The 57,251-nt window shown below is 68.9% G+C and carries 49 protein-coding genes (1 of these 49 running past the window's edge); 16 read left to right on the forward strand and 33 right to left on the reverse strand.

The annotated features are described in order from the left end of the window. Positions 1-45: 45 nt before the first annotated feature. Positions 46-1,731 carry a methyl-accepting chemotaxis protein gene (locus tag ACSHSS_RS13525; protein ID WP_445545082.1) on the reverse strand — a complete coding sequence of 562 codons (1,686 nt, stop codon included), beginning with the start codon at positions 1,729-1,731 and terminating at the stop codon, positions 46-48. Between the two features lie 409 nt (positions 1,732-2,140). On the opposite strand from ACSHSS_RS13525, the gene ACSHSS_RS13530 reads away from it, so the two are divergent. Then, positions 2,141-3,382, forward strand: a complete 1,242-nt coding sequence (locus tag ACSHSS_RS13530; protein ID WP_006402111.1) for an MFS transporter — start codon at positions 2,141-2,143, stop codon at positions 3,380-3,382. 68 nt (positions 3,383-3,450) lie between these two features. Here ACSHSS_RS13530 and ACSHSS_RS13535 read toward each other — a convergent pair whose 3' ends face one another. Then, the gene (locus ACSHSS_RS13535; RefSeq protein WP_445545083.1) at positions 3,451-4,248 is read right to left on the reverse strand and encodes a 5'-methylthioadenosine/adenosylhomocysteine nucleosidase; all 798 of its coding nucleotides are present in this window, start codon (positions 4,246-4,248) and stop codon (positions 3,451-3,453) included. Next, positions 4,245-6,605 (reverse strand): UvrD-helicase domain-containing protein, encoded by a 2,361-nt coding sequence (locus tag ACSHSS_RS13540; protein ID WP_217060696.1) that lies wholly within the window; start codon positions 6,603-6,605, stop codon positions 4,245-4,247. The genes ACSHSS_RS13535 and ACSHSS_RS13540 overlap by 4 nt, the downstream gene beginning before the upstream one ends. Positions 6,606-6,807: 202 nt before the next feature. On the opposite strand from ACSHSS_RS13540, the gene ACSHSS_RS13545 reads away from it, so the two are divergent. Next, positions 6,808-9,675 carry a valine--tRNA ligase gene (locus ACSHSS_RS13545; RefSeq protein ID WP_445545084.1) on the forward strand — a complete coding sequence of 956 codons (2,868 nt, stop codon included), beginning with the start codon at positions 6,808-6,810 and terminating at the stop codon, positions 9,673-9,675. 86 nt (positions 9,676-9,761) lie between these two features. After that, a complete protein-coding gene (gene galU / locus ACSHSS_RS13550; RefSeq protein ID WP_006402116.1) occupies positions 9,762-10,646 on the forward strand; it encodes a UTP--glucose-1-phosphate uridylyltransferase GalU in 885 nt (294 codons plus the stop codon). Between the two features lie 53 nt (positions 10,647-10,699). On the opposite strand, the gene ACSHSS_RS13555 is transcribed toward galU, so the two are convergent. The 7 genes from ACSHSS_RS13555 to ACSHSS_RS13585 all read right to left on the reverse strand — a co-directional run bounded on the left by ACSHSS_RS13555 (position 10,700) and on the right by ACSHSS_RS13585 (position 18,105). Next, positions 10,700-11,314 (reverse strand): DUF4136 domain-containing protein, encoded by a 615-nt coding sequence (locus tag ACSHSS_RS13555; protein ID WP_445545085.1) that lies wholly within the window; start codon positions 11,312-11,314, stop codon positions 10,700-10,702. Positions 11,315-11,350: 36 nt separating this feature from the next. Continuing rightward, positions 11,351-13,735 (reverse strand): CHASE2 domain-containing protein, encoded by a 2,385-nt coding sequence (locus ACSHSS_RS13560; protein WP_445545086.1) that lies wholly within the window; start codon positions 13,733-13,735, stop codon positions 11,351-11,353. Between the two features lie 10 nt (positions 13,736-13,745). Continuing rightward, positions 13,746-15,116 carry a FecR domain-containing protein gene (locus tag ACSHSS_RS13565; protein ID WP_445545087.1) on the reverse strand — a complete coding sequence of 457 codons (1,371 nt, stop codon included), beginning with the start codon at positions 15,114-15,116 and terminating at the stop codon, positions 13,746-13,748. After that, positions 15,113-15,817 carry a response regulator transcription factor gene (locus ACSHSS_RS13570; protein WP_006402120.1) on the reverse strand — a complete coding sequence of 235 codons (705 nt, stop codon included), beginning with the start codon at positions 15,815-15,817 and terminating at the stop codon, positions 15,113-15,115. The genes ACSHSS_RS13565 and ACSHSS_RS13570 overlap by 4 nt, the downstream gene beginning before the upstream one ends. A gap of 296 nt (positions 15,818-16,113) precedes the next feature. Beyond that, positions 16,114-16,491: a hypothetical protein gene (locus ACSHSS_RS13575; RefSeq protein ID WP_039224728.1), complete on the reverse strand. Its 378-nt coding sequence runs from the start codon at positions 16,489-16,491 to the stop codon at positions 16,114-16,116. Between the two features lie 293 nt (positions 16,492-16,784). Beyond that, positions 16,785-17,012 (reverse strand): sulfurtransferase TusA family protein, encoded by a 228-nt coding sequence (locus ACSHSS_RS13580; RefSeq protein ID WP_006402122.1) that lies wholly within the window; start codon positions 17,010-17,012, stop codon positions 16,785-16,787. 157 nt (positions 17,013-17,169) lie between these two features. Next, complete coding sequence (locus ACSHSS_RS13585; protein ID WP_445545088.1) at positions 17,170-18,105, reverse strand: LysR substrate-binding domain-containing protein; 936 nt, start codon at positions 18,103-18,105, stop codon at positions 17,170-17,172. Positions 18,106-18,216: 111 nt separating this feature from the next. Between ACSHSS_RS13585 and ACSHSS_RS13590 the strand changes: the two genes are divergently transcribed. After that, a complete protein-coding gene (locus tag ACSHSS_RS13590; protein WP_012213571.1) occupies positions 18,217-19,737 on the forward strand; it encodes a CoA-acylating methylmalonate-semialdehyde dehydrogenase in 1,521 nt (506 codons plus the stop codon). Between the two features lie 52 nt (positions 19,738-19,789). Here the strand turns inward: ACSHSS_RS13590 and ACSHSS_RS13595 are convergent, their stop codons facing one another. The 8 genes from ACSHSS_RS13595 to ACSHSS_RS13630 form a co-directional block, all read right to left on the reverse strand. After that, complete coding sequence (locus ACSHSS_RS13595) at positions 19,790-20,674, reverse strand: MurR/RpiR family transcriptional regulator (RefSeq protein WP_006402125.1); 885 nt, start codon at positions 20,672-20,674, stop codon at positions 19,790-19,792. Between the two features lie 246 nt (positions 20,675-20,920). Then, on the reverse strand, positions 20,921-22,093 hold the full coding sequence (locus ACSHSS_RS13600; RefSeq protein ID WP_176035548.1) for a Gfo/Idh/MocA family protein: 1,173 nt from the start codon (positions 22,091-22,093) through the stop codon (positions 20,921-20,923). Between the two features lie 85 nt (positions 22,094-22,178). Next, complete coding sequence (locus tag ACSHSS_RS13605; protein WP_445545089.1) at positions 22,179-23,105, reverse strand: TIM barrel protein; 927 nt, start codon at positions 23,103-23,105, stop codon at positions 22,179-22,181. 28 nt (positions 23,106-23,133) lie between these two features. After that, positions 23,134-24,147, reverse strand: a complete 1,014-nt coding sequence (locus ACSHSS_RS13610; RefSeq protein WP_445545090.1) for a Gfo/Idh/MocA family protein — start codon at positions 24,145-24,147, stop codon at positions 23,134-23,136. A 63-nt stretch (positions 24,148-24,210) separates the two neighbouring features. Next, positions 24,211-25,122, reverse strand: a complete 912-nt coding sequence (locus tag ACSHSS_RS13615; protein WP_155824182.1) for a sugar phosphate isomerase/epimerase family protein — start codon at positions 25,120-25,122, stop codon at positions 24,211-24,213. Between the two features lie 37 nt (positions 25,123-25,159). Further along, positions 25,160-26,185: an ABC transporter permease gene (locus ACSHSS_RS13620; protein WP_006402131.1), complete on the reverse strand. Its 1,026-nt coding sequence runs from the start codon at positions 26,183-26,185 to the stop codon at positions 25,160-25,162. 27 nt (positions 26,186-26,212) lie between these two features. After that, positions 26,213-27,787, reverse strand: coding sequence for a sugar ABC transporter ATP-binding protein (locus ACSHSS_RS13625; RefSeq protein ID WP_006402132.1), 1,575 nt, complete (start codon positions 27,785-27,787; stop codon positions 26,213-26,215). A 68-nt stretch (positions 27,788-27,855) separates the two neighbouring features. After that, positions 27,856-28,782: a sugar ABC transporter substrate-binding protein gene (locus ACSHSS_RS13630; RefSeq protein ID WP_035947894.1), complete on the reverse strand. Its 927-nt coding sequence runs from the start codon at positions 28,780-28,782 to the stop codon at positions 27,856-27,858. Positions 28,783-29,088: 306 nt separating this feature from the next. Between ACSHSS_RS13630 and ACSHSS_RS13635 the strand changes: the two genes are divergently transcribed. The 5 genes from ACSHSS_RS13635 to ACSHSS_RS13655 are packed head-to-tail and all read left to right on the forward strand — an operon-like array spanning position 29,089 to position 35,357. After that, a complete protein-coding gene (locus tag ACSHSS_RS13635) occupies positions 29,089-31,044 on the forward strand; it encodes a bifunctional 5-dehydro-2-deoxygluconokinase/5-dehydro-2-deoxyphosphogluconate aldolase (protein WP_060111115.1) in 1,956 nt (651 codons plus the stop codon). 47 nt (positions 31,045-31,091) lie between these two features. Further along, positions 31,092-32,975 (forward strand): 3D-(3,5/4)-trihydroxycyclohexane-1,2-dione acylhydrolase (decyclizing), encoded by a 1,884-nt coding sequence (gene iolD / locus ACSHSS_RS13640; RefSeq protein ID WP_035947888.1) that lies wholly within the window; start codon positions 31,092-31,094, stop codon positions 32,973-32,975. Between the two features lie 56 nt (positions 32,976-33,031). Continuing rightward, on the forward strand, positions 33,032-33,961 hold the full coding sequence (gene iolE / locus ACSHSS_RS13645; RefSeq protein WP_054317257.1) for a myo-inosose-2 dehydratase: 930 nt from the start codon (positions 33,032-33,034) through the stop codon (positions 33,959-33,961). 29 nt (positions 33,962-33,990) lie between these two features. Continuing rightward, positions 33,991-34,809 (forward strand): 5-deoxy-glucuronate isomerase, encoded by an 819-nt coding sequence (iolB, locus tag ACSHSS_RS13650; RefSeq protein ID WP_217109683.1) that lies wholly within the window; start codon positions 33,991-33,993, stop codon positions 34,807-34,809. 53 nt (positions 34,810-34,862) lie between these two features. After that, positions 34,863-35,357, forward strand: coding sequence for a heme-degrading domain-containing protein (locus ACSHSS_RS13655; RefSeq protein WP_155824179.1), 495 nt, complete (start codon positions 34,863-34,865; stop codon positions 35,355-35,357). A gap of 37 nt (positions 35,358-35,394) precedes the next feature. Here the strand turns inward: ACSHSS_RS13655 and ACSHSS_RS13660 are convergent, their stop codons facing one another. The 8 genes from ACSHSS_RS13660 to ACSHSS_RS13695 form a co-directional block, all read right to left on the reverse strand. Beyond that, positions 35,395-36,141, reverse strand: coding sequence for a glucose 1-dehydrogenase (locus tag ACSHSS_RS13660; protein ID WP_006402139.1), 747 nt, complete (start codon positions 36,139-36,141; stop codon positions 35,395-35,397). 156 nt (positions 36,142-36,297) lie between these two features. Then, positions 36,298-37,002: an ABC transporter ATP-binding protein gene (locus ACSHSS_RS13665; protein ID WP_039224754.1), complete on the reverse strand. Its 705-nt coding sequence runs from the start codon at positions 37,000-37,002 to the stop codon at positions 36,298-36,300. Next, the gene (locus ACSHSS_RS13670) at positions 36,999-37,751 is read right to left on the reverse strand and encodes an ABC transporter ATP-binding protein (protein WP_261505006.1); all 753 of its coding nucleotides are present in this window, start codon (positions 37,749-37,751) and stop codon (positions 36,999-37,001) included. Before ACSHSS_RS13670 ends, ACSHSS_RS13665 begins: the two co-directional genes overlap by 4 nt. After that, on the reverse strand, positions 37,748-38,965 hold the full coding sequence (locus tag ACSHSS_RS13675; protein ID WP_445545091.1) for a branched-chain amino acid ABC transporter permease: 1,218 nt from the start codon (positions 38,963-38,965) through the stop codon (positions 37,748-37,750). Before ACSHSS_RS13675 ends, ACSHSS_RS13670 begins: the two co-directional genes overlap by 4 nt. Further along, positions 38,958-39,893 (reverse strand): branched-chain amino acid ABC transporter permease, encoded by a 936-nt coding sequence (locus tag ACSHSS_RS13680; RefSeq protein ID WP_105790234.1) that lies wholly within the window; start codon positions 39,891-39,893, stop codon positions 38,958-38,960. Before ACSHSS_RS13680 ends, ACSHSS_RS13675 begins: the two co-directional genes overlap by 8 nt. Before the next feature lie 11 nt (positions 39,894-39,904). Beyond that, a complete protein-coding gene (locus ACSHSS_RS13685) occupies positions 39,905-40,342 on the reverse strand; it encodes an acyl-CoA thioesterase (protein WP_006405000.1) in 438 nt (145 codons plus the stop codon). 50 nt (positions 40,343-40,392) lie between these two features. Beyond that, positions 40,393-40,929 carry an NUDIX domain-containing protein gene (locus ACSHSS_RS13690; protein WP_059874298.1) on the reverse strand — a complete coding sequence of 179 codons (537 nt, stop codon included), beginning with the start codon at positions 40,927-40,929 and terminating at the stop codon, positions 40,393-40,395. A 98-nt stretch (positions 40,930-41,027) separates the two neighbouring features. Then, a complete protein-coding gene (locus ACSHSS_RS13695) occupies positions 41,028-42,272 on the reverse strand; it encodes a YbfB/YjiJ family MFS transporter (RefSeq protein WP_196480638.1) in 1,245 nt (414 codons plus the stop codon). A gap of 120 nt (positions 42,273-42,392) precedes the next feature. On the opposite strand from ACSHSS_RS13695, the gene ACSHSS_RS13700 reads away from it, so the two are divergent. After that, positions 42,393-43,307 (forward strand): LysR family transcriptional regulator, encoded by a 915-nt coding sequence (locus tag ACSHSS_RS13700; protein WP_060111120.1) that lies wholly within the window; start codon positions 42,393-42,395, stop codon positions 43,305-43,307. 171 nt (positions 43,308-43,478) lie between these two features. Here the strand turns inward: ACSHSS_RS13700 and alaS are convergent, their stop codons facing one another. Beyond that, on the reverse strand, positions 43,479-46,103 hold the full coding sequence (alaS, locus tag ACSHSS_RS13705) for an alanine--tRNA ligase (protein WP_006417031.1): 2,625 nt from the start codon (positions 46,101-46,103) through the stop codon (positions 43,479-43,481). 236 nt (positions 46,104-46,339) lie between these two features. Here alaS and ACSHSS_RS13710 point away from each other — a divergent pair, with 236 nt between their 5' ends. Then, positions 46,340-47,560: a CaiB/BaiF CoA transferase family protein gene (locus tag ACSHSS_RS13710; protein WP_006417033.1), complete on the forward strand. Its 1,221-nt coding sequence runs from the start codon at positions 46,340-46,342 to the stop codon at positions 47,558-47,560. Positions 47,561-47,662: 102 nt separating this feature from the next. On the opposite strand, the gene ACSHSS_RS13715 is transcribed toward ACSHSS_RS13710, so the two are convergent. Together ACSHSS_RS13715 and ACSHSS_RS13720 are read right to left on the reverse strand one after the other, a co-directional pair. Next, on the reverse strand, positions 47,663-48,217 hold the full coding sequence (locus tag ACSHSS_RS13715; protein WP_217262614.1) for an RBBP9/YdeN family alpha/beta hydrolase: 555 nt from the start codon (positions 48,215-48,217) through the stop codon (positions 47,663-47,665). Between the two features lie 155 nt (positions 48,218-48,372). After that, complete coding sequence (locus ACSHSS_RS13720) at positions 48,373-48,582, reverse strand: glycine zipper 2TM domain-containing protein (RefSeq protein ID WP_012213594.1); 210 nt, start codon at positions 48,580-48,582, stop codon at positions 48,373-48,375. Between the two features lie 253 nt (positions 48,583-48,835). On the opposite strand from ACSHSS_RS13720, the gene ACSHSS_RS13725 reads away from it, so the two are divergent. Continuing rightward, positions 48,836-50,545 carry a glutamine--tRNA ligase/YqeY domain fusion protein gene (locus ACSHSS_RS13725; RefSeq protein WP_445545092.1) on the forward strand — a complete coding sequence of 570 codons (1,710 nt, stop codon included), beginning with the start codon at positions 48,836-48,838 and terminating at the stop codon, positions 50,543-50,545. Positions 50,546-50,631: 86 nt separating this feature from the next. Here ACSHSS_RS13725 and ACSHSS_RS13730 read toward each other — a convergent pair whose 3' ends face one another. The 3 genes from ACSHSS_RS13730 to ACSHSS_RS13740 all read right to left on the reverse strand — a co-directional run bounded on the left by ACSHSS_RS13730 (position 50,632) and on the right by ACSHSS_RS13740 (position 53,020). Continuing rightward, complete coding sequence (locus ACSHSS_RS13730; RefSeq protein ID WP_445545107.1) at positions 50,632-51,102, reverse strand: NUDIX hydrolase; 471 nt, start codon at positions 51,100-51,102, stop codon at positions 50,632-50,634. 11 nt (positions 51,103-51,113) lie between these two features. Beyond that, on the reverse strand, positions 51,114-51,497 hold the full coding sequence (locus ACSHSS_RS13735) for a hypothetical protein (RefSeq protein ID WP_445545093.1): 384 nt from the start codon (positions 51,495-51,497) through the stop codon (positions 51,114-51,116). Between the two features lie 137 nt (positions 51,498-51,634). Next, positions 51,635-53,020 (reverse strand): cytochrome-c peroxidase, encoded by a 1,386-nt coding sequence (locus ACSHSS_RS13740; protein ID WP_105778656.1) that lies wholly within the window; start codon positions 53,018-53,020, stop codon positions 51,635-51,637. 218 nt (positions 53,021-53,238) lie between these two features. Between ACSHSS_RS13740 and ACSHSS_RS13745 the strand changes: the two genes are divergently transcribed. From ACSHSS_RS13745 to ACSHSS_RS13755, 3 genes are all read left to right on the forward strand, one after another. Next, entirely contained in the window at positions 53,239-54,825 is a 1,587-nt protein-coding gene (locus ACSHSS_RS13745; RefSeq protein WP_006409099.1) for an acid phosphatase, read from the forward strand. Between the two features lie 515 nt (positions 54,826-55,340). Then, positions 55,341-55,979 carry an IS1595 family transposase gene (locus tag ACSHSS_RS13750; protein WP_445544534.1) on the forward strand — a complete coding sequence of 213 codons (639 nt, stop codon included), beginning with the start codon at positions 55,341-55,343 and terminating at the stop codon, positions 55,977-55,979. Positions 55,980-56,151: 172 nt separating this feature from the next. Beyond that, positions 56,152-56,388 (forward strand): hypothetical protein, encoded by a 237-nt coding sequence (locus ACSHSS_RS13755; RefSeq protein ID WP_445545094.1) that lies wholly within the window; start codon positions 56,152-56,154, stop codon positions 56,386-56,388. Positions 56,389-56,522: 134 nt separating this feature from the next. Here ACSHSS_RS13755 and ACSHSS_RS13760 read toward each other — a convergent pair whose 3' ends face one another. Continuing rightward, positions 56,523-56,831 carry a hypothetical protein gene (locus ACSHSS_RS13760; RefSeq protein WP_006400171.1) on the reverse strand — a complete coding sequence of 103 codons (309 nt, stop codon included), beginning with the start codon at positions 56,829-56,831 and terminating at the stop codon, positions 56,523-56,525. Positions 56,832-56,971: 140 nt separating this feature from the next. Here ACSHSS_RS13760 and ACSHSS_RS13765 point away from each other — a divergent pair, with 140 nt between their 5' ends. Next, on the forward strand, positions 56,972-57,251 hold the 5' end (the start) of the coding sequence (locus ACSHSS_RS13765; RefSeq protein ID WP_445545095.1) for a DUF695 domain-containing protein. The gene runs 428 nt beyond the window's last position; only the first 280 of its 708 coding nucleotides appear in the window; it begins with the start codon at positions 56,972-56,974; its stop codon lies beyond the right edge, outside the window.

The following is a 57,251-nucleotide window of genomic DNA, read 5'->3' on the forward strand; positions in this document are numbered from 1 at the left end:
CTTGGGACGATTCGCTCCATAAGGCTTGACTTGGTAGACGGTTACTCAGTCCGCCGCGAGCCGGAAACGTCCGACGAGCGCCTTCAGCGACTGCGCCTGCTCGTCCAGCGCGCGCGCCGCGGCCGCCGCCTGCTCGACGAGCGCCGCGTTCTGCTGCGTGCCGGCATCCATCTGCGTGACCGCGCGGCCGATCTCGTCGATGCCCGCGCTCTGCTCGTCCGAAGCCGCCGCGATCTCGCCGATGATGTCGGTCACGCGCTTGACCGCGCGCACGACGTCGTCCATCGTGCGGCCCGCGTCGTGTGCGAGCGCCGCACCGTTCGCGACGCGCTCGACCGACGCGCCGATCAGCGCGCGAATCTCCTTCGCCGCGGTCGCCGCGCGCTGCGCGAGCGAACGCACCTCGCCGGCCACCACGGCGAAACCGCGCCCCTGCTCGCCCGCGCGCGCGGCCTCGACGGCCGCGTTCAGCGCGAGGATGTTGGTCTGGAACGCGATGCCCTCGATCGTGCCGATGATGTCGCGGATGCTCTTCGCGCTGTCGTCGATGTCGCTCATCGTCGCGACGACGCGCCCGACCACCTCGCCGCCCGCTTCCGCGACGGCCGACGCATTCGCGGCCAGCATGCTTGCCTGCCGCGCGTTCTCCGCGTTCTGCCGCACCGTCGAGGTCAGCTGCTCCATGCTCGCCGCCGTGCGCTCGAGCGCGGCCGCCTGCTGTGCGGTGCGCTGCGACAGATCGAGGTTGCCCGTCGAGATCTCGCCGGATGCCGACGCGATCGCGTCCGCGCTGACCGCGATTTCGCCGACGGTCGCGGCCAGCCCGCGCTGCATGTCGGCGAGCGCGCGCACCATGCTGTCGCGATCGTGTCGGCCGAGCGCGATCGGCCGCGTGAGATCGCCGCGCGCGATGTCGGCCGCGATCGCCTTCGCATACGCGGGCTCGCCGCCGAGCTGTGCGGCAAGGCGGCGCACGACGCGCTCGGCGATCGCGATCGCGACGACGAACAGCGCAGCCGTCATCGCGGCGATCATCGCGAACGACGACGAGAAGATCGTCGCCGACGCATCGAGCGTCGCCTTCGACTTCGCGCCGCGCGTCTTCACGAGATCGCCGGCCTGTTTCTCGAGCTTGCCGGTCTCGACGAGCAGCGACACGTCCTGCGTGCCGACCTGCCAGTTCATCTGCGACAGGTCGAGCGGCTGCGCGCGCACCAGCGCGACGAAGTCGCGCAGATGGCCGCTCCAGGTGCCGACGGCGGACGAGAACGCGCGCAGCCGTGCGCTGTCGTCGGCGTCGGCGGGATCCGCCTCGCGCTGCAGCGTGCCGAGCGCGCGGCCGATCGACGCGAGACCCGCATCGACTTCGGCGCCGAGCTCGTCGCGCTCCTTCGCGGTGGTCGCGGTCAGCAGCATCTTCTGCGCGCGGCTCGCACGCAGCACCTCCGCGCGCACCTCCTCGGCCGCGCGGCTCGCGACGTGCCCCTGCTCGTAGACCGACGCGATCGACGCGTTCAGCCGGCTGATCTGCCAGAGCGAAAACACGCCGATCGCGACCGTGCCGATCAGCAGAACCGCGAACGCGGCGCGCAGCGTCGCCTTCACGGTCCACGGCCGGCGCTCGGTGCGCGCGGCGCGGCCGCGACGGGCGGGCCGGCGCGACGCGGCGGTCTCGGATCCGGATGCGGCGGCGGCCGCGCCCCGCTGCGGATGCAATGATGCTGCTTTCATCAATCTATCCCCGTATTGATCGTGCTGCCGGAAAGGTCGGTTCCGGCTTTACCGCGATGGTCGGTCGGCCCCGGGCCGCGTCTCGCACCGGACCGGCTCGTGGCCAGGCCGGCGCGGCGCGCCTCTGTTGTCGTTGTGTCGTTCTACGGTCGCGAGCGCCGTTCCTTGAGTCCGGACAAACGCGCATCCGGCCCGCGCGCGGCGTCGCCGCCAAGCGGCACCGCGTCGCGAGCGTTATACCCGGTCAAAAAACCGCGCAGCGGCCGATCGTCATACCAATGTCCGATTTGCGACAAAAGTTGGCCTGACATTCTCGATGCGCCACATTACACTCCTTTGACGCAACAACGATTCGAACGCGCGGATCCCCATCCAAGCGCGCCCTGCTACCTCAATTCGCTCAGCTCACATGGAAACCAGCCTCGACACGGGCACGGCCGGCGCAGCCGCCGCGGCCCAGACGTCTGCTCCGCCTGCGCCGCGCACCGTCTATCCGGTGCTCGGCGCGATCAGCTTCTCGCACATGCTCAACGACATGATCCAGTCGTTGATCCTCGCGATCTATCCGATGCTCAAGAGCCAGTTCGCGCTGTCGTTCGCGCAGATCGGGCTGATCACGCTCACCTACCAGATCACCGCGTCGCTGCTGCAGCCGCTCGTCGGCCTCTACACGGACAAGCGGCCGAAGCCGTACTCGCTGCCGGTCGGGATGGGCTTCACGCTGTCGGGCCTGCTGCTGATGTCGGTCGCGCCGAACTTCCCGATGCTGCTCGTCGCGGCCGCGCTCGTCGGCTGCGGCTCGTCGGTGTTCCATCCGGAATCGTCGCGGGTCGCGCGCATGGCGTCGGGCGGCCGGCACGGCCTCGCGCAGTCGCTGTTCCAGGTCGGCGGCAATGCGGGCTCGGCGCTCGGGCCGCTGCTCGCCGCGCTCGTGATCATTCCGCACGGCCAGCACAGCATCGCGTGGTTCTCGGCCGCCGCGCTCGTCGCGATGGTCGTGCTCACGCAGATCGGCCACTGGTACAAGAAGCATCCGTCGATGAAGAAGAAGGCGGCGGCCGCCGGCCATCCGACGCTGTCGCGCGGCCGCGTGCTCGGCGCGATCGGCGTGCTCGTGCTGCTCGTGTTCTCGAAGTATTTCTATCTGGCGAGCATCAACAGCTACTTCACGTTCTATCTGATCGACAAGTTCCATCTGTCGGTGCAGGCCGCGCAGATCCACCTGTTCGTGTTCCTCGCGGCCGTCGCGGCCGGCACGCTGATCGGCGGGCCGGTCGGCGACCGGATCGGCCGCAAGTACGTGATCTGGGTCTCGATTCTCGGCGTCGCGCCGTTCACGCTGCTGCTGCCGTACGCGAACCTGTTCTGGACCGGCGTGCTGAGCGTGATCATCGGCGTCGTGCTCGCGTCGGCGTTCGCGGCGATTCTCGTCTATGCGACCGAGCTGATGCCCGGCAAGGTCGGGATGGTCGCGGGGCTGTTCTTCGGCTTCGCGTTCGGGCTCGGCGGCGTGGGCGCGGCCGTGCTCGGCCAGCTCGCCGATGCGACCAGCATCCCGTTCGTCTACAAGGTGTGCTCGTTCCTGCCGCTGATCGGCGTGCTGACGGTGTTCCTGCCGAATCTCGAAGGCAGCCGCCGCAAGAAGGCCTGACGATGCGGCCGCCGCCCGCGCGCGGCGGCCGGGCCGATGAAAAAAACCGGAAAGAAACGACGGCGGCTTCAGGCCGACGTCGTCGCGTGCAGCGTCAGGAAACGCTTGAGGATGCCCGACGAATAGCTGCTCGCGATCGCCGACAGGAAGTGCGAGAACGACTGCGTCGCATGATCGTCGGCCGTATCGGAGATCGTGCGCACGAGCGCGAACGGCACGTCGTGCTCGGCGCACACCTGCGCGATCGCCGCGCCTTCCATCTCGACCGCGAGCGCGTCCGGCAGCGCGTCGCGCAGCGCCACGACCTCGCGCTCGCTCGACACGAAGCGGTCGCCGCTGATGATCAGGCCGCCGTGCAGCGTCGCGCCCGCGAGCCCGAAGCGCTCCGCGAACTGCGCGCCCTCTTCGGCGACGAACAACGTGCAGGCGGCCTTCAGGCGCGCGGTCAGCTCCGCGTCGGTCGCGAAGCGCGTGATGCCGAGCAGCGGCACCTCGTAGCGCGGGAACAGCGGCGACGCGTCGAGATCGTGCTGCAGCAGCGTATCGGCGACGACGACGTCGCCGACGCGCACCGCGCGCGACACGCCGCCCGCCACGCCGGTGAACACGACGCCCGACACGCCGAACACATGGATCAGCGCACTGACCGTCGCGGCGGCCGCGACCTTGCCGACGCGCGCGAGCGTGACGACGCAGGCCGCACCGTGCACAGTGCCGACGTGATAGTCGCGACGGCCGAGCGTGACCGTCTTCATCGGGCCTTCCGCGCGCATCGCGGCGATCAGGTCGCCGAGTTCCTCCGGCAGTGCGGCGAGAATACCGAGCGGGCGCGGCGCGGCGCCGGTTGCGATGTCGAGGCTCGTCATTCCACCGCCTGCAGCTTCGCCACCGCGAGCGCGAGCCATTTCTCGCCGTGCCGCTTGAACTTCACCTGCGCCTTCGCATCGGCGCCGCTGCCTTCGAGCGCGGTCACCGTCCCTTCGCCGAATTTCGTATGGAACACCTGCTGGCCGACGCGAAAGCCGACGTCGGCCGCCCGCTGCTGGTCGGCGAACGCGGGCAGCGGCGCGGACACCGCAGCGTCGACGTACTGCTCGCGCCCGGCGCCGGGCCGCGCGAACCAGTCGCGCCCCCAGCCCGCGTTGTCCGAGCGGCCGCCCCAGCGCGCACCGGCTTCGACCTTCGGCGTCAGCCACTTCAGCACGTGCTGCGGCAGTTCGTCGAAAAAGCGCGAGCGCACGTTGTAGCGCGTCTGGCCGTGCAGCATCCGGCTCTGCGCGAACGACAGATAGAGCCGCTCCTTCGCGCGCGTGATCGCGACGTACATCAGCCGACGCTCTTCCTCGAGACCGTCCGATTCGAGCACGCTGTTCTCGTGCGGGAACAGCCCTTCCTCGAGCCCGGTGATGAACACCGCCGAGAATTCGAGCCCCTTCGCCGCGTGCACGGTCATCAGCTGCACAGCGTCCTGGCCGGCCTGCGCCTGGTTGTCGCCGGCTTCGAGCGACGCGTGCGACAGAAAGCCCGCGAGCGGCGTCATCGTGTCGGGGTTCTGCGCGGGATCGTCGAGCGAGGCGGGCGCGAGCACGTCGACCGACCCATCGTCGCGGGCCGCGCCGATCTCGGGCGCGGCGATCGCGCCGGCGCGCAGCGGAATCGAGCGCGCGGGCGTGTCGAGCCCGTAGCCTTCCTCGCTGACGAACGCGGTCGCCGCGTTCACGAGTTCCTGCAAGTTCTCGAGGCGGTCCTGCCCTTCGCGCTCGCCCTGATAGAAATCGGCGAGGCCGCTCGCGCGCACGACGTATTCGACGGTCTCGGGCAGGCTCATCTGCTGCGTTTCCGCACGCATCTTCGCGATAAGGTTCGCGAACGCGCCGAGGCTCGTGCCCGCCTTGCCCGTCACGTAGGGAATCGCGGCAGCCATCGAGCAGCCGTACAGACGTGCGGCGTCGGCCAGCTGCTCGATCGAGCGCGCGCCGATCCCGCGCGTCGGGAAGTTCACGACGCGTGCAAACGCGGTGTCGTCGTTCGGATTGTCGATCAGGCGCAGATACGCGAGCGCATGCTTGACTTCCTGACGCTCGAAAAAGCGCAGGCCACCGTACACGCGATACGGGATGCCCGACGTCATCAGCGTGTGCTCGATCGCGCGCGACTGCGCGTTGCTGCGATAGAGCACCGCGATCTCGCTGCGCGACAGCCCCGTGTTGATCAGCGAACGGATCTCCTCGACGATCCAGCCGGCTTCCTGCGCATCGGTACTCGCCTCGTACACGCGCACCGGCTCGCCATGGCCCGCGTCGGTGCGCAGGTTCTTGCCGAGACGGTGTGCGTTGTTCGAGATCAGCTGGTTCGCCGCGTCGAGGATGTTGCCGTGCGACCGGTAGTTCTGCTCGAGCTTGATCAGGTTGCGTACGCGGAATTCGTCCTCGAAGTCGCGCATGTTGCCGACGTTCGCGCCGCGGAACGCGTAGATCGACTGATCGTCGTCGCCGACCGCGAAGATCGCGTTCTGTCCGCCCGCGAGCATCTTCAGCCACGCGTACTGCAGCTTGTTGGTGTCCTGGAACTCGTCGACGAGGATGTGCCGGAAGCGCGCCTGATAGTGCGCGCGCAGCGGCGCGTTGTACGCGAGCAGTTCGTAGCAGCGCAGCAGCAGTTCCGGAAAGTCGACGACGCCCTCGCGCTGGCACTGCTGGTCGTAGGCCTGATAGAGCTCGACGAACTTGCGGTTGAAGTTGTCGGACGCGTCGACCTTGTCGGGGCGCAGCCCCTGCTCCTTCGCGTTGTTGATGAAGTACTGCACGTTCTTCGGCGGATATTTCTCGTCGTCGACGTTCAGCGTCTTCATCAGCCGCTTGATCGCGGACAGCTGATCGGCCGTGTCGAGGATCTGGAAGGTCTGCGGCAGGCCCGCGTCGCGGTAGTGCGCGCGCAGCATCCGGTTGCAGAGGCCGTGGAACGTGCCGATCCACATCCCGCGCGTGTCGATCGGCATCATCGCGGAGAGCCGCGCCATCATCTCGCGCGCGGCCTTGTTCGTGAACGTGACGGCGAGCACGGTGGCCGGCGACGCGTAGCCCTGCTGGATCAGCCACGCGATGCGCGTGATCAGCACGCGGGTCTTGCCGCTGCCCGCTCCCGCGAGGATCAGCGCCGGTTCGTTCGGCAGCGTGACGGCGGCGTATTGTTCGGGGTTCAGATTGGCGAGCAGATCGGGCATGGAGCGGCAGCGGACGGGCGTGGAAAAATGCGGACCCGCCATTATAAGTCGGCCGCGCGCTGCCGTTTTCGGCCGGCGCACGTCGCGCGCGATGCGCGTCGCGGCCGGCGCGCGCGCCGGTGCGATGGCTGGCCGATGTGCATCCATTTATAATCGTCGGATTCGGCATTCAATTCACGCATTTTTCGGCAGATTTCCAACCATGAGCGACAGCACGCTTGCGAAGAGTTTCGAACCCCACACCATCGAGGCCCAATGGGGGCCGGAGTGGGAAAAACGCGGCTATGCGGCCCCGGCATTCGATCCGGCGCGCCCGGATTTCGCGATCCAGTTGCCGCCGCCGAACGTCACGGGCACGCTGCACATGGGCCACGCGTTCAACCAGACGATCATGGACGGCCTCGCGCGCTATCACCGGATGCTCGGCGAGAACACGCTGTGGGTGCCGGGCACCGACCACGCGGGGATCGCGACGCAGATCGTCGTCGAGCGCCAGCTCGACGCGCAGGGCGTGTCGCGCCATGATCTCGGCCGCGAGAAATTCGTCGAGCGCGTGTGGGAATGGAAGCAGAAATCGGGTTCGACGATCACCGGCCAGGTGCGCCGGCTCGGCGCGTCGACCGACTGGTCGCGCGAATACTTCACGATGGACGACAAGATGTCGGCCGCCGTGCGCGACGTGTTCGTCGCGCTCTACGAACAGGGACTGATCTACCGCGGCAAGCGCCTCGTGAACTGGGATCCGGTCCTGCTCACCGCCGTGTCGGATCTCGAAGTCGTCAGCGAAGAGGAAAACGGCCATCTGTGGCACATCCGCTACCCGCTCGTCGACGGCTCGGGCTCGCTGACGGTCGCGACCACGCGCCCCGAGACGATGCTCGGCGACGTCGCGGTGATGGTCCACCCGGAAGACGAGCGCTATCGCCACCTGATCGGCAAACGCGTCACGCTGCCGCTGACCGGCCGCGAGATCCCCGTGATCGCCGACGACTACGTCGATCGCGAGTTCGGCACCGGCGTCGTGAAGGTCACGCCCGCGCACGACTTCAACGATTACCAGGTCGGGCTGCGTCACGGCCTCGCGCCGATCGAGATCCTGACGCTCGACGCGAAGATCAACGACAACGCGCCCGAGCAGTATCGCGGGCTCGACCGCTTCGACGCGCGCAAGGCGATCGTCGCCGATCTCGACGCGCAGGGCTTTCTCGAATCGGTGAAGCCGCACAAGCTGATGGTGCCGCGCGGCGACCGCACGGGCGTCGTGATCGAGCCGATGCTGACCGACCAGTGGTTCGTCGCGATGACGAAGCCGGCGCCGGAAGGCACGTTCCATCCGGGCAAGTCGATCACCGAAGTGTCGCTCGACGTCGTGCGCAGCGGCCAGATCAAGTTCGTGCCGGAAAACTGGACGACCACCTATTACCAGTGGCTCGAGAACATCCAGGACTGGTGCATCTCGCGCCAGCTCTGGTGGGGCCACCAGATTCCCGCGTGGTACGGCGAGAACGGCGAAGTGTTCGTCGCGCGCAGCGAGGAAGACGCGCGCGCGAAGGCCGCCGCGCAGGGCTACACGGGCGCGCTGAAGCGCGACGAGGACGTGCTCGACACGTGGTTCTCGTCCGCGCTCGTGCCGTTCTCGTCGCTCGGCTGGCCGAACGAGACGCCGGAACTGCAGCACTTCCTGCCCTCGTCGGTGCTCGTCACGGGCTTCGACATCATCTTCTTCTGGGTCGCCCGGATGGTGATGATGACCACGCACTTCACGGGCAAGGTGCCGTTCCACACCGTGTACGTGCACGGCCTCGTGCGCGACGCGGAAGGCCAGAAGATGTCGAAGAGCAAGGGCAACACGCTCGACCCGATCGACATCGTCGACGGCATCGATCTCGAAACGCTGGTCGCGAAGCGCACGACGGGCCTGATGAATCCGAAGCAGGCCGCGACGATCGAAAAGAAGACGCGCAAGGAATTCCCGGACGGCATTCCGGCGTTCGGCACCGACGCGCTGCGCTTCACGATGGCGTCGATGGCGACGCTCGGCCGCAACGTGAACTTCGACCTCGCGCGCTGCGAGGGCTATCGCAACTTCTGCAACAAGCTCTGGAATGCGACGCGCTTCGTGCTGATGAACTGCGAAGGCCACGACTGCGGGCTCGACAAGCCGGAAGTCTGCGGCGCGGGCGACTGCGGCCCCGGCGGCTATCTCGACTTCTCGGCGGCCGACCGCTGGATCGTGTCGCTGCTGCAGCGGACCGAAGCCGACATCGCGAAGGGCTTCGCCGACTATCGTTTCGACAACGTCGCGAGCAGCATCTACAAATTCGTGTGGGACGAGTACTGCGACTGGTATCTGGAACTCGCGAAGGTGCAGATCCAGAACGGTACGCCGGAACAGCAGCGCGCGACGCGCCGCACGCTGCTGCGCGTGCTCGAAACGGTGCTGCGTCTCGCCCACCCGATCATCCCGTTCATCACCGAAGCGCTCTGGCAGAAGGTGGCGCCGCTCGCGGGCCGCTATCCGCAGGGCAAGGCCGAGGGCGAAGCGTCGCTGATGACGCAGGCCTACCCGATCGCCGAGCCGAAGAAGATCGACGAAGGGTCCGAGCAATGGGCGGCCGATCTGAAGGCGATCGTCGACGCGTGCCGCAACCTGCGCGGCGAGATGAACCTGTCGCCGGCGACGAAGGTGCCGCTGCTCGCGGCCGGCGACGCCGCGCGTCTGCATACGTTCGCACCGTACGTGCAGGCGCTCGCGCGCCTGTCCGAGGTCCGGATCCTCGCGGACGAAGCCGCGCTCGACCAGGAAGCGCACGGCGCGCCGATCGCGATCGTCGGGCCGAACAAGCTGGTACTGAAGGTGGAAATCGACATTGCGGCCGAGCGCGAGCGCCTGTCGAAGGAAATCGCGCGTCTGACGGGCGAAATCGCGAAATGCAACGCGAAACTCGGCAACGAGGCGTTCGTTGCGAAGGCGCCGCCGGCGGTGGTCGAGCAGGAACAAAAACGGCTCGCCGAGTTCCAGGGCACGCTCGAAAAGCTGCGCGCGCAGCTCGAACGGTTGCCCACGTAACAAACGGTAAGCCGGTTTGCGTTCACTATAATTCGGACGTGAACATAGACGTCTGACAAGTCGATTACATCAATAAAGGTTCGATCATGTTGAAAGTCACCAAGGCGGTATTCCCTGTTGCCGGCCTCGGCACGCGGTTCCTCCCGGCAACAAAGGCGAGCCCGAAGGAGATGCTGCCGGTCGTGGACAAGCCGCTGATCCAGTACGCGGTCGAAGAAGCGATCGCGGCCGGCATCACCGAAATGATCTTCGTGACGGGGCGCAGCAAGCGCGCGATCGAGGACCATTTCGACAAGTCCTACGAGGTCGAAGCCGAACTCGAGGCCCGCGGCAAGGAAAAACTGCTCGAGCTCGTGCGCAGCATCAAGCCGAGCCACGTCGACTGCTTCTACGTGCGCCAGCCGGAAGCGCTCGGCCTCGGCCACGCCGTGCTGTGCGCCGAAAAGCTGGTCGCGGACAACCCGTTCGCGGTGATCCTCGCGGACGACCTGCTCGACGGCAATCCGCCGGTGATGAAGCAGATGGTCGACGTGTTCGATCACTATCACAGCTCGGTGATCGGCGTCGAAGAGATCCCGCCGTCGGAGACGAAGTCCTACGGGATCGTCGACGGCAAGGAATGGGAAGACTCGATCATCAAGATGTCGGCGATCGTCGAGAAGCCGGCGCCGGACGTCGCGCCGTCGAACCTCGGCGTGGTCGGCCGCTACGTGCTGAAGCCGCGGATCTTCGATCATCTGCGCGCGCTGAAGCCGGGCGCGGGCGGCGAGCTGCAGCTCACCGACGCGATCGAGGCGCTGCTCGCCGACGAGCAGGTGCTCGCGTACAAATATCAGGGCACGCGCTACGACTGCGGCAGCAAGCTCGGCTATCTGAAGGCGACGGTCGAATTCGCGCTGCGCCATCCGGAAGTCGGCGCCGACTTCGAAACGTATCTGCGCACGCGCGACGGCGCGCAGCCGGCCGCCTGACGCGGCACCGAAGGCGCGCCGCGCGCCTTCGCCCGGCCGTTGCGGCCCGCGCGTCAGTGCGCGGGCGCCGGCTTCACCGAGACGACGCCCGGCATCGCGCCCGCGTCGTCTTTTTTCGTCTCGACGAGCCAGCCGCCGCCCGCGTCGAACGGCAGCTTCGCAAGCGCGCTCGTCACGAGCGCGGGCACCGCGTGCTGCACGCCGGGCTCGCGGTCGCGCAGCGCGGCCGACACGCGGTAGACATCCGCACCCGACTTCGCATCGACGAAACGCAGCGTCAGCACGTGGCGATACACGCGGCCCGCGAACGGCAGCGCGAACGGCGCCGGCCCGTCGACGGTCACGCACGCGCTGCTCGCGCCGCCGCACTGCTCCGCGCTCGCCGCCACCGCGGCCGGCTGCGTCGCATAGGCGATCGACAGCCGGTAGCGCGCGGCCTGCGCCGACTGCACGTCGAAGCCGCGACGCGCGAGCGCCTCGCGCACGCGCGTCTCGATCTGCCGATAGTCGGCATCGTCGGCCTGCGCGGCCGTCCGGACGATGTCGTAGCCGTGCGCGCCCGACGCAAAGCCGTCCGGCTGCCCGACCGCGCTGACGCCGGTCGTGACGCCGGCGCAACCCGTCAACAGCGACGCCGCCAGCGCGGTCGCTGCCCATTGCTTTCTCATGACTTCCCCCAATGCCTGCCGTCGTGCCCGGCCCTGTCAGGCGGACGGCTCGTCGATCGCGGGCAGCGACACCGTCACCGCGGTGCCGACGCCCACTTCGCTGTCGACCGACACGCTGCCGCCGTGGCGCGTGACGACCGTCTTCACGAATGCCATGCCGAGCCCGGAGCCCGAGATTTCGGGCCGTTCGCCCGCATGGAATCGTTTGAAACGCTCGAACAGATGTCGCTGATCTTCCGGCGCAATGCCGTACCCCTGGTCGCGAATCGTACAGAACATCCGTTTCGACGCGTGTTCGACCGTCAGCGTACACGTGATCGTCGTGTCGGACGGACTATATTTGACCGCGTTGTTCAGCACGTTGACGAACGCGCGCGTGATCAGCGAGCGGTCCGCCCTGACCCAGCACATGTCCGTGCCGACGTCGGTATCGATGCGGATGCGCTTCGCCTGCGCCTGCGGCCACACCTCGTCGCTCGCGTCGATCAGCACGTCGACGAGGCTCGTCGTCTCGAGCTGGTACGCCTGCGACTCGGCGCGCGCGAGCTGCACGAACTCGTCGGCAAGCGACAGCGCACGGTGCGCATAGCGCTCGATCCGCGCGAGCAGCGCGCGCATCGTGTCGGACTCGACGCGGTCGCGTTCGATCTCGACGAGCGCGAGAATCGACGATTGCGGCGAGCGCATGTCGTGCGACAGCAGATGCAGCGCTTCCTCGCGCTGCCGCTCGGCCGCGTGCAGCTCGGTGACGTCGACGAGGCCCGCGATCCAGCCGGTCACGTGACCCTGCGCGTTCGTACACGCTGCGTAGCGTAGCAGATGGTCGAGCCCGTCGCGATCGCGCACCTCGATGCCGCGCGCCATCACGTCGTGCTCGGCCGCGAGCGTCGGGTCGAGCGCGGCCGGCCAGCTGTCGCGGATCGCGACGTCGTGCTCCGCGTTGCCGTCGACAGTCTTCACGAAGGTCAGCTCGCCGAGCGCCGCGCGCAGCGGCCGCCCTTCCGGCAGCGGCAGCGCGAGCCGCGAGCCGTAGCGCTTGGCGGCGTGGTTCGCGATCAGCACGGTGCCGGCCAGGTCGGTCACGAAGATCGGTTCCGGCATGCTGTCGAGGCTGTCCCACACAAAGCGCTTCATGTCCTGCAGACGCTGCGCGGCCTGCGCCATCAGCGCCATCTGGCGCTCGAGCACGTCGCCGCCGACGCTGCGCGCGCGCGGCGCCTCCGGCAGCAGATGCGGTTCGTCGGCAAGGCGCTGCAGCTCGCGGCGCAGGTACGACATCGTCATCTCGAGGCGCCGCCAGTTCCAGATCGGATACACGGCGATCAGCCCGAACACGGCCGGCGCCGGCGACAGCCAGACGCGCGCCTCGAACAGCAGCGCGATGCTCGCGATCACCGCGAGCGCCGCGAGGCTCAGCGTCAGCAGCAGCGCGCGCCACGGCGACAGCATCAGGAAACCGCCGAGCAGCGCCGCGAGCGGCAAGAGCGACGCGGCGAACAGCACCGTGCGCGAGACCGGCGAAATCGCGGAGCCGGTCGTCAGCATGTCGAGCACGCTCGCGTGGATGTAGACGCCGGCGAGCGGGCCGAAATCGCCGGACACCGGCGTCGCGAAGCGGTCGTAGAGCCCCGACGCGGTCACGCCGACGACGACGATCTTGCCGCGCAGCGCATCGGGCTTCACGCGTCCTTCGAGCACATCGTCGAACGACAGCGTCGGATACGCGGGCGTATTGCGGCTGAACGGAATCAGATAGCGGCCTTCGCCGGTCGCGTCGCGCGACAGGTCATGCGCGCGCGGGCTCGGCGCGCCGCCGGCCGGATGCAGCGTGCCGGCCCTGATCGCGCGATAGACGGGCACCATCAGCTGCGGCCAGCGCGTGCGGCCGTCGTCCTCGAACAGCGCGACGCTGCGCACGATGCCGTCCGGATCGACTTCGAGATTGATATGCCCGAGCCCCATCGCGCGCGCGGCGAGCGCCGCGACCGGCGGATCGAGCGCGCGCTTGCCGTCCAGCTCGGGACTCAGCAGCACCGGCAGGAAGGTCGGCACGCGCGCCATCGCGTCGGCGAACGCGCGATCGTCGGGAGACGGCTCGGTAAACAGCACGTCGTAGACCACGGCCGCCGGCTGCGCGCGCGCGAGCGTATCGAGCAGCCGCGCGTGCACGTTGCGCGACCACGGCCAGCGGCCGAGCGCGGACACGCTCTGGTTGTCGATGTCGACGACGACGACGTCCGGCGACAGCGGCAGGCTGCGCAGCATCAGCAGCCGATCGTAGATCAGCCCGTCGACACTCGACGACGCGCGGCCGAGCGCACATGCGCAGATCACCGCGATCCCGAGGCACCCGATCGCGATCCATTCGAGCAGGAAGCGGCGCCCGAGCTGCCGCCGCGGAGAAACGGAATCGGCTTTCATCTGCCGCGCATCAACGCGACAACGTAAACGCACCGACCGGGCTCGTCTTCTCGTAGAACTTGCCGCCCGAGAACTCCTCGACCGTCACGGCCCAGAAATACTCGCCCGGCGGCAGATGCGCGATGGTGATCCGGCGCGCCGGCAGCCCGACTTGATCGACGACCGGTGCGCTCAGGTCCTTCGAGCGCGACAGCACGAACCGGTAGCGCGCGCCGTCGCCGGCGCCGTTGGCCGACCAGCGGAACACGTAGCCGCCCTCGCCGGGCGTCGCGGTCGCATCGAGGCCCATCAGCCGGCGCTCGAACGCATAGGTGCGCGGCAGGCCCTCGAGGCCGTTTTCGTCGATCGCCGCGATCCGCACGAAATACGTGCCGTTCGGCACGTCGCGAAATACCGCGCGCGGCCCGTCGCTGCGCGTTTCGCGGAACAGCTCGAGCATGCCCGCGTCGCGCGCGAGCTGCACGTGATAGGCGCGTGCCTGCGCGAGCGGCGCGAGCTCGAACGCGACGTCCGCGTCGTCCTGCACCTTCTCGGGATGTGCGAGCGCCGGTGCCGGCAGCAGCTGAATCGGCGCGCCGACCGCGCCGGACGCGCTCGCGACGCTGCCAAAGTTCGCATGCACGAGCGTTGCGCCGGCCGGACGCCGGCTGCCTGCGACGCCGACCGTGCCGTCCAGCACCTCGACGCGCGTCGCCGCCCTGCCGGCGGCATCGTAATTCACGCGAAAGCGCGTGCCGCGCACGCCGGCGACGACCGACGGCGAGCGGATCTGGAAACGGTCGTCGCGCTTCTTCAGGTGCGTGACGTCGCTGTCGACCGAGCCGCGCGTCAGTTCGAACTGACGGTCGAGCGTGCCGGTCAGCACGGTCCGGCGCAGCGTCTTCAGGTCGAGCTGGCTGTCCGGCGGCAGGCTCATGTGCGTGCCGTCGGCAAGCTCGAGCGTCAGGAAACCGTTCGCGCCGGTGCGCACGCGGTCGCCCTCGGTGACCGTCGCGTCGGCGGCAAGCGGCGCGTATGGCGCATTGCCGGTCGCGCGCTCGGCGGTGCCCTGCACCGCGACGACGCGCGCGGAGAGCCGCTCCTTGCGCAGCCGCGCGACGGGCAGCTTCAGCGCGATGCCCGGTTGCAGATGCTTCGGCTCCGGCACGTGGTTCAGTTGCTGCAGCAACTGCCAGTCGTCGACGCCTTGCAGATAGCGCGCGGCGATGTCGTACAGCGTATCGCCGGCCTGCGTGCGGTATGCGATCGTCTTGCCCGCCGTGGCGGGCGGCTGGGCCGCGGCATGCTGCGCCGAGACCGCGACCGCGAACGCGACCGCACAGGCCGCGCGCAGGCCCGCGGTACGCAGCATGGCGGCGCGCTGCGTGATGGCCGTCGTCACTCCGGTTCTCCCTGGCCGACGCGCTCGAGCCGGTAGCCGTAGCCGTAGATGGGCGCGAGCCGGTAGCCGTTTTCGGGCCGCAGGCCGAGCTTCGTGCGCAGCATCGAGATGTGCGTGTCCATCGTGCGCGACGGAATGTCGGTCGCCTGCTTCCACACGAGATCGAGGATGTGCGCGCGCGACAGCGGCCGGTCGAGATGCTGGAACAGCAGCAGCGCGAGCTCGAATTCCTTCTGCGTGAGGCTCACGGCCTTGTCGCCGACGTACGCCTGCTTCAGGTTCACGTCGAAGCGGAACTGGTCGAACTCGCGAACGGTCGCCTCCGCGTTGACCGGATACGCGCGGCGCAGCAGCGAGCCGATGCGCGCGCGCAGGATCGGACCGGACACGGGCTTGACGACGTAGTCGTCGGCGCCGGCGTTCAGGATCTGCGTGATCCCGGCCTCGTCGTCGCGGCTCGTCATGAAGATGATCGGCAGGCTGTGCTCGGTCTGATTGGCGCGCACCCACTTCAGCACTTCCTCGCCCGACATGTCCGGCACGTTCCAGTCGAGGACCAGCAGATCGAACGTCTCGCGCTGCAGACGCTTCTTCAGGGCCTTGCCTTCCTTGAACGCGTAGCACGTGTGGCCGGCGGCCGTCAGCGTTTGACTGACGAAATCCGTCTGGGCCGGATCGTCATCCAGTACAGCAATTCTCATAGCACCCCGCAAATCGAAAGCGATTCGTCCAGTTCAGCTCCCCGCTCCTGCCGCTGCCGCATCGGCTGCGGCACGGCCCCGATACCGGCCCTCGAGCCGCCGGTCGCCGCCGCGCAACGGATGCGACACGGTTGCCCCGGCAACATATCTCAAAAACGGGGCACGGACGAACCGGCGATTTCAGCATAGTAGTATGAAATTCGCCAGGGAATTGCGTGGACTACGGCTCATTCTTCGAATAATCGTCGTTGTCGCGCGATCGCCGCGGCCCCGGCCGCGACGGCACCGGTTCCGCGTTACACCCAGTCGTCGGCCGGCGCGTGCTGCGCGAGCATCCGCTGCAGCTGGCCGCGCACCTCTTCCCACGCGGCGGCCGCATAGTCGGGCCGGTTCGCCGCCCAGGCGTGCGCGAGATCGAACACGCGTTCGACGGTCGCGCTGCAATACGTGACGGCCGGCGCGTCGTGCTGCGCGGCGTCGCGCAGCCGCTCGCCGAGCCATTCGGCCAGCCACGGCATCTCGGCCGCCGCCGAATCGGCATAGGCCTCGAGTGCGGCCCGCGCATGGCGGTCCTGCTGCGGATCCAGCTCGACGCGGCTCGATGCCGGCGTGCAGGCGGATGCAATGCAATCCCTTGTGGACGGACTTCGTCGGGTCCCTGGTCTGAAGGACATGTCCTCTCCCCCGTTTATACGACGGTCGCGTCGGGCCTGGCCCCCGTGCCTGCCTCTTCGACGTACCGTGGCCGGCGCGCCCGAACAGCACGGACGACCGGACGGGCCAGTATACGCAGCCGCCGGCAAACGGAGGTTTAAGAATTGTCAGACTGGCGCGGAGCGGAACCGTGCGGGACAGGGCCGAAGCGGCCCCCGGCACGGCGCGCAGCGACGCGCCGAGGCGCGTTTGCGTCGTTGCGGGGCACCGCGGGGCGTGATGTGGCGAGGTGTGGCGTGGGCGTGGCGTCGCGTCAGCGGCGACGCATCAGGAACACGAAGGTCTTGTCCTGCGTCGTCGATTCGACGATTTCGTTGCCGGTCTGCTTCGCGAACGCGGCAAAGTCGCGCTGCGAGCCCGGATCGGTCGCGAGCACCTTCAGGATTTGCCCGCTCTCCATATCGGCGAGCGCTTTCTTCGCGCGCAGGATCGGCAACGGGCAATTGAGCCCGCGCGCGTCCACTTCCTTGTGAATCTGCATCGGCTGTCGACCTTCGAATGGCGCGCCGCACCGGGCGCGGGAGGAAGCCGCGATTTTACCGCAGCGCCGCCTCGCGCGCCGGGCGGCCCGACGCCGCCGTCGCAGGCCCCGTCGCGAGGCCGTCGCGGGAGGCCGTTGCGGGGCCGGTGCTGGCCCGTCATGCGCCCGAGAAACCGCCCGCCAGCCGCTCGCGCAGATGGCGCACGAGCGCGCGCACGGCGCTCGGCACGACCGCGCTGTACGGCCGGATCGCGAAGATGTGGTCGCCGAACGCGCCGGACGGCCGCCACGCGTCGAGCAGCGACACGAGCCGACCCGCATCGAGATCGCGCCGCGCACTGAAATCGGGCAGCAGCGCGATGCCGAGCCCGCCGAGCGCGGCCTCGCGCATCGCCTCGCTGTTGTTCGCCGCGAAGCTGCCGCGCACCGGCACGCTGACGCGCTCGCGCCGCCTGCCCTGCAGCTCGAAGCTCCACGCGGCGGGCTCGTTGTCGCGCAGATAGCAGAGGCAGCTGTGGTCGACGAGTTCGCGCGGATGGCGCGGCGCGCCGCGCGCGTCGAGATAGTCGCGGCTGGCGACGAGCAGCGAGCGCGTATCGCAGAGCTTCCATGCGACATGCGTTTGCGGCGCGGTCGTCGTATGGCGGATCGCGAGATCGAAGCCTTCCTGCGTCAGCGAATGCAGCCGGTCCGACAGGTCGAGCTCGAGATGCACGCCCGGATGCGCGCGCAGGAAATCCGGCAGATGCGGGACGATCTGCTGGCGGCCGAGCGCGACCGGCGCCGTCACGCGCACGAGCCCGCGCGGCTCGCCGGCGAGCTCCTTCACGCGCGCGAAATGCTGGCCGATCGACTCGAACGCGTCGCGCGTGCTGTCGACGAGCGTCTGGCCCGCGTCGGTGAGCCGCACGCTGCGCGTCGTGCGGCGCACGAGCGGCACGCCGGCCGCCTTTTCGAGATCGGCGATGCGCTGACTCATCGCGGCCTTGCTGATCCCGAGCCGCTGCGCGGCGGCCGTGAAGCTGCCTGCGGCGGCCAGCACCGTCAGCGAATGGATGTGCGGCCAGAGCGCCTGGACATTTTGCTGATTCATCCGCCGATTATTCAGAATTGTGAACAGTGAATCAAGCTGCGCGGCCTTCTCCGGCCCGCCGCGTTTGCCTAGACTGGGGCCTTCCCTTCCCCCGAATCTTCAGGAGACACGATGAACCCGGTTCCCGCGTACACGTCCGATGCCGACGTCGGCCACTACCTCGACGGCGCGCCTGTGGCCGGCCGCAGCGGCCGCTTCCAGGACGTCTTCAATCCGGCGCTCGGCCGCGCGGTGCGCCGCGTCGCGCTGGCCGACGACGGCGAAGTGCAGCGGGCCGTCGCGTCGGCCGCCGCGGCGTTTCCGGACTGGGCCGCGACGCCGCCGATTCGCCGCGCGCGCGTGCTGCACCGCTTCCTGCAGCTCATGAACGAGCACCGCGACGCGCTCGCGGCGATCATCACCGCCGAGCACGGCAAGGTGTTCTCCGACGCGCAGGGCGAAGTCGCGCGCGGCATCGACATCGTCGAATTCGCGTGCGGCATTCCGCAACTGCTGAAGGGCGACTACACCGACCAGGTCAGCACCGGCATCGACAACTGGACGATGCGTCAGCCGCTCGGCGTCGTCGCCGGCATCACGCCGTTCAACTTCCCGTGCATGGTGCCGTGCTGGATGTTCCCGGTCGCGATCGCGACGGGCAACACGTTCGTGCTGAAGCCGAGCGAGCGCGACCCGTCGGCCGCGCTCTACATCGCCGACCTGCTCACGCAGGCCGGGCTGCCGCCCGGCGTGTTCAACGTCGTGCAGGGCGACAAGGGCGCCGTCGACGCGCTGCTCGATCATCCCGACGTGCAGGCCGTCAGCTTCGTCGGCTCGACGCCGATCGCCGCGTACGTGCAGCAGCGCGCGGTACAGTCGGGCAAGCGCGTGCAGGCGCTCGGCGGTGCGAAGAACCACCTCGTCGTGATGCCGGACGCGAACCTCGAGCAGGCCGTCGACGCACTGATCGGCGCCGCGTACGGCTCGGCCGGCGAGCGCTGCATGGCGATCAGCGTCGCGGTGCTGGTCGGCGACGTCGCCGAGCGGATCGTGCCGGCCGTCGCCGAGCGCGCGCGCAAGCTCGTGATCGGCGACGGGATGTCGCCGGAAGTCGAGATGGGCCCGATCGTCACGGGCGAGGCGCTCAAGCGCATCGAAAGCTATATCGAGCTCGGCGTGCAGGAAGGCGCGCAACTGGTCGTCGACGGCCGCGGGCTGCGCGTGCCGGGCCGCGAGCAAGGCTTCTTCACCGGCGGCACGCTGTTCGATCACGTGACGCCCGACATGCGGATCTACAAGGAAGAGATCTTCGGGCCGGTGCTCGGCTGCGTGCGCGTGAAGGACTTCGGCGAAGCGGTCGACCTGATCAACGCGCACGAGTTCGGCAACGGCGTGTCGTGCTTCACGAGCGACGGCGGCATCGCGCGCGAGTTCGCGCGGCGCATCCAGGTCGGCATGGTCGGCATCAACGTGCCGATTCCGGTGCCGATGGCGTGGCATGGCTTCGGCGGCTGGAAGAAGAGCCTGTTCGGCGACATGCATGCGTACGGCGAGGAAGGCGTGCGCTTCTATACGCGGCAGAAGTCGGTGATGCAGCGCTGGTCGTCGAGCATCGGCAAGGGCGCCGAATTCGCGATGCCGACCGCGAAGTGACCACGGCGGCGCGCCGCCCCTCGGCGGGCGGTGCGCCGAGGCCGGCGCGGCGTCAACCGGCCTTCGAGCCGTGCGCGCCGTCGGCGCTCGGCAGGTACGACAGCTCGAGCCGATACGCGAGCGCGACGAACAGGCTCTGCGCGAGGCCCATCGACGCCGTCAGCGCGCGGAAGCCGAACGTCGCGCTTTCCTGCACCATCAGCGTCACCTCGGCTTCGCGCGCGATCGGGCTCATCCGGCTGTCGGTGATCGCGATCAATCGCGCGCCGCGCTGCACGGCCTGCTGCGCGACCTGCACCGTCTCTTCCGCATACGGCATGAACGAGATCACGATCATCACGTCGCCGTCGCGCACCGAGCGGATCTGGCCGAGATGCATGCTGCCGAGCGCGCTGAACAGCCCGATGCGCTTGTCGGTATGCTGCAGCGCATAGTCGAGATACACGGCGATCGGAAACGCGCGGCGCGAGCCGGCGATCCAGATCGCCTGCGTGTCGGCGAGCAGATCGACGGCCTGCGCGAGCGCCGCCGGGTCGAGCGTCTGCCGCAACTGCTGCATGCCCGCAATGCTGCCCTTGATGAACTCGTCGGCGATCTGCTCGGGCTGCAGGCTCGACGAACCCGATTCGATCACGTCGCGCAGCCGCAGGCTGTAGGCGCGGCCCGGCGCAATCTGCTGCGCGAGCCCTTCGCGGAACAGCCGCTGCATCTCGGAGAAACCCGAAAAACCGAAGTGCTTCGCGAAGCGCACGACGGCCGACGGCTGCACGCCGCACGCCTCGGCGAGCGACTGGATCCCTTCGAGGCCCAGCTGATCCCGGTGCGTTTCGACGTGCCGCGCAATGACCTTCAGGCGGTTGCTGAGGCCGTCGTATTCCTGCGTCAGACGCTGCAGGAACTGTTCGACGGTGGCGGGAGGTTTCTCGGACGAAGTCATCGGATGGCGCGAAATGGACGGCCCCGATACGCGAACGCGGCTCGGGACACCGCATGAACACATGCATGAAGGGCGAATTTAAACACGTTTGCGGCGCGGCTCGCGCCGCCTGCTCGCTCCCACGCGCTCGATCATCACTGGCCTGCACACCGCGGCGATACCGGAACGATTCTCCACCGGCGTCGCGGCCGCGTAAAGCTTAGGGCGTGCACCGACGGCGGCGGCCGGCGCCGCGCGGCGCGCAACTCAGCGGTAGTCGACCCACACGCCGCCCGCGTCGGCCGAGCGCACGCAGTTCTCGACCCAGCGCACGCCCTCGACGCCGGCGTGGACATCGGGAAAGCGGATGCCCCTGAGCGCGTCGGCGTCGCCGCGATCGGCCGCGTCCATCGCAAGCGCGAAACGCGCATACAGATTCGACCATGCGTCGAACAGCCCTTCCGGATGGCCGGCGCCGATCCGGTCCTCGCGCAATGCGTGCGGATGCAGGTACGGCATGCCGCGATCGAGCACCTGCGCGGGCTGCCCCTGCACCTCGTAGCGCAACTGGTTCGGATGCTCGTCCCACCATTCGACGCTCGCCTTCGAGCCGATCACGCGCACCTTCTGCCCGTGCATCGAGCCGGCGTTCACCGCGCTCGACCACACGTAGCCGATCGCGCCCGTGTCGTATTCCATGATCGTGAACGCGTTGTCCTCGAGCGGCGCGCGGCTCTTCACGAAGCTCTGCCGCGAGCACATCAGCCGGCGGATCTTCAGCCACGGCACCATGACCTCGGCGATGTAGAGCGGATGCGTGCCGATGTCGCCGAGCACGTAGCTCGGCCCCGCGAACTTCGGATCGACGCGCCAGCGCGCGGCCGCGCTCTCGGCTTCGACGCCCTCGCTGTGAAAGCCGTGCGCGAACTGCATCTGCACGATGCGGATCTCGCCGAGATCGCCGCGCGCGATCATCTCGCGCGCCTGCTCGATCATCTGGTGGCCCGAATAGCCGTACGCGACGCCGACGATCCGGTTCTTCTCGACGGCCAGCCGCTGCAGCGCCTCGGCCTCCTGCGTCGTGAAGCAGAGCGGCTTCTCGCAGACCACGTGCAGCCCCGCGTTCAACGCCGCGCGGCAGATTTCGAAGTGCGTGTTGTTCGGCGTCGCGATCGAGACCGCGCGGATGCCGTCCTCGCGCTTCGCTTCGGCGTCGAACATCGTCTGATAGTCGGGATAGCAGCGTTCGGCATCGACGCCGAGCTTCACGCCGAACTGCCGCCCGCGCTCGGGATCGAGGTCGAATGCGCCGGCGACGAGCCGGAAGCTGCCGTCGCGCAGCGCGGCCGAGCGGTGGCTGTAGCCGATTTGGCTGCCGAGGCCGCCGCCGACCATCGCCCAGGGAATCGAATGTCCAAGCAGAATCTGTCCGTCGATCATGATGTTCGTGGTCCTCAGTGCTTATCCGGGTATTCCGTATTCAGCGGTTCGATTTCGGTATTCGCGCAGTCGCGCGGTGCGTCGTTCAGGCGAACCCGGCCGATGCGAGAAACGCGCGGCTCGCCGCGACGTCGCGCAGGCTCGTGCCCACGTTGCGCGGATCGCGCTCCTGTTCGATCGTGATGTAGCCGGCGTAGCCGATGTCGTCGAGCGTGCGCTTGATCGCGCGGTAGTCGAGCACGCCGCGGCCGATCGGACACATCACGCCGCGCGCGCATGCCTCGAAGAAGCGGATCCGCTCGTTCATCACGGCGTCGTATACGGCCGCGTCGATATCCTTGAAGTGCACGTAATCGAGCCGCGCCGCATGGCGGCGCAGCCATTCGCTCGGGTCCATGCCCGAGTAGTAGAGGTGGCCCGTATCGAGGCAGAGGCCCGCGGTGTCGGCCGGTATGTCGGCGACGATCCGGTCGATCTCGTCCGCGAATTCGATATAGCCGCCCGCGTGCGGATGAATCACCGCACGCACGCCGAACGCGTCGCGCGCGAGCGTCGCGATCTGCCGGATGTGGTCGACCATCGCGGCCCAGTCCTCCTTCTGCAGCCGCGGTGCGCGATCGCCGTGACCGGCCGCATAGTCGCGTTCGTCGTGGCCCCAGTCCATCACGACGAGATACGGCGCCGCATAACGCTGCCCGCGCTGCGTCGGCAGCTTCGGCAACTGCGTGATCAGCATGCAGATGTCGCGCGTCTGGCGCAGCAGGTTCGGCAGATTCGCGGGCGACACGAGATCGTCGAAGATCGTGCCGGCCGTGATGCTCAGCCGCTGCTGTTCGAGCTCCGCGCGCACGACGTCGAGCGCGAGCGGGATGTAGCCGTACGGGCCCAGCTCGATGCCCGAATACCCGGCCGCCGACGCCTCGGCGAGCACGTGCCGCCACGGCGGCAAGTGCGGGTTGCTCACGTCGTCGACGCCCCAGCAGCACGGCGCGCAGCCGATCTTCATCGTCATGTCGGTCGATTCCCGGAAGCGGTTGGCCTCAAGCGCGATAGAACGCGGGACGTTCGGCGATCGCGATCGGCTCGACCGCCCCGCTCTTCTGCGCGCGCACGCAGGCGTCGGCCGCGACCGCGGCCGCATAGCCGTCCCATGCGGACGGGCCCGTGAGTGCCTGCCGGCGCACGCCGTCGATGAACGCCTGCAGCTCGACGTCGTACGACGCGATGAAGCGCTCCTTCCAGTCGGTCATGATCTCGACCGACTGCCGCGCCAGATGCTTGAGCCCGACGGCCGGCGGATCGGGCAGCTTCGCGATCCCGTTCTCGCCGACCACCTCGCACTGGATGTCGTACCCGTACTGGCAGTTCACGAAGATCTCGACGTCGATGCGCACGCCGCTCACCGTTTCGAGCAGCACGATCTGCGGATCGGCGAGATGCGTGCTCGCGTGGCGCGTCTTCTTCGGATAGACGACCTGCGCGCTCACGTAGTCCTCGCCGAGCAACCAGCGCAGCACGTCGAGTTCGTGGATCAGCGTGTCGGTGATCGCCATGTCCGTCTTGTAGCGCTCGCCGACCGACTGGTTGCGGTGCGCGCAATGCAGCATCAACGGTGCGCCGATCTGGCCGCTGTCGATCACGCGCTTGAGCGCGCGATAACCTTCGTCGTACGGCCGCATGAAGCCGACCTGCACGAGCCGCGAGCCATGCGCGAGTTCCGCTTCGACGATCCGCATGCAGCCGTCGGCCGTCACCGCGAGCGGCTTCTCGCAGAACACCGGCTTGCCGTGCGCGATCGCGTCGAGCACGAAGGCCTCGTGCGTCGGCCCCCACGACGTGACGAGCACGGCCTGCACGTCGGCGGCCGCGATCAGATCGCGGCCGTCCGTGTAGATCTCCGCGTCGGGCGCGTAGTGCGTCACCGCATCGCGCGCCTGCTGCGGATCGATGTCGTTGACGGCGACGACGCGCGCGCCGGACAGCGTGCGCATCAGCCTGCGAATATGGTCCTGGCCGATCGCGCCGCAGCCGATCACGCCGATTTGCAAGGTCATCAGGGTATCTCCGGTCGTTCGTTATCCGCGGCGCGTGCCGCGCCGTCGGTCCATCGAATCGTTTCAGCGCGCCGCGCGATCGAAATGGCGCTCGACGTAGCGCTGGATCGTCTCGCGCATGTAGCGCGACGAGGCTTCCGCGCGGTCCTCCCACGCGAACACGCACGACGACATCACGCCGTCGAAGCGCGCATCGGCGAGTGCGCGGAAGAACACGTCCCAGTCGATCTCGCCCTGCCCGATGTCCAGATGCTGGTGCACGCGGATCTGGTTCGAGCCCGGCGGGTTCACGATGTAGCGCAACTGGCTGCTCTTGCGGTGGTCGAAGGTGTCGGCCACGCGCACGTGCGCGAGGATCGGCGCGGCCTGCGCGATCATCGCGGCCATGTCGTTGCCGTAGTAGAACGTGTGCGGTGCGATGTACGACAGCTTCAGCGACGGCGAACCGATGTTCGTGACGATGTCGATCGCCGGCTGCAGCTGCTCGATCCAGTCTTCCGGATGCGGCTCGACCGACAGCACGATGCGCTCGCGCTCGAGCACGGGCAGCAGCTCGTCCATCGAGCGAAACCACGCGGCTTCGCAGAGCTCCTTCGGGTTCGCGCCCGGCCGCTCGCCGACCGAGCGTTCGGGCGACGCGCCGCGTCCGAACTCCGACACCATCAGCGTGCATTCCATTTCCAGCGCGACCTCGATCGCCTTCTTCCAGCAGCGCACGGCCCACTGCCGCTCGTCTTCGAACGGGCTCGCCCAGCGATACATCGGCTGCAGCGATGCGAGACCGACGCCGCTCGCGTGCAGCGCGCGGCGGAACGCGGCCATCCGCTCGCGCGTCGCGCGCGGCATCACCCACCAGTCGAGGAAGTCGCTGCGCGGCGACAGCTCGATCTGGTCGTAGCCGAGCTCGGCGACTGCGTGCGGCAGCCGATCGAGCGGCAGGTGGCGAATCATGTACGGATCGAGTGCGATCTTCATGGCGATGTTCGTGCGATGTGCAGGGGAATCGTCGCGCTCAGCGGCGCTTCTTCTTGTTGCGATACTGGTCGGCGATCACGGCCGCGACGATGATCGCGCCCTTGACCATCTCCTGGTAGTACGCGTCGATCCGGATGAACGTGAAGCCCGACGTCATCACGCCGAGGATCAGCACGCCGATCACGGTGCCCGTCACGCGGCCGAGGCCGCCCGACAGCGACGTGCCGCCGATCACGACGGCCGCGATCGCGTCGAGCTCGTACATCACGCCCATCCCGGACTGGCCCGAGATCGCGCGCGCGGCCGTCACGGTGCCGGCGATCCCGCTCAGCAGCCCGGCGATCGCGTAGACGAGCACGAGATGGCGCGTCACGTTGATGCCCGACACGATCGCCGCATGGCGGTTCGCGCCGATCGCATACGTGTACTTGCCGAAGCGCGTGTAGCGCAGCACGACGTGGAAGATCGCCGCGATCACGAGGAAGATGATCACGGGGTTCGCGCCCGCGCCGATCGCCGCGAACTGGTCGGTCAGCATCGACACCGGCATGCCGTTCGTGAACCACTTCGCGAAGCCGCGCGCGGCGACCATCGTGCCGAGCGTCGCGATGAACGGCGGGATACCGGTGAGCGCGATCAGCGAGCCGTTCAGCAGCCCGACCAGCAGCCCGACGCAGACGCCCGCCAGCACCGGCCAGATCACGGGCAGGTCGGTCAGATGCGGGAACACCGCGCGCGGAAAGTCGGATACCTGCGCGAGGCTCGCCGACACGACCGCGGCCGCCGCGACGACCGACCCGGACGACAGGTCGATCCCGCTCGTGATGATCACGAGGTTCACGCCGACCGCGATGATGCCGATCACGGCCATCTGCAGCACGATGATCTCGAGCCGCTCGGCGTTGAACAGGAAGCTCTGGCCGACGACGAGCCAGCCGATCGCCTCGAAGAACAGGCTGATGCCGACCAGCACGAGAAAGATGCTCAGCTCGGGCGGCCACTTCGCGTGCCGCGTCTTGATCGTCATGGACTGCGCGTCCGCGACCGGATTGAGGTTGCCCATTTCAGTTGTCTCCATGCTTGTTGCGGCTCAGCGCGACGCGAGATCCATGATGCGGACCTGGTCGGCGTCCTTGCGATCGACGATGCCCGTCATGCGCCCTTCGTGCATCACCATCACGCGATCGCTCATGCCGAGCACTTCCGGCATCTCCGACGAGATCATCAGCACCGCGACGCCCTTGCCCGCGAGTGCGCTGACGAGCCGGTGAATCTCGGCCTTCGCGCCGACGTCGATGCCGCGCGTCGGCTCGTCGAGGATCAGGATGCGCGGCTGCGTGAGCAGCCAGCGGCCGATCAGCACCTTTTGCTGATTACCGCCGGACAGGTTCTGGATTTCCTCGTGCAGCCCGGGCGCCTTCACGCGCAGCGTCCGGCTCATTGCCTCGCAGTCGCGCTTCAGTTGCGCGTGCCGCACGAAATTGAACTTCACGTAGCGGCGGCTGAGCACGGCCGCTTCCATGTTCGCGAGCAGATCGAGGTTCAGGAAGCAGCCGGTGTCCTTGCGGTCCTCGGTCAGGAACGCCATCCCGTGCTTCATCGCCTGCGCGGGCGTCGAGATCCGCACCGGCTTGCCGTCGATCAGGATCTCGCCCGAGGTCGCGGGCACGACGCCGAACAGCGCCTCGGCCACGTTCGAGCGGCCCGAGCCGACGAGGCCCGCGACGCCGAGGATTTCGCCGGCGCGCAAGTCGAAGCTCACGTCGCGGAACACGCCCTCGACGCCGAGATTGCGCACCGACAGCACGACGTCGCCGATCGGTACGTCCTCCTTCGGAAACATCTGCGTGATCTCGCGGCCGACCATCATGCGGATGATGTCGTCGCGCGTGACGTCCGACGACGCGTGCGTGCCGATGTACTTGCCGTCGCGAAACACCGAGAACTCGTCGGCGATCTCGAACAGCTCGTTCATCTTGTGCGTGATGTAGACGATGCCCTTGCCCTGCTCGCGCAGCTGCCGGATGATCCGGAACAGGTGCGTGACTTCCTTGTCGGTCAGCGCGGACGTCGGCTCGTCCATGATCAGCACGTCGGAGTCGAACGACACGGCCTTCGCGATTTCGACCATCTGCCGGCTCGCGACGGTCAGCGTGCGCACGTCGGCGTCCGGATCGATGTCGATCGACAGCCGCTCGAACAGCGCGGCCGTGCGGCGGCGCAACTGCGCATGGTCGATCAGCCCGAATCGGTTCTTCGGTTCGCGGCGGATCCAGATGTTCTCCGCGACCGTCATGTAGGGCATCAGGTTCAGTTCCTGATGGATCATCGCGATGCCGCGATCGAGCGCGTCGAGCGGGCCGTTCAGTACGACGGGCTCGCCCTTGAGCAGGATCTCGCCGCAATCGGGCGTATAGACGCCGGCGATGATCTTCATCAGCGTCGACTTGCCGGCGCCGTTCTCGCCCATCAGGGCGTGGACCGTGCCGCGGCGCACGCGAAACTGCACGCCGTCGAGCGCGACGACGCCCGGAAACGACTTGCCGACGCCGCGCACCTCGAGCAGGCAATCGGACGCCGGCGCGCCGGACGAACCGGGTGCGGCGAACGAAGCGGCCGGCGCGCCGTCGCTGGCCATCGGGCGCGCCATCCTGGCTGTAAACATGGACGTTCCTCGAAAGTCGCACGCGGTCCCGGACGCGCCGGGCCCGCGCAATTCAGCGGAAAACCCGGTCAGTGCTTCGCGTACTGGTTCATGTTGTCGGGCGTGACGAGCTCGAACGGCACGTTCACGTAGCGGTCGACGTTCTGCTTCTTCGCGAGCTTCAGCGCGGCCGCGACGGCCTGCGTGCCCTGCCCCGACGCGTTCTGGTACACCGACACCTTCAGCTCGCCGCTCTTCATCGACGCGAGCCCGTCCGGCGTCGCGTCGATGCCCGCGACGATCGTCTTCGGCGTCCACTTGCGCGCGGCCTTCAATGCGTTGATCGCGCCGATCGCCATTTCGTCGTTGTTCGACACGATCGCATCGAACTTCATCCCGGAGCTGAGCCAGTTCATCGTGATGTCCTGGCCCTGCGTGCGGCTCCACTTGCCTTCGCGCTTGTCGACGATCCGCATCCCGGCGCAGTCCTTGGTCGCGATCACGTCCTCGATGTCCTTCGTGCGCGCACGCGCCGACTCGTTCGACAGCTCGCCCATCAGCACCAGGAGGTCGCCCTTGCCGCCCAGCAGCTTGCAGACCTGGCGCGCCTGCAGCGTGCCCGACTGCTTCTCGTCAGACGCGACGACCGCGACGCCGGCCGGCAGCTTGTCGAAATCGACCGGCTTGCGGTTCACGTAGACGAGCGGAATCTTCGCGGCCGTCACCATCTTCGTGATCTTCGGCGTCGCGTCGGTGTCGACCGCGTTCACGATGATCGCGTCGACCTTCTGCGCGATCATGTTCTGGACCTGGCTCAACTGCTTGCCGACGTCGTTGCCGGCATCCTCGATCTGCACGGTCGCGCCGTCCTTCTTGGCCGCGTCGGCGATGCTGTTGCGCAGGATCGTCAGAAACGTGTCGTCGAACGACGCCATCGTGACGCCGATCTTCTCGGCATGCGCGAGCGGCATCGCCAGCATCGCAGCGGCCGCGACGGCCATCAGCTTGGTCTTCATGATCACTCTGTCTCCTCATCTCCGGGGGGCGGAAAACGGCGCGTTGCGCGCCGCCGGGCCGAGTCCGATACGGACTGAAGCATCCGGATGAAACTGTAGATCACTTCGTCGAGATTTTGGAAATTTATTTCTACGTGATTTCACCTAGGGAACTGGATTTCCAAAAAGCCTAGACTGCGTCCGTAGCCCGATGGCTTGCGGCGGGCGGCGTCGCGTCGTGCGGTACGCGCGCAGCGCACCCGTCGCAGCCTCGGTCCCTCTTAACCGCCGGCATCGCCGCACGCCGGCCGCGAGCGTGAACCGTCTATGAGCCCGTTGAACTTTCCGAGTGACCGCCCCATCGATCTCGCCTGCCTCGGCCGCGTCGCCGTGGATCTTTACGCGCAGCAGTACGGCAGCCGTCTCGAGGACGCGCGCACGTTCCAGATGTATCTCGGCGGCTCGTCGGGCAACGTCGCGTTCGGCGTCGCGCGGCTCGGGCTCAGGACCGCGATGATCTCGCGCGTCGGCGACGAGCAGATGGGCCGCTTCGTACGCGAAACGCTCGAGCGCGAAGGCTGCGACACAAGCCAGCTGCAGACCGACCCGGAACGGCTGACGGCGCTGGTGCTGCTCGGGCTCAAGGATCGCGACACGTTTCCGCTGCTGTTCGTGCGCGAGAACTGCGCCGACATGGCCGTGCGCGCGGACGAGATCCGCGAGGACTTCATCGCGCGCTGCCGCGCGCTCGCGATCACCGGCACGCATCTGTCGACGCCCGGCACGCGCGAAGCGTCGCTGACCGCGCTCGGCTACGCGCGCCGCCACGGCGTCGTGCGGATTCTCGACATCGACTATCGGCCCGTGCTGTGGGGGCTCACGCCGCGCGGCGCGGGCGAGAACCGCTACGTGCCCGACGCGCAGGTCACGCAGCAGCTGCAGCAGGTGCTCGGCGAGTTCGACCTGCTGGTCGGCACCGAAGAGGAATTCCTGATCGCGGGCGGCGTGCCGCACGACCTGATCGCGTCGCTCGAAGCCGTGCGCCGCGTGAGCGAGGCGGTGCTCGTCGTCAAGCGCGGCGCGCTCGGCTGCTGCGTGATCGAGCGCGACATTCCGGCGCGCATCGACGATGCGCCGACCTTCGCCGGCGAACGCGTCGAGGTGCTGAACGTGCTCGGCGCCGGCGACGCGTTCCTGTCGGGCCTGCTGTCCGGCCTGCTGCGCGGCCGCGACTGGGCCGAATCGACGCGCATCGCGAACGCCTGCGGCGCGATCGTCGTGTCGCGCCACGCCTGTTCGGCGGCCATGCCGACGCCGGCCGAACTCGCGCACTGGTTCGGCGGCAGCCGCAATCCGCAGGTCGATGCGGACCGTACGCTCGCGCATCTGCATCGCGTGACGGTGCCGCGCCGCGAATGGGACGATCTCTGCGTGATGGCGTTCGACCATCGCAGCCAGTTCTACGAGCTCGCGGTACAGGCCGGCGCCGACGAAGCGCGGATCAAGACGCTGAAGCGGCTGCTCGTGCGCGCGGCCGAGCAGGTCGAGCGCGAGCGCCATATCGAAGGCCACGTCGGCGTGCTGATCGACGGCGGCGCGTACGGGCGCGACGCGCTCGCGTCGGCGACCGGACGCGGCTGGTGGGTCGGCCGGCCGGTCGAGCTGCCCGGCTCGCGGCCGCTCTGCTTCGACGACACGCGCTCGGTGGGCACTGCGCTCGTGCACTGGCCGACCGAGCAGGTCGTCAAATGCCTCGTCCACTATCACCCGGACGACGACGCCGAGCTGCGCGTCGCGCAGGAGCAGCGCGTGCTCGAACTCTGGGAAGCAACGCGCGCGACCGGCAACGAACTGCTGCTCGAGATCATTCCGCCGCGCGCGGTGACGCCGGCCGGCACCGAGGACGATGCGGTGCTGCGTACCGTCGCGCGCTTCTACAACCTCGGCGTGATGCCCGAATGGTGGAAGCTCGCGCCGATGAGCGCCGACGGCTGGGCGCGGCTCGAGGCGCTCGTCGCCGAACGCGACCGCCATTGCCGCGGCGCCGTGATCCTCGGGCTGAACCAGCCGCTGCAATACCTCGTCGACAGTTTCCGCGCGGCGACCAACCCGATCGTGAAGGGCTTCATGGTCGGCCGCACGCTGTGGGCCGACGCGTCGCTGCAATGGCTCGCCGGCCGCATCGACGATCAGGCGCTGATCGACGAGGTTGCCGGCAATTTCGCGCAGCTCGTCGACGCCTGGCTCGGCCGCCGCGCGGCCGCGCGCGCCGCGGCCGCATGAGGCCCGCCGCCGCGATGTCCGAACCGACACTCCTTGACCGACAGACGATGACCCCTACCGTGAGACTGACCGTCAGCCAGGCGCTCGTGCGCTACCTGGCCGCGCTGCGCGCCGAAGTCGTCCAGCCGGACGGCCGTACCGACATCCTGCCGTACTGCGGCGGCGTGTTCGCGATCTTCGGGCACGGCAACGTGGCCGGGCTCGGCGAAGCGCTGCATGCCGAACAGGACCGGCTGCCGACCTTGCGTGCGCACAACGAGCAAGGGATGGCCAATGCGGCCATCGCGTTCGCGAAAGCGAACTTCCGGCAGCGGATGATGGCCGTGACGTCGAGCATCGGCCCCGGCGCGACCAACATGCTGACGTCGGCCGCGCTCGCGCACGTCGGCCGACTGCCGCTGCTGCTGCTACCCGGCGACGTGTTCGTGTCGCGGCTGCCCGATCCCGTGTTGCAGCAGATCGAGGATTTCGAACAGGGCGACGTCAGCGCGAACGACTGCTTCCGCCCCGTCACGCGCTACTTCGACCGCATCACGTCGCCCGAGCAGCTGCTCGTCGCGCTGCCGCGCGCGATCCAGGTGATGACCGATCCCGCGCAATGCGGCCCCGTCTGCCTCGCGCTGCCGCAGGACGTGCAGACCTTCGCGTACGACTGGCCCGAGGATTTCTTCGCGCCGCCGCTGATCCGCATGCGGCGGCCGCCGGCCGACGCGCTCGAGCTCGCCGATGCGCTCGACGTGCTGAAGGCCGCGAAAAAACCGCTGATCGTCGCCGGCGGCGGCGTGCTGTACAGCCAGGCGTGGGACGCGCTGCGCACGTTCGCCGACACGCACGGCGTGCCGGTCGCCGAATCGCAGGCCGGCAAGGGCAGTCTCGCGTGGGATCATCCGCTGAATCTCGGCTCGATCGGCGTGACGGGCTCGCCTGCTGCAAACCGCGCGGCCGCGCAGGCCGACGTCGTGTTCGCGGTCGGCACGCGGCTGCAGGATTTCACGACCGGCTCGCATGCGCTGTTCGGCCAGGCCACGCTGCTGAGCCTGAACGTGCAGCCGTTCGATGCGGGCAAGAAGCGCGGCCGGCAGCTCGTCGCCGATGCGCGCACGGGGCTCGGCCAGCTGTCGGCCGCGCTCGCCGGATGGCAGGCCGATCCGGCATGGACGGCGGCGAACCGCGATCAGGCGGCCGCATGGAACGCGCGCGTCGCCGAGCTCACGACGCGCGTGCCCACCGATACGCTGCCGTACGACGCGGAAGTGATCGGCGCCGTGCGCGACTCCGCGGCGGACGCCGGACGCGACAGCGCGCGCGACGATCTGGTCGTGTGCGCGGCCGGCACGCTGCCGGCCGAACTGCACAAGCTCTGGCGCAGCGGCCTGCCCGGCAACTATCACATGGACTACGCGTATTCGTGCATGGGCTACGAGGTGGCCGGCGGCCTCGGCGCGAAGCTCGCGCGGCCCGAGCGCGAGGTGATCGTGATCGTCGGCGACGGCTCGTACATGATGCTCAACGCGGAGCTCGCGACCTCGGTGATGCTCGGCCGCAAGATCATCGTCGTGATCCTCGACAACCGCGGCTACGGCTGCATCGAACGGCTGCAGCTGAACTGCGGCGGCGCGAGCTTCAACAACATGCTCGACGACTGCGTGCCCGAAGGCGGCGAACGCTCGACGATCGACTTCGCGATGCATGCGCGTTCGATGGGCGCCGAGGCCGTGCACGTGCGCGACGTCGGCGAGCTGCGCCGCGAGATGGCGCGTGCGCGCGCGGCCGCCAAGAGCCAGGTGCTCGTGATCGACACGACGCACCGCCGCACGACCGACGACGGCGGCGCGTGGTGGGAAGTCGCGGTGCCGCAGGTGTCCGCGCGGCCCGACGTCGAACGCGCGCACCGCCGCTATCTCGACGACAAGACGCGGCAGCGGCGCTAGGCACGCGCCCTGCCCGCACGACGACGACGACAACAACGGAACCAAGGAAGCCCGTCATGAGCTGGAACGTTCGCATCGGTATCAATCCCCTGTCGTGGATGAACGACGACCTGCCGTCGCTCGGCGGCGAAACGCCGCTCGAGACGGCGCTCAAGGAAGGCGCCGAAATCGGCTACGCGGGCTTCGAGCTCGGCAACAAGTTTCCGAAGACGGGCCCCGAGCTGAAGGCGAAGCTCGCCGAGTTCGGGCTCGTGTGCGTGTCGGGCTGGTATTCCGGCTTTCTCGCCGAAGTCGCGCCCGGGATGACCGACGCCGACGCCGTCGCGGCCGAAATCGAGCGCTGCCGCGCGCACATGACGAAGCTGCAGTACAACGACGTGAAGGTCGTCGTCTACGGCGAATGCGCGGGCACGATCCAGGGCCGCATCGATACGCCGGTCGCGAAGCGCCCGCGCTTCGTCGACGACGAAGCATGGCGGCGCTATGCGGCGCGCCTCGACGCGTTCGGCGCGCATCTGCTCGACACGTACGGGATCAAGCTCGCGTATCACCATCACATGGGCGCGTACGTCGAATCGCCGGACGACGTCGACCGACTGATGGCGCTGACCGATCCGGCGAAGGTGTTCCTGCTGTTCGACACCGGCCATGCGTATTTCGGCGGCGCGGCCGATCCGGTCGCCCTGCTGAGGAAGCACGTGTCGCGCGTCGTGCACGTGCACTGCAAGGACGTGCGCCCGCAAGTCGTCACGCAAGCACGCAACGCCGGCTGGAGCTTCCTGAACGGCGTGATCAACGGCACGTTTACGGTGCCCGGCGACGGCGCGCTCGACTACGACGCGACGCTGCGCACGCTGAAGGACGCCGGCTACGAAGGCTGGCTCGTCGTCGAGGCCGAGCAGGATCCGGCCGTCGCGCCGAGCTATCAGTATGCGAAGAAGGGTTACGAGTCGCTGCGCGCGATCGTCGACAAGCTGAGCGCGTAACCCGTCACCTCATTGCGGAGCCCGATCCGATGACGATTTCACCCCTCTTGATCAAGGCCGCCGCCGGCCGCGAAATCTGCAACGTCACGCCCGAATCCGCAGGCTGGCAGCATGTCGGCTTTCGCGCGCTGCGCCTGAAGGCCGGCGACACGGAAACGCTCGACACCGGCACGCGCGAACTGTGCGTCGTCGTGCTGACCGGCACCGTGCGCGCCGAGGTCGACGGCGACACCTACGACGCGCTCGGCAAGCGCGACAGCGTGTTCGAACCCGTGTCGCCCGACGCGCTGTACGTGCCGGGCGGCAAGACCGTCACGCTGGTCGCGACGCGCGATGCCGAAGTCGCGCTCTGCACGGCGCCGTATGCGAGCGGCGACAAGCGCGTGCTGCGCCTCGACGGCGAACGGATGCGGCGCACGGTGCGCGGCCAGGGCACCAATACGCGCTACGTCTGCGACATCCTGATGGGCGACAACCCGGCCGCCGACCGGCTGCTCGTCGTCGAAGTCGTCACGCCGGCGAGCCATTCGAGCAGCTATCCGCCGCACAAGCACGACTGCGACGCGGCGCCCGACGAGACCTCGCTCGAGGAAACGTACTACCACCGCATCGATCCGCCGCAGGGTTTCGCGTTCCAGCGCGTGTACACCGACGATCGCAGCCTCGACGAGGCGTGCGCGGTCGAGAATCACGACGTCGTGATGGTGCCGCGCGGCTATCACCCGGTCGTCGCGCCGCACGGCTACACGCTGTACTACCTGAACGTGATGGCCGGACCGAGCCGCGCGTGGGCGTTCAAGAACGATCCCGCACACGAATGGATGCTCGACGCGACACCGGCCCGCTGAGCGCGACGCCGCGCTTGCGCCGGCCACGCAACCGCACCGCTACGGAGGCCGCGATGGGAATGCCGTTTACGCACCGCGAACCCGCGTCGTTCGACGACGACGCGGCCGACGTGACGCTGCCGTGCTTCAACGCGGACGTCGCGCGCCGGCTCGGCGAAATCGCGACCAACCTCGCACGGCGCCGCGGGCAGCCGATCGCGGTCGGCATCGTCGGCACGCATGCGCCGCTGTTCTACTGCGCGCTCGACGGCAGCGGCGCGGCCGATTGCGAGGCGATCCGCCGCCGGCAAAACACGGTGCTGCGCTTCGCGCTCAGTTCGCGCGCCGTCGGCGCGACGTTCCGGCGTACCGGCCAGTCACTGCAGTCGCTCGGGCTGTCGGACGACGACTATGCGCTCGACGGCGGCGGCGTGCCGCTGCGGATCGCCGGTGCGCGGCTCGTCGGCGCGCTCGCGATCGCGGGGCTCGACGCCGAACGCAATCACGCGCTCGCCGTCGAGAGCCTGCGCTGGCACGTCGGCGCGCATGCGCTCGCGATCGGCGCGTAGCGGCGCACGATCGCCTTCGCGCGCGCCGCGCGGCCGCTCAGCGCAGCCCGCCGCTCGCGACCAGATGCTCGCCCGTCAGCCAGCGCGCGTCGTTCGACGCGAGGAACACCGCGACCGATGCGATGTCGTCCGGCGCGCCGTGGCGGCCCAGCGGCGTTTCGGCGAGCACTTGCTTTTCGAGGTCCGAACCGATGATGCCCGTCGTATGCGTGCCTTCGGTCACGACCAGTCCCGGGTTGATCGCGTTCACGCGAATCTTGCGCGGCGCGAGTTCGTTCGCGAGCACACCGGTGATCGCGTCGACCGCGCCCTTCGTGCCGCTGTAGACGGCGCTCGCGGGCGGCACCATGCTCGTGATCGCCGAGCTGATGTTGATGATGCTCGCGCCTTCGCCGAGATGCCTGGCGGCCGCCTGCGTCGTCAGCAGCAGGCCGAACACGTTCGTATCGAATTGCTTGCGGTAGTGCTCTTCGGTAATGGCCTCGATCGGCGCGAACTCGTAGATGCCGGAATTGTTCACGAGTACGTCGAGACGGCCGTACGTCTCGATCGCCGTGTCGACGATGCGCTGCGCGTCGGCCGCCTTCGACACGTCGCCGCCCACTGCGACCGCGCGCCCGCCCGCTTCGACGATCGCGCTCACGACCGCATCCGCGCCCGCCTTGCTGCTCGCGTAGTTGACGACGACCGCCGCGCCTTCGGCGGCCAGCGCCTTTGCAATCGCCGCGCCGATGCCTTTCGATGCGCCCGTGACGATCGCGACCTTGTCTGCCAGCTTGCTCATGATCGGATACCTTTCGAAAATTTGACGATGAAGGGGCACCGGCTGCCGACTGCGCGGCGAACCGGCGTTGTCATGCATGTAGGCGGTTCGGTCCGCGGCGATAAAGCGGCTCGATGCGAATTGTGTGGCGCGGCCAGCCGAACAATCGGCCGGCGCTCAGCCGGTGCCGAGCCAGGCGCGCACGGTGTCGTCGCCGAGGCCGTCGAGCGCGCCGTCGTAGACGATCGTTCCGCGCCCCATCACCGCGACGCGATGCGCAAGCCGCGGCGCAAGCTGCAGCCGCTGCTCGATCAGCAGGATCGCGACGCCGTCCGCCTGCAGCGCGGCGAGGCACGCGCGCACTTCGTCGACGGCAAGCGGCGCGAGCCCCTCGGCCGGTTCGTCGACGATCAGCACGCGCGGGCGGCCGGCGAGCGCACGCACGAGCGCGAGCACCTGCTGTTCGCCGCCCGACAGCCGCGCGGCCTTCACGTCGGCGCGCGCGGCCAGCAGCGGAAAGCGCGCGAACAGGCGGTCGAGTTCCGCGCGCGCGGCCGCACGGCCGACGCCGCGCAGCCCGAGCAGCAGGTTGTCGCGCACGCTGAGCAGCGGAAATACGTCGCGGCTTTCGGCGACGTAGGCGACGCCGCGACGCGCGATGTCGAAGGTACGTGCGCCCACGCATTCGACGCCCGCGACGCGCACCGAACCGCTCGTGCGCACGAGCCCCATCACGGCCTTCGCGAGCGTCGAGCGGCCGGCGCCGTTGCGTCCGAGCAGCGCAAGCGTCTCGCCCGGCGCGAGCGCGAGATCGATGCCGTCGAGCACCGGCTGATGTCCGTACCACGCGCGCAGCGCACGAATGTCGAGCAGCGCGCTCATCGTGTGCCCTCGCCGAGATAGGCGGCGCGCACGGCCGGATCCGCGCGGATCGCATCCGGTGCGCCGGTCGCGACGATCGCGCCGCGCACGAGCACCGTGACGCGTTCCGCGAAGCCGAACACCGCGTCCATGTCGTGCTCGATCATCAATACCGTGCGCCCCTGCGTGGTCGCGCGGATCAGCGCGATCATGCGCGCGGCCTGGTCGCGATTCATGCCGGCCGTCGGCTCGTCGAGCAGCAGCGTGCGCGCGCCGCTCGCCAGCGCGATGCCGAGATCGAGCGCGCGCTGCTCGGCGTAGGCGAGGTCGGCGGCCGGCGTGTCGCGCCGCGCGTCGAGGCCGACATCCTCCATCACGCGCGCGGCCGCGCGATCGACCGACGCCGATTCCCGCAGCCGGTTCCACCAGCGCCGCCGCTCGGCCGGCGCATGCAGCGCCGCGCAGCGCAGGTTGTCGAACACGCTCAGGCGCGCGAACGCGCTCGTCTGCTGAAAACTGCGGCCGACGCCGAGCCGGCTCGCGATCACGGGCCCGCGCCCGCGCAACTCGACGCCGTGCAGCATCACGCGCCCGCGCGTCGGCCGCAGCGCGCCGCCGATGACGTTGAACAGCGTCGATTTGCCGGCGCCGTTCGGGCCGATCAGTGCATGCCGCTCGCCGGCCGCGACGTCGAGGTCGATGCCGTCGAGCACCGTCCGCGCACCGAAGCGCAGCACGATCGCGCGCAGCGCGACTGCGGTGCCGCTCATCGCCGCTCCTCCGCGCCGGCACGCGCGAAGCGCGCGCGCCAGCCCCACAGCAGTATGCCGATGGCGGCCGCCGACGCGGCCACGGCCCAGCCGACCGGCGTATCAGCGTCGATCCGCCATGCGCCGAACGCGGTGCCCGGGCCGTCGTCCTGCGCGAAGCGCCACGCATAGCCGAGCTCGGCCGCGGCGACGAGCGCGATGCCCCAGAACACGCACGCGCCGAACGCGCACAGCAGCCGCCAGCGCTCGCTCGCCGGCGCGCCGCGACGTAGCGCGTGCGCGAGCGCGTCGACGAGCCCCGCGAGCCCGCGCGGCGCGGCAACGACGACCGCGACGAACAGCACGCCGAGGTACAGCGCCCACGCGCGCGACATGCCGGCGACGACGACGCTCAGCGCGGTCAGCACCGCCGCGCCGGCCGCCGGTCCGAAGAAGGCGCCGGTGCCGCCGATCACGGCGGCGATCAACACGCTGGCGGAACGCGCCATCGATACGCTGTCGGGCGTCGCGATCTCGACGTCGATCAGCGTCAGCGTGCCGGCAATGCCGGCGAAGAACGAGGCGCACGTGACCATCGCGAGCCGCAGGCGGCGCGGATCGGTGCCGAGCGCCGCGACGCGCGCCGGGTTGTCGCGCACCGCGTTCGCGAGCCGCGCGAGCGGCGTGCGCGTCAGCGCGCGCATCGCGAGCGCGGAGACGATGCACCATGCGGCAATCACCGCATACGCCTGCGCCGGTGCGCCGAACTGCCAGCCGCCCCACGGCGTGCCGCTCGCGCGATCGATCGGCACGCCGCCGATTCCGCCGAACCATGCCGGCACGCTCCACGCGGCCGCCGCCACGCACTCGCCGAGGCCGAGCGTGATCATCGCGAACGCGGTGCCCGCGCGACGCGTCGCGAGCAGCCCGGCGACGAAGCCGAAGCCTGCGCCGGCCGCGCCACCGACGAGCGGCAGCAGCGGCAGCGGGCCGCCGAAGCGGTTGAACCAGTGCGCGGCCGCGAACGCGCCGAGGCCCGCAAACGCGGCATGGCCGAACGACAGCAGCCCGGTCGTGCCGAGTTGGAGGTTGTAGGACAGCGCGAGCACGACGAGCGACGCCGTCTGCGCGAGGTAGCCGAGCACTGCGCCCTGCGGCCACAGCCACGCGGGCAGCACGAGGCAGCCCGCGAACAGCGCCCAGCGTGCGAACGCCGCGAACGGGCCGCTACGCATCGGCACGCTCGCCGAACAGTCCGCGCGGCCGCGCGACCAGCACCGCGACGAGCAGCAGGTACGGCACCAGCGGCGCCAGCTGCGCGATCGACACGGCCGCGACGCCGTCCGGCAGCGCAATGCCGGCCGCTTGCGCGAGCGTGCGCAGCGTGAGGTCGCTCGAGGCGGCGAACGTCTGGGCGAAGCCGACCGCGAGCGAGGCGACGAACGCGCCGCCGAGCGAGCCGAGCCCGCCGATCACGACGACGGCGAACACGACCGAGCCGACCGTCTCCGCGAGCGCGGGCTCGATCACGGCGAGCGGCGCGCCGATCACGCCGGCCAGCGCGGCAAGCGCGGTGCCGGCGCCGAACAGCAGCGTCATCAGCCGCGGCACGTCGTAGCCGAGCGCCTCCACCGCCGCGCGATGCGTGAGCGCCGCACGCACGACGAGCCCGAGCCGCGACGTACGCAGCAGCGCGCCGAGCGCGATCAGCATCGCCGCCGACATCGTCATCATGAACAGCCGATAGCGCGGCAGCGCGAGCCCGAACACGCTCACGGGCGCGCCCTCGAACGACGCGGGCACCGGCGCGGGCAGCGGCGCGAGCCCCCACGCGAGCTTGGCGCCCTCGCCGATCAGATAGGCGAGCCCGAAAGTCAGCAGCAATTCGCTGGTATGGCCGCGCGCCTGCACGCGGCGCAGCAGCGTGCGCTCGCATGCCGCGCCGAGCGCACCGACCGCGAGCGGCGCGAGCACGAGCGCCGGCCAGAAGCCCGCACGCAGCGCGATGCTGTAGCCGACGTATGCGCCGAGCATGTAGAAGCTCGCATGGGCGAAGTTGAGCACGCCCTGCACGCTGAAGATCAGCGTGAGGCCGGCCGACAGCATGAACAGCAGCAAGCCGTAGCTGAGGCCGTTGAACGCCTGGAGCGCGAATGCGTGCACCGCGCGACCCGTCAGGCCGCGAGCGGCTCGAGCGCGGCGCGCAGCGCGTCGGGTAGCGGCACCGGGCGGCGCGTGCCGCGATCGACGTAGACGTGCACGAAGTGCCCCTGCGCGGCGGGCGCGGCCTCGCCGGCCGCGAACAGGCCGATCTCGTAGCGCACGCTCGACGTGCCGAGCTTCGCGACGCGCAGCCCCGCATCGACGGCCTGCGGAAACACGAGCGGCGCGAAATAGTTGCACTGCGTCTCGACGACGAGGCCGATCGTCTGGCTGCGCTCGACGTCGAGCACGCCCGCGCCGATCAGGTACGCGTTGACGACCGTGTCGAAGTAGCTGTAGTAGACGACGTTGTTCACGTGCCCGTAGACGTCGTTGTCCATCCAGCGGGTCGTGATCGGCAGGAAATGGCGATACGCGTCGCGCGGACGCGGCTGCGGCTTGTCGGACATGGCGGTGGCGATCGGAACGGTGACGGAAAACGGGGCCGCGTACGCGGCGGTCATTGACCGGGACGGTCGACGAACTGGAAATCGAGGCCGCGCGCACGCATCCAGTCGGCGAGCGCGTAGCCGGTGCCCGCGCGCCACGGGCGCAGCATGGGCGGATCGACGAGCCGGTATTCGAGCAGCTCCGGCGACAGCGTGACGGTGCCCGACGCGCGCACGTGATACGCGATGATCAGCTCGTTCTTGCGGATGAATTCGTAGACGCCGACGAGCGCGATCTGCTCGGCGTTCAGCCCGGTTTCCTCGCGCACTTCGCGCGCGATGCCGTCCTCGGGCGTCTCGCCGTGCTCGAGGAAGCCGGTGATCAGCGCGAACATCCCTTCCGGCCAGGCCGCGTTGCGCGCGAGCAGGATCTTGCCGTCGAGCTCGACGATCGCGGCAACCACCGGCAGCGGATTGTTCCAGTGCACGTAGCCGCATGCGTCGTCGGGACACGCCTGGCGCAGGCGGCCGCCCTCGTGGTCGGGATCGGCGCGTTCGATCAGCGGGCTCGCGCAGCGCGGGCAGAAACGGTAGTCGGCAGTGGTCATCGGCAGGACATGACGGCGCCGGACGGCGCCGCTCGGCACGGGAAAGGCCTCATTCTAGCGAGTTTGCCCGCCACGCAGCCGATCCGGCCCCATCGTCGTCAGCGGCGCACGCGCGCGGCGGCGGCGGTCGCCGCGAAACCGGCCGCGCCCGCGAGCAGCGCGGCCGCCGCGACCCACAGCGCGGGCGAGAACGACCCGAAGCGCGCGGTCAGCGGCGCCGCGACGAGCGGGCCGAGAATCTGCCCGATTCCGTACGAGGCGGTCGCATAGCCCATCAGCCCCGCCGCGCGCTCGCCGTGCAGGCGCCGCGCCTCGCGCATCGCGAACAGCGTGATCGCGGTGAACGGCAGCCCGAGCAGCGCGCTGCCGATCGCGAAGCCGGCCGTGTTCGGCCATACGATGCCGGCCGCGATCCCGAGCGCCTGCATCGCACAGCCGCCGGCCAGCAGCAGCCGGTTGTCCCAGTGCGCGGGCAGCCGCGCGGCCGCGATCGCGCCGACGATCAGCGCCGCGCCGAACATCGGCCAGAACAGGTCGGGCCACGGCGAGCCGGCCGGCAGCGCGGCGCGCGCGATCACCGGCAGAAACGTCGCGGTGATGATGTAGCCGAAGCCCGGCATCCCGTACAGCACGATCAGCCATCCGGCCTCGGTGCGCGCGCGGCGCGCGTCGTGGGCCGCGACCGGTGTCGCCGCTGCCGCGTGCGCCGCCGTGCCTGCGGGCGCCGGCGCGGCCGCCGAGGCGGTGCCGAAAGTGCGCCAGATCGCAGCGGACAGCCCTGCCGACAGCGCCGCGAAGCCGAGCCAGCCGAGCGTCGCGCGATGGCCGGCGAGCGCGCTGCCGATCAGCCCGGTCAGCACGATGCCGGCGCCGGGCCCCGCATAGATGACGCCGCTCCACGCGGGCGCATGGAGCTCGGCGAGCCGCCGCAGCCCCCACTGCGACACGAACACGAACGTCCACGCGCTGACGACGCCGGCGACGAAGCGCACCGCGAGCCAGACCGGCAGCAGATGACCGACGCCCATTGCGGCCGTCAGCAGCACGGTGGCTGCGAGCCCGACGCGCACCATCCGCGCGGGCGGCACGCGCAGCGCGGCGCAACTGACGGCGCCGACGAAATACCCCGCATAGTTCGCCGACGCGAGCCAGCTGCCGGCTTTGAGCCCGAGCGAGCCGTCGGCGAGCATCAGCGGCAGCAGCGGCGTGAACGCGAACCGGCCGACGCCGAGCGCGACCGCGAGCCCGACCATGCAGGCGAGCGCCGCCGCGCGCGCACGGCGATCGGCGTCACGCGACGCATGCGGGTGGACGGCGGCGGACGGGGCATCGGAACGGGACATGGCGCAATGGACCGGCGCGACACGCCGGCCGACACGGAAATCGGATGACACCATCGTAGCTTGACCGATCATTCTCGAAAAATGAATAATTCAGAATCCACCCATCGCAGGGAGAGAATCATGGATCTGGCGGCGCTGGCGATTTTCCGCGCGGTCGTGCGCGAGAACGGCGTGACGCGCGCGGCGGCGAAGCTCAATCGCGTGCAGTCGAACGTGACCACGCGCATCAAGCAGCTCGAGGAGGAACTCGGTGCGGCGCTGTTCGTGCGCGACGGCCGCCGGCTCGTGCTGACGCCGGCCGGCCGTACGTTGCTGCCGTATGCGGAGCGGCTGCTCGCGCTGGCCGACGAAGCGCGCGACGCCGTGCGCGAAGACACGCCGCGCGGCCGGCTGCGGCTCGGCACGATGGAAAGCACGGCCGCGAGCCGGCTGCCGGCCGTGCTCGCGCGCTATCACCATGCGTGGCCGGATGTTTCGCTCGAGCTCGTGACGGGCACGACGGGCTGGCTGATCGACCGCGTGCGCGAGTTCGACGTCGACGCCGCGCTGTTCGCACGGCCGCCCGCGCCCGACACGCTGCCCGACACGTTCGAGACCGTGCCGGTGTTCCGCGAGGAACTCGTGCTGCTCACGCCGCGCGGCCATCCGCCGGTGCGCACGCCGCGCGACGTGATCCTGCCGACGCTGATCGCATTCGAACGCGGCTGCACGTACCGCAAGTACGTCGAGCAGTGGTATGCGGAATACGGGCTGAAGCCCGCGCGCGTGCTGGAGCTCGGCTCGTATCACGCGATCGTCGCGTGCGTCGCGGCCGGTGCCGGCATCGCGGTCGCCCCGCGCTCGGTGCTCGACCTGCAGCCGGAGACGGACAACGTCGCACAGCACGCGATTGCCGGATTCGGCGCGATCGATACGCTGCTCGCGTGGCGGCACGGCTATGAATCGGCCGCCCTCGCCGCGTTGCGCGACGCGTTGACCGATGCCGCGCCGACCTCAGCCGACGGCGACAAACGTGCGGCCACGATGGCGGCATAACGCGAGCCACACTCGCCGGGCGGTTCACCGTTCGTTCGCCGGCCCGCTCGCCGGGCTCCGAATGCAAAACGCCCCGACCGGCCTGCGCCGATCGGGGCGTTTCGTTTGCTTGCGTGACGCCGGCGAAGCGCGGCACCGCGGCGGGCGCCGCGCGGCCGCGCGCTCGGGCGATCAGAGCCGTGCTTCGACCCAGCCCTTCACGCCGGCGAGCGCGGCCGGCAGGTTCGCCGGTTCGGTGCCGCCCGCCTGCGCCATGTCGGGACGGCCGCCGCCCTTGCCGCCGACTTGCTGCGCGACGAAGTTCACGAGCTCGCCGGCCTTGACCTTCTTGCTCGCCTCGGCCGTCACGCCGGCGATCAGGCTGACCTTGCCGCCCTCGACCGCCGCGAGCACGATCGCCGCGCTCTTCAGCTTGTCCTTCAGCTTGTCGACCGTCTCGCGCAGCGTCTTCGCGTCGGCGCCGTCGAGCGTCGCCGCGAGCACGTGCACGCCGCCGACTTCGACGGCCTGCTGCGCGAGCTCGTCGCCCTGGCTCGACGCGAGCTTCGACTTCAGCGCCGCGAGCTCCTTCTCGAGCGACTTGACCTGATCCTGCACCTGCGCGATGCGCTGCGTGAGCTCCGCAGGCTGCGCCTTCAGCGCGGCCGCCGCTTCGTTCACGCGCGCGTCGAGTTCCTGCACGTAGCGCACGGCGTTGTCGCCGGTGATCGCCTCGACGCGGCGGATGCCGGCCGCGACGCCGCCTTCCATCACGATCTTGAACAGCCCGATGTCGCCGGTGCGGCTCACGTGCGTGCCGCCGCAGAGCTCGCGCGAGAAGCCGAGGTCGAGCACGCGCACTTCGTCGCCGTACTTCTCGCCGAACAGCGCCATCGCGCCGCCCTTCACCGCTTCGTCGTACGGCATCACGCGCACGATGCCCGGCGCGTTGGCCAGGATCTCGTTGTTGACGATCTGTTCGACGCGACGGATTTCGTCGTCGGTCAGCGGCGCGTTATGCGCGAAGTCGAAACGCGTTTTGTCCGCGTCGACGAGCGAGCCCTTCTGCTGCACGTGCGAGCCGAGCACTTCGCGCAGCGCCTTGTGCATCAGGTGCGTCGCCGAGTGGTTGCGCTGCGTGCGCGCACGGCGCTGCGCGTCGATCTCCGCGCGCAGCACGTCGCCGACCTTCAGCGTGCCCTGCTCGAGCGTGCCGTGGTGGCCGATCACGTCGGCCTGCACCTTCAGCGTGTCGGCGACCGCGAAGCGCGTCGACGCGTTCGCGAGCACGCCCTGGTCGCCGACCTGGCCGCCCGATTCCGCGTAGAACGGCGTGTGATCGAGCACGACGACCGCATCCTGGCCGGCCTTCACTTCGGTGACGGCCGAGCCGTCGACGTACAGCGCGACGACCTTCGCGTCGTCGAACGCGATCTCCTCGTAGCCGTGGAACGTCGTCTTCGCGCCCGTGTATTCGAGGCCCTGCGCGGCCTTGAACTTGCCGGCCGCGCGCGCCTGCTCGCGCTGGCGCGCCATCGCGTCGTCGAACGCCGGCTCGTCGACCGTCACGCCGCGCTCGCGGCAGACGTCGGCCGTCAGATCGAGCGGGAAGCCGTAGGTGTCGTGCAGCTTGAACGCGAGTTCGCCGTCGAGCACCTTGCCGCCCTTCGCCTCGAGATCGGCGAGCGCCGATTCGAGGATCGACATGCCGTGCTCGATCGTTTCGAAGAAGCGCTCCTCTTCCTGACGCAGCACGTCGGTCACGCGCTGCTCGGCTTCCTTCAGCTCCGGATACGCGGCGCCCATTTCGGCGACGAGATCGGCCACCAGCTTGTGGAAGAACGCGCCCTTGCGGCCGAGCTTGTAGCCGTGGCGGATCGCGCGGCGCACGATGCGACGCAGCACGTAGCCGCGGCCTTCGTTGCCCGGAATCACGCCGTCGACGATCAGGAACGCGCAGGCGCGGATGTGATCGGCGATCACCTTCAGCGAGTTGTTGTTCAGATCGCTGACTTCGGTCACGCGCGCGGCGGCCTTGATCAGGTTCTGGAACAGATCGATCTCATAGTTGCTGTGCACGTGCTGCAGCACCGCGGCGAGACGCTCGAGGCCCATGCCGGTATCGACGCACGGCTTCGGCAGGCGCGTCATGTTGCCCTGCGCGTCGCGGTTGAACTGCATGAACACGAGGTTCCAGATTTCGATGTAGCGGTCGCCGTCCTCTTCCGGCGACCCCGGCGGCCCGCCCCACACCTCCGGGCCGTGATCGTAGAAGATCTCCGTACACGGGCCGCACGGACCCGTGTCGCCCATCGTCCAGAAGTTGTCGGACGCGTAGCGCGCGCCCTTGTTGTCGCCGATCCGGATGATGCGCTCGGTCGGCACGCCGACTTCCTTCGCCCAGATGTCGTACGCCTCGTCGTCTTCCTGGTAAACGGTGACCCACAGCTTGTCCTTCGGCAGCATGTAGACCGTGGTCAGCAGCTCCCACGCGAAGCGGATCGCGTCGTGCTTGAAGTAGTCGCCGAACGAGAAGTTGCCGAGCATCTCGAAGAACGTGTGGTGCCGCGCGGTGTAGCCGACGTTCTCGAGGTCGTTGTGTTTGCCGCCCGCACGCACGCTGCGCTGCGCCGTCGTCGCTCGCGTGTACGGACGCCGGTCCGTGCCGAGGAAGACGTCCTTGAACTGGACCATCCCCGAGTTCGTGAACATCAGCGTGGGATCGTTACCGGGCACGAGGCTCGACGAGCGGACGATCGTGTGGCCCTTCGATTCGAAGAATTTGAGAAATTTCTCGCGGATTTCGGCAGCTTTCATGGCGTGCGGGGACAGTCTGCTAAGACGGCTTCAAACGCCGGCGGCCGTTGCGGACGCGCGGCGGCATGGTTCGGAAACGATCGATTATACGGGATTGAATGCGATTCCCGGCAAAGCGGCTCGGCGCTCCGGCCGGCCCCACGGGGCCACCGGCGACGCCGATTCGCCTTAAGATGCTCGGCATGCCAATTCGCCTTGCCGCGCAAGGCCACGCCATGAAAGGAGACGATTCGACGATGGGTGCCCTGAGCCATATCCGCGTGCTGGACCTGACCCGCGTGCTCGCGGGCCCGTGGTGCGCGCAGACGCTCGCCGACTTCGGCGCCGACGTGATCAAGATCGAGCGCCCGGGCGCCGGCGACGACACGCGCCACTGGGGGCCGCCCTACCTGAAGGACGCGCACGGCGCCGACACCGCCGAGGCCGCCTACTATCTCGCGGCGAACCGCAACAAGCGCTCGGTGACGGTCGACATCGCGACCCCCGAAGGCCAGCAGATCGTGCGCGAGCTCGCCGCGCAGAGCGACGTCGTGCTCGAGAACTACAAGGTCGGCCAGTTGAAGAAATACGGGCTCGACTATGCCTCGCTGCGCGCCGTGAAGCCCGATCTCGTCTACTGCTCGGTGACGGGCTTCGGCCAGACCGGCCCGTACGCGCATCGCGCGGGCTACGACTTCATCGTGCAGGGGATCGGCGGCTTCATGAGCATCACGGGCGAGCGCGACGGCGTGCCGGGCGGCGGCCCGCAGAAGGCCGGCGTCGCGATCGCCGATCTCGCGACCGGCCTCTATTCGACGATCGCGGTGCTCGCCGCGCTCGCGCATCGCGACCGCACCGGCGAAGGCCAGTACATCGACATGGCGCTGCTCGACGTGCAGGTCGCGCTGCTCGCGAACATGAACACGAACTTCCTCGCGAGCGGCACGCCGCCCGTGCGCTGGGGCAACGCGCATCCGAACATCGTGCCGTACCAGACGTTCCAGACGAGCGACGGCTGGATCATCGTCGCGGTCGGCAACGACGGGCAGTTCCGCAAGTTCGTCGAAGCCGGCGGGCGGCCGGAACTCGCCGACGACGAACGCTTCGCGACCAATCCCGCGCGCGTGCGCCATCGCGACACGCTGGTGCCGATCCTCGCGGAGATGGTCAAGACGCGCAGCAAGACGGCATGGATCGACGCGCTCGAGGCGGCCGGCGTGCCGTGCGGGCCGATCAACGATCTGGCCGAGGTGTTCGCGAACGAGCAGGTCGTCGCGCGCGGCATGGAAGTCGCGCTGCCGCATCCGTGCGGCGCGGACGTGAAGCTCGTGCGCAATCCGGTGCGGATGAGCGCGACGCCGCCCGATGCGCGCACCGCCCCGCCGCTGCTCGGCGCGCACACCGACGACGTGCTGCGCGACATGCTCGGCTACGACGATGCGCGGATCGCGGCGCTGAAGGCGAAGCAGGCGATCTGAGCGGCGCGGCGCTCGGCCGCCGTGCAGGCCGGGCGCATGCGCCGGCACTGCGTTGGCGCGCCGCCGAAGCGCCATCGGGCCCGGCGGTCGCGCCGGTGCCCGTCAGCCGCGCCGCGTGAGCGCGTCGAGCCAGCCGCGTGCGTCGGGCCAGTCGCCGAGCCCGCTGTCCGCGTTGATGTGGCCGCGCGGGCCGAGTTCGTGGAATGCGCTGCCCCATGCCTGCGCGCAGTTGCGCGCGAACGCGAGCGAGCCGTACGGATCGTCGCTGCTCGCGACCACGCGCGTCGGGAACGGCAGCCGTTCGAGCGGCACGGGCCCGAAGCCGTGCGCGTCGGCCGGAAACGCCGGCCCGGACGGATCGGGCAGCGCGACGAGCAGCGCGCCGCGCACCTTCGCGAGCGTGTCGGGCCGCGCATAGCGCGTCGCCCACCAGGCGGCGGTCAGCGTGCCGAGGCTGTGCGCGGCGAGCAGCACGGGGCCCGGCGCCGCGCGTACCGCGCGATCGAGCGCGAGACACCAGCCGTTGCGGAAGGCGCGTTCCCAGTCGGGCATCGCGACGCGCACGAAGCGCGCGTCCGCGCGCGCCCAGCGGCTCTGCCAATGGAGCGGGCCCGAGTCACCGTAGCCCGGCAGGACGAAAACGAGGGGATCGTTCATCGAAGGATCGTCGGCAAATGAAAGTGTTATAGGAGCCGACGAAGTGTCGCACATCCGTTCCTCCCTGATGCTGCCTGTCGAGCGAATGCCGGAACGATGTGTGCGAAAAGAGACGGGACGGCGCCCGGCCCCGCGCGGGGCGGACGCCGCGCCGCTTAGCGGACGTTCGCGCCGACGATGCCGCCGGCCGCCGCGCCCGCGACCGTGCCGAGCGGGCCGCCCGTGATCAGGTAGCCGAGCGCGCCGCCTGCGGCCGCGCCGATGCCGGCGTTGCGCTGCGTGTGCGTCATCGCGCAGGCGCCGAGTTGCGACAGGACCGCGACGATCACCGCGGTACGAACGACAAAAGTGGTCTTCTTCATCATGGTTCTTGGTGTCCTCCCGTCGCGCGCGCTGCGCACGGCGGCATTTGAATCGGTGCTGCCATCATAGGAAAAGCCGAACGGGCCGGGCAATCCGATTTACGTCGTGTTACAGCCGACACAAAGTCGAGACATTGCCTGCACGCGACATCGGCAGCGGCGCGCCGGGCCGCAGGCCGCGCGGGACCGACCCCGGTCAGGTAGAATTGCAGGATTAAACCGGCGCGACGCGCCGCCCCAACCTGACGCCACCCGCATGAGCACCGAACGCAACGACGCCCCCGCGGCTTCCAACTTCATTCGCAACATCATCGACGACGACAACCGCACCGGCAAATGGGGCGGCCGCGTCGAGACGCGCTTCCCGCCCGAGCCGAACGGCTATCTCCATATCGGTCATGCGAAGAGCATCTGTCTGAATTTCAGCATCGCGCGCGACTACGGCGGCGTGTGCCACCTGCGTTTCGACGACACGAACCCGGAAAAGGAAAGCATCGAATACGTCGACTCGATCGTCGATGCGGTGCGCTGGCTCGGCTTCGACTGGCGCAAGGACGCGGTCGATCATCAGTATTTCGCGAGCGACTACTACGACAAGCTGTACGAGTTCGCCGAGCTGCTGATCAAGCGCGGCAAGGCCTACGTCGACAGCCAGAGCGCCGACGAGATGCGCGCGAACCGCGGCTCGCTGACCGAGCCCGGCAAGGCGTCGCCGTTCCGCGACCGCACGCCCGACGAGAACCTCGACCTGTTCCGCCGCATGAAGGCCGGCGAGTTCAAGGAAGGCGAGCACGTGCTGCGCGCGAAGATCGACATGGCGTCGCCGAACATGAACATGCGCGACCCGGTGATCTACCGGATCCGCTACGCGCACCACTACCGCACCGGCGACGCATGGTGCGTGTATCCGATGTACGACTACACGCACTGCATCTCCGATGCGCTCGAAGGCATCACGCATTCGCTCTGCACGCTCGAGTTCGAGGATCACCGCCCGCTGTACGACTGGGTGCTGAGCGAGCTCGCGGATGCCGGCATCTTCACGCGCCCGCTGCCGCAGCAGATCGAATTCTCGCGGCTGAACCTCACCTATGCGATCACGAGCAAGCGCAAGCTGCTGCAGCTCGTCACCGAAGGCCATGTCGACGGCTGGGACGATCCGCGCATGCCGACGATCGTCGGCATCCGCCGTCGCGGCTTCACGCCCGAGAGCATTCATCTGTTCTGCGAGCGGATCGGCGTGACGAAGGTCGACTCGTGGATCGACATGAGCGTGTTCGAAGGCGCGCTGCGCGACGATCTCGACGACAAGGCGCCGCGCACGGTCGCGGTGCTCGACCCGCTGAAGCTGATCATCGACAACTATCCGGAAGGCCAGGAAGAAGCCTGCACGGCGCCCGTGCATCCGCATCATCCGGATCGCGGCGTGCGCACGTTCCCGATCTCGCGCGAGCTGTGGATCGAGCGCGAGGACTTCGTCGAGCAGCCGCCGAAGGGCTATTTCCGCCTGTTCCCCGGCAACAAGGTGCGGCTGCGCTACGGCTACGTCGTCGAGTGCACGGGCTTCGACAAGGATGCCGACGGCAACGTGACGGCCGTGCACTGCAACTACTTCCCGGACAGCAAGTCGGGCACCGACGGCGCGAACAACTACAAGGTCAAGGGCAACATCCACTGGGTCAGCGCGAAGCATGCGCAGCCGGCCGAAGTGCGGATCTACGACCGCCTGTTCAAGGAGCCGCATCCGGATGCCGGCGGCGCGAACTTCCTCGATGCGCTGAATCCCGATTCGAAGAAGATCGTGCATGCGTTCGTCGAGCCGGGCGCCGGCGACGTCGCACCGGAAACGCGTCTGCAGTTCGAACGGCACGGCTACTTCGTCGCCGATCGCGTCGATTCGAAGCCGGGCAAGCCGGTGTTCAACCGCATCGTCGGGCTGCGCGACAGCTGGGGCAAGCCGGCCTGACGGGCTCCCCGCGCATCAAATAAAAAACCGGCTCGCGCCGGTTTTTTATTGCCCTGCGGTTTTGCGACGGCAAGCCGCGCGCCCGCTCATGCGTCCGACAGCCGCCGATGGAGTTCCGCGAGCGGCAGCGTCGTATGGAACAGCCGCGCGAGGCTACGGCTCGCATAGGCGTCGACGTCGGCGGGATCGGTCCACCGATACGCATCCATCTCGGGAATCGGCGAGCCGTCGCGGCGGCTCGGAAACAGCGACGTGCAGGTGCAGCGCGCGAGGTCGATCTCGTCGGGCGCGACGCGCACCGCGAACAGGTGCAGATCCTTGTCGTGCCGATAGGCGAAGCGGCCGAGATCGACGAGCCGCCCGGGCTCGATCTCGATCCCGGTTTCCTCGCGCAGTTCGCGCAGCGCCGCATCGCGCGGCGACTCGCCCGGCTCGCCCTGCCCCTTCGGGATGTCCCAGTGCGTCGTGTCCGTCGCATGCGCGAGGAACACGCGGCCGGCCGCATCGAGGATCACGACGCCGCACGACACCGTGCGCGGCGCGCCGCTGCGCCTCATCGCCTGCGTGCTCAGCGCTTCCGCAACTGCCACTTGCCCGCGCCCGTCTGGCAGTAGACGGGCTTGAGCGTCATCGTCTGTCCCTTCGCCGCGATCTCGGTCGTCACTTCGCGGCAATGCTTGCCGTCCTTGTCGAGCGTCGCCGGCGTCAGCTTCGCTTCGATCTGCGTGCGGCCGCCGCTGTTCTGCCACGTCGTCGTCTCGCCGTCCTTGCCGGCATCGCGCGCATGCACGACGGCTTTCGTCAGCGAGGCGGCGTCGGCCTTGCTGAAATACGTGATCGGCGTGTCGTTCAGGAAGCCCAGGTTGCTTTGCGCATGGGCGGACAGCATGGCGGTCGCACACGCGGCGCCGGCCAGCGCACGCGCGATGAAAAGGGATGCACGCATCGACATATTGTTCTCCTTGGATGTTCGAGCGACGCGCGCGGCGCGGCCGGCGACCCGGCGGCCGGCGAACCGGCGGCCGGAGACCCGGCATGCGCCGCGCGCGTCAGCGACCGAGGATAGCATGCGTGCGTGTGCGTGCCCGTCTAGCGGCGGGCCTGAGTCGCCGCGGGTTGATATCCGTCGGTCAACGTGTTCAGAAACGCGATCACGTCCTTGATCTCGGCCTCGTCGAGCGCGGGCCGGTCGCCCGGCTTGCGGTCGAACGGCGGCTCGCGGTTGATGTTCGTCCAGTAGCGCTTCGGCAGATCGTCGTAGCGCTGCACGCGGCCGTGCACGACCGGATAGAACTTCTCGGGATGGATGTCGCGCTCCGCATAGAAATGCATCACGTCCTCGAGCGAGTGATACACGCCGTTGTGGAAGAACGTCTTGCGCAGCGCGACGTTGCGCAGCGACGGCGTGCGGAACAGCCCGCAGAATTCGTCGCGGCCCTTCAGGTCGGTCCGCTCGGGCCCGCATGCGCCGAGATCGTAGAAGCGCGGATCGCGATTGACCGGCAGCGCGCGGTTGCGCGGCACCGCGATCGCGATCAGGCCGAAATCGCTGAACTGCGGCGGCGTGCCGTCCAGCGCGCGCTGACTCACGTGACAGCTCGCGCAGTTGCCCTTCTTCTCATCGTTGAAGAGCTGCAGTCCGTGCAGCTCGGCGGGTGTGAGCTGCGCGCGGCCCGCGAGGTACGCGTCGTACTTGCTCGTGTACGGCGCGAACAGCGACGGCGTCTGCTCGAACGTGCCGAGTGCGCGCAGCACGGCGTCGAACGTCGCGCGATCGTCGTCGAGCACGTTCGCGCCGAACACGGCGCGAAACGCGTCCGCGTATGGTGCCGCGCGCACCGCGCGCGCGACCTTCGCGGGCGAACTGTTCATCTCGAACGGCGATGTGAGCGGAATGCGCGCCTGCGCGGCGCCCGTGTCGACGCGGCCGTCCCACGTGAGGCCGCCGGTCGGGCCGGCATCGACGCTCTCGTCGCCTTCGTCGTCCGAATCGTGGAAGTGCTCGGCGAACGGCGGCACGCCCTGCAGATACTTCAGCGACGGCACCGCGCGAAACCCGGCACGCCGCATGTCGTCGCCGCCGAGCTGCACCGACAGCGCGTTCGGCGGCCCGAACGCATGCTCGGGGCTGTGGCACGACGCGCACGCGAGCTTGCCGGAACCTGACAGCGTAGGGTCGAAGAAAAGTTGCTTGCCGAGCGCGGTCATCCGGCGCACGCCTTCGTAAACTTGCGCGCGCGTCTGCGGACGGTTCGTCGCGACGAGCGGCGCGCCGTCGCCGGCGGCGGCCGACGCCGGTGCGGCCGCACGCTGCGCGGCGCCCGATGCGCCGGCGGGCTGGGCAAGCGCGGCACCCGCGCCGGGCTGCGCGTCGCAGCCCGCAACGGCGGCGAGCGCGGCGGCCAGCGCAAGCGCGCGGCCCGCGCGCCGCCACGGGCGCACGAGCGCGCCGGTTCTCGGTAGGCGAAGCTTCATCGATGGATCGCAATGTCGGTTCAGGAGCGGCCGGAGTTTATGTCAGCCGCATGACCGTTCCATGACGAAGCATCGACAGCCATTCGAAAGGACGCCTACACCAGCCTGTCAAATCGCGCCCTCAGAATGCGGGCTGCCGGACATGCCGCGCCCGCCTGCCGGGTCGCCCGGCAATCGACGCCGGTCCCCACGCGACAAGAGAGATGAGAGTACAACGGATGAACCACCACGCCTGGATTCGCTTTACGCCGATCGCCGTTGCCGCGGCGCTCGCCCTCACCGCCTGCGGCGGCGACGACGTGCAGCAGCAGGGCCTGTCGGCCGTGAAGAACGTCGTCGTCATTTACGCGGAGAACCGCAGCTTCGACAACCTGTACGGCAACTTCCCCGGCGCCAACGGGCTGCAGAACGTGACGGCCGCCAGCGCGCAGCAGAAGGACCGCAACGGTCAGCCGCTCGCGACGCTGCCGAAGATCTGGGGCGGCCTGACCGCCAAGGGCGTCACGCCGGCCGTGACCGAAGCGATGACCGAGAACCTGCCGAACGCGCCGTTCGCGATCGACGATCCGAACGGCTTCAACACGTCGATGAGCGTGACGACGCGTGACCTGTATCACCGCTTCTACGAGAACCAGATGCAGATCAACGGCGGCAAGAACGACATGTTCGCCGCGTGGGCCGATTCGGGCGGCCTCGTGATGGGCCACTACACGGCCGACGCATCGAAGCTGCCGCTCTGGAAGATCGCGCAGCAGTACACGCTCGCGGACAACTTCTTCATGGGCGCATTCGGCGGCTCGTTCCTGAACCACCAATACCTGATCTGCGCGTGCGCGCCGTACTACGCGAACGCGGACAAGAGCCCGGCAGCCGGCTCGATCTCCGCCGTCAACGCGGACGGCAAGTCGCTGCAGCTCGCGAGCAACTCGCCGGCGTCCGCGCTCGCCGGCGCACCGAAGTTCGTGAACTCGGGCAACCTGACGCCCGACTTCTACGCGGTCAACACGATGCAGCCGCCCTATCAGCCGAGCGGCAACAAGGCGGCCGCAGGCGGCGATCCGAACCTCGCCGATCCGTCGGCCGCGACGACGCTGCCGCCGCAGACGCAGCAGAACATCGGCGATCTGCTGACCAACGCGGGCGTGTCGTGGGCCTGGTACGGCGGTGCCTGGGGCCAGGCGCTGCAGGCCGCCCAAAGCGGAACCGCGAACGTGATCTACGGCCCGAACATGACGGCGCCGAACTTCCAGCCGCACCACCAGCCGTTCAACTACTACGCGAACCAGGCGCCCGGCACCGCGAATCGCGCGCAGCACCTGCTCGACGGCGGCACCGACGGCAGCGCGTTCATCCAGGCGATCGACGCCGGCACGCTGCCGCAGGTCGCGTTCTACAAGCCGCAGGGCAACCTGAACGAGCACGCGGGCTACACCGACGTCGCGAGCGGCGACCAGCACATCGCGAACGTGATCGCGCATCTGCAGGCGAGCCCGCAGTGGAAGAACATGGTCGTCGTCGTCACCTACGACGAGAACGGCGGCTTCTGGGATCACGTCGCGCCGCCGAAGGGCGACCGCTGGGGCCCCGGCACGCGGATTCCGGCGATCATCGTGTCGCCGTACGCGAAGAAGGGTTTCGTCGATCACACGCAGTACGACACCGCGTCGATCCTGCGCTTCATCACGCGCCGCTTCTCGCTGCCGCGCCTGCCGGGCCTGCAGCAGCGCGACGATGCGCTGAAGGCGAACGGCGCACCGGCAATGGGCGATCTGACGAACGCGCTCGAGTTGTCGCCGAACCTGTAAGCGCCGCATCGTCGCGCACCGGGCGGCCGCACGGCCGGCCCGGCGTCGCGGCGAGATCGGCGAGCGCGTAGCGTGCCGGCGCGATGCCGCTGTATCGCACGCCGCGCCGTCTGCCGCTCACGCCGGCCGGCGAATCGCCGTGCGATCGCGCGAGCGGCTTGCTCGCCGACGCCGAACCGGTCGAGCGCGAAGGCGCCGCGCCGTGTCGAACGCGCGGCCGCCTTCGCGCGTCGCGCAGCGCGCGAACCTCGATCGCAGACCGCCGTCCGGATGGCAGACACGATCACTGCGCGGTGCTCGCTCGCCGCGGCGCTTCGCTCTTTTTTTTTTGGTAATTCCTACCCAGACCGGACCGGAGTTATGCTGGTCCGACGATGAAACGCTGTCCTGAATGCGCGACGAGCAGGCCCTATGAATTGTCCGATGGACGGTACAAGTGCCGTAGCTGTGGCAAGAAATTCAGTTGGACGTCGGTCTGGGATTCGGTGCGCCTGAGCAGTCGGCAGAAGACGCGCTTGCTGGAGTTGTTCGTGCTGGGCGTGCCGGTTTATCGGCAGCGGTTTGATACCTCGATCAGCGCCAAATCACGCGAGCGCTTCTATCGTTTGATTCGTGCATGCATGGCTCAGCAAGAGCAACTGCGCGAGCCGTTTGGCGGGGCGCTGGAATGCGACGAAACCACGTTTGGCGGGGCTCGCCACGGCAAACGTGGTTGGGGTGCAGCGGGTAAAGTCGTCGTCTTCGGCATCGTCAAACGCAATGGCGAAGTCAAAGCCGCCCCGATCGCAACGCATGACCAGGTAGCGATCATGGAGCAGATCCAGGCACATACGCGAGAAGGCTCGCTGTACTACACCGATGCATGGCAGGCGTACGCCACCCTTAGGCTACGCGGCGACCATGTGATCGTGCGCAAAGAGAAAGGCAAACCGGTCGGGCGCGATCACATCAACGGTATCGAAGGCTTCTGGAGCTACGCCAAGAATTGGCTCTATCCGTACCGCGGCGTGCCCCAAAAATTCTTTCATCTTTACCTGGCTGAAGTTTGCTACCGTTTCAACCATCGGGACGACGACCTCAGACCCTTGCTGTGCAAGCTTCTGAAGGCAACTCCCACCCTTGAAATCAAATCCATTTTGGTCCGGTCTGGGTAGGAATTACCAATTTTTTTGCGGATGGCCGCTCGCAGTTTCTCTCGCCGCGGCAAGCGCCCCGATGTGTGACAGCATCGCGCGCCGATTGAACGGCCGGGTGCGACCGATCGCTATCGCGTGAAAAGCCTGCGGATGCGGACGCGCATTGCGCCGGCCGCGCTACTGACAGACCTTGACCGTACCGTTCGACGTGCACTGGCTCACGGACCAGTGGCTCTGTCCGGCGAGGCGCGGTGCCGAGCCGATGCCGCGAATCCGGGTTGCGGGCGCCGAAGCCGGCACCGCCGTTGACGCGGTTTCCGGCGACGGCGTCATGGCAGGCGGCTCCGACGCGCTTTGGCACGCGGCAAGCAGCGCACACGACGCGGCGACGAGCGAGGCAATGAAGTGTCGGGACATGATTTCCTGAGGTTTGCCGGATCCGGTTGGCGTCGACCGGCAGAACGTCGGTCAGTCGCGCGTGCGACGGCCCGGCGCGGGCCGGCCCTCAGCCGATACTGCGCGCACCGGCGGCGATGCGCAAGTGCGCGCGGTGCGCGCCGCTCAGATTTGCGGCAGATCGCGCAACGTACGCGCTTCGCTCGTCGCGTCGACGTCGAGCTCGATGCCTTCCGACGCGTCGCGATAGCGCACGCGCTTCAGCCGCGGGCCGATCACGGCGTCGCCTGCATCGGCGAAGATTGCATGAACGTCGTCGCCGGCAGCGATCGCGCGCGCGACGTCGGCGACCGGCGCCTCGGCCGGCGCCGCCGCCCACGAGCGGTCGGCCGCATTCACGGCCGCCCAGCGCACGTGCGTGACGCGTGCACTGAGCGGATCGATTCGAACACCATTGACCGCGAACATCGACATCGGAATCTCCTTCGCTGGTGGAGGCGACACGCGCGGCGGGCGCCGCCCGGGTTCGCACCGGCCTGCGCGGCCGACGCGGCTTTCGATGATACATTCGAACGCTTTGCAACCGTCAACACGACCCCTGACCGGAGAGATCCATGACCGATACCTGGGGAACCTTCCCTGCCCGGATGGGCGATCACCAAGCGTTCATCGGCTTCAACGAGAGTTATGCCGAGATTGCCGAAGACGATCCGCGCACGGCGCTGCTCAGCGTGCGCGTCGACATCGCGCGGCCGACGCCTGACGGGCTGCCGGCCGCCGACGAACTTGCCGTGCTCGCGAAAGGCGGCGTGATGATCGGCCACATCACCGTCGACGGCCATCGCGACCTGCTGTTCTACGTGCCGTTCGACGAGGAGACGGCGGCAGCCGTCG

Source organism: Burkholderia sp. BC1 (genome assembly GCF_052683555.1).

Bases quoted from the DNA above. Each gene is read 5' to 3' on its own strand.
- ACSHSS_RS13525 (WP_445545082.1), bottom strand. From the start codon at position 1,731: ATGAAAGCAGCATCATTGCATCCGCAGCGGGGCGCGGCCGCCGCCGCA.
- ACSHSS_RS13530 (WP_006402111.1), top strand. From the start codon at position 2,141: ATGGAAACCAGCCTCGACACGGGCACGGCCGGCGCAGCCGCCGCGGCC.
- ACSHSS_RS13535 (WP_445545083.1), bottom strand. From the start codon at position 4,248: ATGACGAGCCTCGACATCGCAACCGGCGCCGCGCCGCGCCCGCTCGGT.
- ACSHSS_RS13540 (WP_217060696.1), bottom strand. From the start codon at position 6,605: ATGCCCGATCTGCTCGCCAATCTGAACCCCGAACAATACGCCGCCGTC.
- ACSHSS_RS13545 (WP_445545084.1), top strand. From the start codon at position 6,808: ATGAGCGACAGCACGCTTGCGAAGAGTTTCGAACCCCACACCATCGAG.
- galU (WP_006402116.1), top strand. From the start codon at position 9,762: ATGTTGAAAGTCACCAAGGCGGTATTCCCTGTTGCCGGCCTCGGCACG.
- ACSHSS_RS13555 (WP_445545085.1), bottom strand. From the start codon at position 11,314: ATGAGAAAGCAATGGGCAGCGACCGCGCTGGCGGCGTCGCTGTTGACG.
- ACSHSS_RS13560 (WP_445545086.1), bottom strand. From the start codon at position 13,735: ATGAAAGCCGATTCCGTTTCTCCGCGGCGGCAGCTCGGGCGCCGCTTC.
- ACSHSS_RS13570 (WP_006402120.1), bottom strand. From the start codon at position 15,817: ATGAGAATTGCTGTACTGGATGACGATCCGGCCCAGACGGATTTCGTC.
- ACSHSS_RS13575 (WP_039224728.1), bottom strand. From the start codon at position 16,491: ATGTCCTTCAGACCAGGGACCCGACGAAGTCCGTCCACAAGGGATTGC.
- ACSHSS_RS13580 (WP_006402122.1), bottom strand. From the start codon at position 17,012: ATGCAGATTCACAAGGAAGTGGACGCGCGCGGGCTCAATTGCCCGTTG.
- ACSHSS_RS13585 (WP_445545088.1), bottom strand. From the start codon at position 18,105: ATGAATCAGCAAAATGTCCAGGCGCTCTGGCCGCACATCCATTCGCTG.
- ACSHSS_RS13590 (WP_012213571.1), top strand. From the start codon at position 18,217: ATGAACCCGGTTCCCGCGTACACGTCCGATGCCGACGTCGGCCACTAC.
- ACSHSS_RS13595 (WP_006402125.1), bottom strand. From the start codon at position 20,674: ATGACTTCGTCCGAGAAACCTCCCGCCACCGTCGAACAGTTCCTGCAG.
- ACSHSS_RS13600 (WP_176035548.1), bottom strand. From the start codon at position 22,093: ATGATCGACGGACAGATTCTGCTTGGACATTCGATTCCCTGGGCGATG.
- ACSHSS_RS13605 (WP_445545089.1), bottom strand. From the start codon at position 23,105: ATGACGATGAAGATCGGCTGCGCGCCGTGCTGCTGGGGCGTCGACGAC.
- ACSHSS_RS13610 (WP_445545090.1), bottom strand. From the start codon at position 24,147: ATGACCTTGCAAATCGGCGTGATCGGCTGCGGCGCGATCGGCCAGGAC.
- ACSHSS_RS13615 (WP_155824182.1), bottom strand. From the start codon at position 25,122: ATGAAGATCGCACTCGATCCGTACATGATTCGCCACCTGCCGCTCGAT.
- ACSHSS_RS13620 (WP_006402131.1), bottom strand. From the start codon at position 26,185: ATGGGCAACCTCAATCCGGTCGCGGACGCGCAGTCCATGACGATCAAG.
- ACSHSS_RS13625 (WP_006402132.1), bottom strand. From the start codon at position 27,787: ATGTTTACAGCCAGGATGGCGCGCCCGATGGCCAGCGACGGCGCGCCG.
- ACSHSS_RS13630 (WP_035947894.1), bottom strand. From the start codon at position 28,782: ATGAAGACCAAGCTGATGGCCGTCGCGGCCGCTGCGATGCTGGCGATG.
- ACSHSS_RS13635 (WP_060111115.1), top strand. From the start codon at position 29,089: ATGAGCCCGTTGAACTTTCCGAGTGACCGCCCCATCGATCTCGCCTGC.
- iolD (WP_035947888.1), top strand. From the start codon at position 31,092: ATGACCCCTACCGTGAGACTGACCGTCAGCCAGGCGCTCGTGCGCTAC.
- iolE (WP_054317257.1), top strand. From the start codon at position 33,032: ATGAGCTGGAACGTTCGCATCGGTATCAATCCCCTGTCGTGGATGAAC.
- iolB (WP_217109683.1), top strand. From the start codon at position 33,991: ATGACGATTTCACCCCTCTTGATCAAGGCCGCCGCCGGCCGCGAAATC.
- ACSHSS_RS13655 (WP_155824179.1), top strand. From the start codon at position 34,863: ATGGGAATGCCGTTTACGCACCGCGAACCCGCGTCGTTCGACGACGAC.
- ACSHSS_RS13660 (WP_006402139.1), bottom strand. From the start codon at position 36,141: ATGAGCAAGCTGGCAGACAAGGTCGCGATCGTCACGGGCGCATCGAAA.
- ACSHSS_RS13665 (WP_039224754.1), bottom strand. From the start codon at position 37,002: ATGAGCGCGCTGCTCGACATTCGTGCGCTGCGCGCGTGGTACGGACAT.
- ACSHSS_RS13670 (WP_261505006.1), bottom strand. From the start codon at position 37,751: ATGAGCGGCACCGCAGTCGCGCTGCGCGCGATCGTGCTGCGCTTCGGT.
- ACSHSS_RS13675 (WP_445545091.1), bottom strand. From the start codon at position 38,965: ATGCGTAGCGGCCCGTTCGCGGCGTTCGCACGCTGGGCGCTGTTCGCG.
- ACSHSS_RS13685 (WP_006405000.1), bottom strand. From the start codon at position 40,342: ATGTCCGACAAGCCGCAGCCGCGTCCGCGCGACGCGTATCGCCATTTC.
- ACSHSS_RS13690 (WP_059874298.1), bottom strand. From the start codon at position 40,929: ATGACCACTGCCGACTACCGTTTCTGCCCGCGCTGCGCGAGCCCGCTG.
- ACSHSS_RS13695 (WP_196480638.1), bottom strand. From the start codon at position 42,272: ATGTCCCGTTCCGATGCCCCGTCCGCCGCCGTCCACCCGCATGCGTCG.
- ACSHSS_RS13700 (WP_060111120.1), top strand. From the start codon at position 42,393: ATGGATCTGGCGGCGCTGGCGATTTTCCGCGCGGTCGTGCGCGAGAAC.
- alaS (WP_006417031.1), bottom strand. From the start codon at position 46,103: ATGAAAGCTGCCGAAATCCGCGAGAAATTTCTCAAATTCTTCGAATCG.
- ACSHSS_RS13710 (WP_006417033.1), top strand. From the start codon at position 46,340: ATGGGTGCCCTGAGCCATATCCGCGTGCTGGACCTGACCCGCGTGCTC.
- ACSHSS_RS13715 (WP_217262614.1), bottom strand. From the start codon at position 48,217: ATGAACGATCCCCTCGTTTTCGTCCTGCCGGGCTACGGTGACTCGGGC.
- ACSHSS_RS13720 (WP_012213594.1), bottom strand. From the start codon at position 48,582: ATGATGAAGAAGACCACTTTTGTCGTTCGTACCGCGGTGATCGTCGCG.
- ACSHSS_RS13725 (WP_445545092.1), top strand. From the start codon at position 48,836: ATGAGCACCGAACGCAACGACGCCCCCGCGGCTTCCAACTTCATTCGC.
- ACSHSS_RS13730 (WP_445545107.1), bottom strand. From the start codon at position 51,102: ATGAGGCGCAGCGGCGCGCCGCGCACGGTGTCGTGCGGCGTCGTGATC.
- ACSHSS_RS13735 (WP_445545093.1), bottom strand. From the start codon at position 51,497: ATGTCGATGCGTGCATCCCTTTTCATCGCGCGTGCGCTGGCCGGCGCC.
- ACSHSS_RS13740 (WP_105778656.1), bottom strand. From the start codon at position 53,020: ATGAAGCTTCGCCTACCGAGAACCGGCGCGCTCGTGCGCCCGTGGCGG.
- ACSHSS_RS13745 (WP_006409099.1), top strand. From the start codon at position 53,239: ATGAACCACCACGCCTGGATTCGCTTTACGCCGATCGCCGTTGCCGCG.
- ACSHSS_RS13760 (WP_006400171.1), bottom strand. From the start codon at position 56,831: ATGTCGATGTTCGCGGTCAATGGTGTTCGAATCGATCCGCTCAGTGCA.